49 protein-coding genes, 1 tRNA gene and 1 pseudogene (1 of these 51 running past the window's edge) are annotated in these 57,671 nt (G+C 65.6%); 26 read left to right on the top strand and 25 right to left on the bottom strand.

The features are described from left to right. A protein-coding gene (locus tag A5740_RS24565) for a wax ester/triacylglycerol synthase family O-acyltransferase (protein WP_076198442.1) crosses the window boundary here: on the bottom strand, positions 1-1,190 show its 5' portion. 280 nt of this gene lie to the left of the window's left edge; 1,190 of the gene's 1,470 nt are visible here — the first part of the coding sequence; it begins with the start codon at positions 1,188-1,190; the stop codon falls past the left edge of the window. Positions 1,191-1,732: 542 nt separating this feature from the next. On the opposite strand from A5740_RS24565, the gene A5740_RS24560 reads away from it, so the two are divergent. The 3 genes and pseudogenes from A5740_RS24560 to A5740_RS24550 all read left to right on the top strand — a co-directional run bounded on the left by A5740_RS24560 (position 1,733) and on the right by A5740_RS24550 (position 3,445). Continuing rightward, positions 1,733-1,808 (top strand) — tRNA-Arg (locus A5740_RS24560). Between the two features lie 147 nt (positions 1,809-1,955). Beyond that, positions 1,956-2,371, top strand: a pseudogene (locus A5740_RS24555) (universal stress protein). A 90-nt stretch (positions 2,372-2,461) separates the two neighbouring features. Further along, positions 2,462-3,445, top strand: coding sequence for an alpha/beta hydrolase (locus A5740_RS24550; protein ID WP_076198480.1), 984 nt, complete (start codon positions 2,462-2,464; stop codon positions 3,443-3,445). 204 nt (positions 3,446-3,649) lie between these two features. On the opposite strand, the gene A5740_RS24545 is transcribed toward A5740_RS24550, so the two are convergent. Then, the gene (locus A5740_RS24545; RefSeq protein WP_083654405.1) at positions 3,650-4,237 is read right to left on the bottom strand and encodes a TetR/AcrR family transcriptional regulator; all 588 of its coding nucleotides are present in this window, start codon (positions 4,235-4,237) and stop codon (positions 3,650-3,652) included. Between the two features lie 106 nt (positions 4,238-4,343). Here A5740_RS24545 and A5740_RS24540 point away from each other — a divergent pair, with 106 nt between their 5' ends. The 4 genes from A5740_RS24540 to A5740_RS24525 all read left to right on the top strand — a co-directional run bounded on the left by A5740_RS24540 (position 4,344) and on the right by A5740_RS24525 (position 9,311). Continuing rightward, the gene (locus A5740_RS24540; RefSeq protein ID WP_076198441.1) at positions 4,344-5,474 is read left to right on the top strand and encodes a hypothetical protein; all 1,131 of its coding nucleotides are present in this window, start codon (positions 4,344-4,346) and stop codon (positions 5,472-5,474) included. 101 nt (positions 5,475-5,575) lie between these two features. Next, a complete protein-coding gene (locus tag A5740_RS24535; protein WP_139335330.1) occupies positions 5,576-6,607 on the top strand; it encodes a dihydrodipicolinate reductase in 1,032 nt (343 codons plus the stop codon). Between the two features lie 72 nt (positions 6,608-6,679). After that, positions 6,680-8,797, top strand: a complete 2,118-nt coding sequence (locus A5740_RS24530) for a molybdopterin-dependent oxidoreductase (RefSeq protein ID WP_371454799.1) — start codon at positions 6,680-6,682, stop codon at positions 8,795-8,797. Beyond that, the gene (locus A5740_RS24525) at positions 8,760-9,311 is read left to right on the top strand and encodes a hypothetical protein (RefSeq protein WP_076198440.1); all 552 of its coding nucleotides are present in this window, start codon (positions 8,760-8,762) and stop codon (positions 9,309-9,311) included. The genes A5740_RS24530 and A5740_RS24525 overlap by 38 nt, the downstream gene beginning before the upstream one ends. A 140-nt stretch (positions 9,312-9,451) precedes the next feature. Here A5740_RS24525 and A5740_RS24520 read toward each other — a convergent pair whose 3' ends face one another. Beyond that, the gene (locus A5740_RS24520; protein WP_076198438.1) at positions 9,452-10,582 is read right to left on the bottom strand and encodes a hypothetical protein; all 1,131 of its coding nucleotides are present in this window, start codon (positions 10,580-10,582) and stop codon (positions 9,452-9,454) included. A gap of 65 nt (positions 10,583-10,647) precedes the next feature. Between A5740_RS24520 and A5740_RS24515 the strand changes: the two genes are divergently transcribed. From A5740_RS24515 to A5740_RS24480, 8 genes are all read left to right on the top strand, one after another. After that, a complete protein-coding gene (locus A5740_RS24515; protein WP_254849326.1) occupies positions 10,648-11,064 on the top strand; it encodes a hypothetical protein in 417 nt (138 codons plus the stop codon). Between the two features lie 39 nt (positions 11,065-11,103). Beyond that, positions 11,104-11,967: an SDR family NAD(P)-dependent oxidoreductase gene (locus A5740_RS24510; RefSeq protein ID WP_076198434.1), complete on the top strand. Its 864-nt coding sequence runs from the start codon at positions 11,104-11,106 to the stop codon at positions 11,965-11,967. An 11-nt stretch (positions 11,968-11,978) separates the two neighbouring features. Further along, the gene (locus A5740_RS24505; RefSeq protein ID WP_076198432.1) at positions 11,979-13,052 is read left to right on the top strand and encodes a dihydrodipicolinate reductase; all 1,074 of its coding nucleotides are present in this window, start codon (positions 11,979-11,981) and stop codon (positions 13,050-13,052) included. A gap of 1 nt (position 13,053) precedes the next feature. Beyond that, positions 13,054-13,686, top strand: a complete 633-nt coding sequence (locus A5740_RS24500; protein ID WP_254849325.1) for a TetR/AcrR family transcriptional regulator — start codon at positions 13,054-13,056, stop codon at positions 13,684-13,686. A 252-nt stretch (positions 13,687-13,938) separates the two neighbouring features. Beyond that, the gene (locus tag A5740_RS24495) at positions 13,939-14,427 is read left to right on the top strand and encodes a universal stress protein (RefSeq protein WP_076198430.1); all 489 of its coding nucleotides are present in this window, start codon (positions 13,939-13,941) and stop codon (positions 14,425-14,427) included. Between the two features lie 321 nt (positions 14,428-14,748). Continuing rightward, positions 14,749-15,189 carry an MmpS family transport accessory protein gene (locus A5740_RS24490; protein ID WP_076198428.1) on the top strand — a complete coding sequence of 147 codons (441 nt, stop codon included), beginning with the start codon at positions 14,749-14,751 and terminating at the stop codon, positions 15,187-15,189. After that, positions 15,186-18,074: an RND family transporter gene (locus A5740_RS24485; protein ID WP_076198426.1), complete on the top strand. Its 2,889-nt coding sequence runs from the start codon at positions 15,186-15,188 to the stop codon at positions 18,072-18,074. Before A5740_RS24490 ends, A5740_RS24485 begins: the two co-directional genes overlap by 4 nt. Positions 18,075-18,114: 40 nt before the next feature. After that, positions 18,115-18,681 (top strand): TetR/AcrR family transcriptional regulator, encoded by a 567-nt coding sequence (locus A5740_RS24480; protein ID WP_083654398.1) that lies wholly within the window; start codon positions 18,115-18,117, stop codon positions 18,679-18,681. Here A5740_RS24480 and A5740_RS24475 read toward each other — a convergent pair whose 3' ends face one another. Then, complete coding sequence (locus A5740_RS24475; RefSeq protein ID WP_076198423.1) at positions 18,682-19,536, bottom strand: alpha/beta fold hydrolase; 855 nt, start codon at positions 19,534-19,536, stop codon at positions 18,682-18,684. Positions 19,537-19,671: 135 nt separating this feature from the next. Continuing rightward, entirely contained in the window at positions 19,672-20,175 is a 504-nt protein-coding gene (locus A5740_RS24470; RefSeq protein WP_254849324.1) for a MarR family winged helix-turn-helix transcriptional regulator, read from the bottom strand. Positions 20,176-20,307: 132 nt separating this feature from the next. On the opposite strand from A5740_RS24470, the gene A5740_RS24465 reads away from it, so the two are divergent. The 5 genes from A5740_RS24465 to A5740_RS24445 all read left to right on the top strand — a co-directional run bounded on the left by A5740_RS24465 (position 20,308) and on the right by A5740_RS24445 (position 25,930). Then, positions 20,308-22,125: a glycoside hydrolase family 15 protein gene (locus A5740_RS24465; protein WP_076198419.1), complete on the top strand. Its 1,818-nt coding sequence runs from the start codon at positions 20,308-20,310 to the stop codon at positions 22,123-22,125. Further along, positions 22,086-23,141 carry an SDR family oxidoreductase gene (locus tag A5740_RS24460; RefSeq protein WP_076198417.1) on the top strand — a complete coding sequence of 352 codons (1,056 nt, stop codon included), beginning with the start codon at positions 22,086-22,088 and terminating at the stop codon, positions 23,139-23,141. Before A5740_RS24465 ends, A5740_RS24460 begins: the two co-directional genes overlap by 40 nt. Beyond that, positions 23,138-23,578 (top strand): hypothetical protein, encoded by a 441-nt coding sequence (locus tag A5740_RS24455; protein WP_083654397.1) that lies wholly within the window; start codon positions 23,138-23,140, stop codon positions 23,576-23,578. The genes A5740_RS24460 and A5740_RS24455 overlap by 4 nt, the downstream gene beginning before the upstream one ends. Before the next feature lie 35 nt (positions 23,579-23,613). Next, positions 23,614-24,294, top strand: a complete 681-nt coding sequence (locus A5740_RS24450) for a gluconate 2-dehydrogenase subunit 3 family protein (RefSeq protein WP_254849323.1) — start codon at positions 23,614-23,616, stop codon at positions 24,292-24,294. 85 nt (positions 24,295-24,379) lie between these two features. After that, positions 24,380-25,930 carry a GMC family oxidoreductase gene (locus A5740_RS24445; protein WP_254849329.1) on the top strand — a complete coding sequence of 517 codons (1,551 nt, stop codon included), beginning with the start codon at positions 24,380-24,382 and terminating at the stop codon, positions 25,928-25,930. A gap of 81 nt (positions 25,931-26,011) precedes the next feature. Here the strand turns inward: A5740_RS24445 and A5740_RS24440 are convergent, their stop codons facing one another. The 7 genes from A5740_RS24440 to prpD all read right to left on the bottom strand — a co-directional run bounded on the left by A5740_RS24440 (position 26,012) and on the right by prpD (position 33,578). After that, the gene (locus tag A5740_RS24440; protein ID WP_076198409.1) at positions 26,012-26,662 is read right to left on the bottom strand and encodes a dihydrofolate reductase family protein; all 651 of its coding nucleotides are present in this window, start codon (positions 26,660-26,662) and stop codon (positions 26,012-26,014) included. 78 nt (positions 26,663-26,740) lie between these two features. Then, positions 26,741-28,306 carry a long-chain-fatty acid--ACP ligase MbtM gene (gene mbtM / locus A5740_RS24435; protein ID WP_076198407.1) on the bottom strand — a complete coding sequence of 522 codons (1,566 nt, stop codon included), beginning with the start codon at positions 28,304-28,306 and terminating at the stop codon, positions 26,741-26,743. Next, the gene (locus A5740_RS24430) at positions 28,303-28,629 is read right to left on the bottom strand and encodes an acyl carrier protein (protein WP_256386382.1); all 327 of its coding nucleotides are present in this window, start codon (positions 28,627-28,629) and stop codon (positions 28,303-28,305) included. The genes mbtM and A5740_RS24430 overlap by 4 nt, the downstream gene beginning before the upstream one ends. Before the next feature lie 38 nt (positions 28,630-28,667). After that, complete coding sequence (locus A5740_RS24425) at positions 28,668-29,264, bottom strand: GNAT family N-acetyltransferase (RefSeq protein WP_076198404.1); 597 nt, start codon at positions 29,262-29,264, stop codon at positions 28,668-28,670. Positions 29,265-29,929: 665 nt separating this feature from the next. Continuing rightward, positions 29,930-31,063, bottom strand: coding sequence for a bifunctional 2-methylcitrate synthase/citrate synthase (locus A5740_RS24420; RefSeq protein ID WP_076198403.1), 1,134 nt, complete (start codon positions 31,061-31,063; stop codon positions 29,930-29,932). After that, on the bottom strand, positions 31,060-31,977 hold the full coding sequence (gene prpB, locus A5740_RS24415; protein WP_076198402.1) for a methylisocitrate lyase: 918 nt from the start codon (positions 31,975-31,977) through the stop codon (positions 31,060-31,062). The genes A5740_RS24420 and prpB overlap by 4 nt, the downstream gene beginning before the upstream one ends. 92 nt (positions 31,978-32,069) lie before the next feature. Further along, positions 32,070-33,578, bottom strand: a complete 1,509-nt coding sequence (prpD, locus tag A5740_RS24410; RefSeq protein ID WP_076198401.1) for a 2-methylcitrate dehydratase PrpD — start codon at positions 33,576-33,578, stop codon at positions 32,070-32,072. A gap of 120 nt (positions 33,579-33,698) precedes the next feature. Between prpD and A5740_RS24405 the strand changes: the two genes are divergently transcribed. Together A5740_RS24405 and A5740_RS24400 are read left to right on the top strand one after the other, a co-directional pair. Next, positions 33,699-35,108, top strand: a complete 1,410-nt coding sequence (locus A5740_RS24405; RefSeq protein ID WP_076198470.1) for a short-chain fatty acyl-CoA regulator family protein — start codon at positions 33,699-33,701, stop codon at positions 35,106-35,108. A gap of 23 nt (positions 35,109-35,131) precedes the next feature. Continuing rightward, complete coding sequence (locus tag A5740_RS24400) at positions 35,132-35,857, top strand: DUF2275 domain-containing protein (protein WP_139335328.1); 726 nt, start codon at positions 35,132-35,134, stop codon at positions 35,855-35,857. 4 nt (positions 35,858-35,861) lie between these two features. On the opposite strand, the gene A5740_RS24395 is transcribed toward A5740_RS24400, so the two are convergent. Continuing rightward, positions 35,862-36,497: a DUF5134 domain-containing protein gene (locus tag A5740_RS24395; RefSeq protein WP_076198400.1), complete on the bottom strand. Its 636-nt coding sequence runs from the start codon at positions 36,495-36,497 to the stop codon at positions 35,862-35,864. Positions 36,498-36,667: 170 nt separating this feature from the next. On the opposite strand from A5740_RS24395, the gene A5740_RS24390 reads away from it, so the two are divergent. Beyond that, a complete protein-coding gene (locus A5740_RS24390; protein ID WP_139335327.1) occupies positions 36,668-38,623 on the top strand; it encodes a cytochrome c oxidase assembly protein in 1,956 nt (651 codons plus the stop codon). Positions 38,624-38,635: 12 nt separating this feature from the next. On the opposite strand, the gene A5740_RS24385 is transcribed toward A5740_RS24390, so the two are convergent. Further along, on the bottom strand, positions 38,636-40,924 hold the full coding sequence (locus tag A5740_RS24385) for a cation-translocating P-type ATPase (protein WP_076198398.1): 2,289 nt from the start codon (positions 40,922-40,924) through the stop codon (positions 38,636-38,638). Between the two features lie 97 nt (positions 40,925-41,021). On the opposite strand from A5740_RS24385, the gene sigC reads away from it, so the two are divergent. Then, the gene (sigC, locus tag A5740_RS24380; protein ID WP_076198466.1) at positions 41,022-41,576 is read left to right on the top strand and encodes an RNA polymerase sigma factor SigC; all 555 of its coding nucleotides are present in this window, start codon (positions 41,022-41,024) and stop codon (positions 41,574-41,576) included. On the opposite strand, the gene A5740_RS24375 is transcribed toward sigC, so the two are convergent. The 8 genes from A5740_RS24375 to A5740_RS24340 form a co-directional block, all read right to left on the bottom strand. Beyond that, positions 41,573-43,039, bottom strand: a complete 1,467-nt coding sequence (locus A5740_RS24375; RefSeq protein WP_076198397.1) for a PepSY domain-containing protein — start codon at positions 43,037-43,039, stop codon at positions 41,573-41,575. The two genes, sigC and A5740_RS24375, sit on opposite strands and share 4 nt — an antisense overlap. A gap of 71 nt (positions 43,040-43,110) precedes the next feature. Further along, positions 43,111-43,464 carry a heavy-metal-associated domain-containing protein gene (locus A5740_RS24370; RefSeq protein ID WP_254849322.1) on the bottom strand — a complete coding sequence of 118 codons (354 nt, stop codon included), beginning with the start codon at positions 43,462-43,464 and terminating at the stop codon, positions 43,111-43,113. After that, positions 43,439-47,698 carry an AMP-binding protein gene (locus tag A5740_RS24365; RefSeq protein WP_076198395.1) on the bottom strand — a complete coding sequence of 1,420 codons (4,260 nt, stop codon included), beginning with the start codon at positions 47,696-47,698 and terminating at the stop codon, positions 43,439-43,441. Before A5740_RS24365 ends, A5740_RS24370 begins: the two co-directional genes overlap by 26 nt. Continuing rightward, positions 47,695-47,919, bottom strand: coding sequence for a phosphopantetheine-binding protein (locus A5740_RS24360; RefSeq protein WP_076198464.1), 225 nt, complete (start codon positions 47,917-47,919; stop codon positions 47,695-47,697). The genes A5740_RS24365 and A5740_RS24360 overlap by 4 nt, the downstream gene beginning before the upstream one ends. A 4-nt stretch (positions 47,920-47,923) precedes the next feature. Then, on the bottom strand, positions 47,924-49,516 hold the full coding sequence (fadD10, locus tag A5740_RS24355; RefSeq protein WP_076198462.1) for a fatty acid--CoA ligase FadD10: 1,593 nt from the start codon (positions 49,514-49,516) through the stop codon (positions 47,924-47,926). A gap of 14 nt (positions 49,517-49,530) precedes the next feature. Continuing rightward, positions 49,531-50,085, bottom strand: coding sequence for an FcoT family thioesterase (locus A5740_RS24350; RefSeq protein WP_076198394.1), 555 nt, complete (start codon positions 50,083-50,085; stop codon positions 49,531-49,533). Positions 50,086-50,087: 2 nt separating this feature from the next. Then, on the bottom strand, positions 50,088-50,957 hold the full coding sequence (locus tag A5740_RS24345; protein WP_076198392.1) for a TauD/TfdA family dioxygenase: 870 nt from the start codon (positions 50,955-50,957) through the stop codon (positions 50,088-50,090). A gap of 69 nt (positions 50,958-51,026) precedes the next feature. Continuing rightward, positions 51,027-52,517, bottom strand: a complete 1,491-nt coding sequence (locus A5740_RS24340; RefSeq protein ID WP_254849321.1) for a PPE family protein — start codon at positions 52,515-52,517, stop codon at positions 51,027-51,029. A 156-nt stretch (positions 52,518-52,673) separates the two neighbouring features. Between A5740_RS24340 and A5740_RS24335 the strand changes: the two genes are divergently transcribed. Next, positions 52,674-53,483 (top strand): class I SAM-dependent methyltransferase, encoded by an 810-nt coding sequence (locus A5740_RS24335; protein ID WP_076198390.1) that lies wholly within the window; start codon positions 52,674-52,676, stop codon positions 53,481-53,483. Here the strand turns inward: A5740_RS24335 and A5740_RS24330 are convergent, their stop codons facing one another. The 3 genes from A5740_RS24330 to A5740_RS24320 are packed head-to-tail and all read right to left on the bottom strand — an operon-like array spanning position 53,484 to position 56,965. Next, complete coding sequence (locus A5740_RS24330) at positions 53,484-54,392, bottom strand: CoA ester lyase (protein WP_076198388.1); 909 nt, start codon at positions 54,390-54,392, stop codon at positions 53,484-53,486. 20 nt (positions 54,393-54,412) lie between these two features. Further along, complete coding sequence (locus A5740_RS24325; protein ID WP_076198458.1) at positions 54,413-55,597, bottom strand: CaiB/BaiF CoA-transferase family protein; 1,185 nt, start codon at positions 55,595-55,597, stop codon at positions 54,413-54,415. A 9-nt stretch (positions 55,598-55,606) separates the two neighbouring features. Next, entirely contained in the window at positions 55,607-56,965 is a 1,359-nt protein-coding gene (locus A5740_RS24320) for an LLM class flavin-dependent oxidoreductase (RefSeq protein WP_076198386.1), read from the bottom strand. A 69-nt stretch (positions 56,966-57,034) separates the two neighbouring features. Here A5740_RS24320 and A5740_RS24315 point away from each other — a divergent pair. Further along, positions 57,035-57,671, top strand: a 637-nt coding sequence (locus A5740_RS24315; RefSeq protein WP_076198384.1) for a GntR family transcriptional regulator, incomplete at its 3' end; no start/stop codon positions are given.

The raw sequence follows: 57,671 nt of genomic DNA, 5'->3' as shown, positions 1-57,671 counted from the left end.
ACCGGCAGGTTGCTGGCTTGCACATCGGAGTTCACCACCGACCCGGCCACCGACTCCAACACGGCGTCGGGCAACAGGCTCAGCACGGGCGCGATCGAGCCGACCATGTCGATGGCGCGCTCTTCACGCTTGCTCGTCATCTGCGAACGGACGGCCTTGATGCGGGTTTCCGGGTCGACGATCCCGATCGGCGCGGCCAGGTTGATCCCGGCGAAGCGGTTGCCGCCGGCCGGATCGTCCTGGGAACGCAGGTTGACCGGCACCGCCATCGGCAACGTCTCCACGGGGATGCCCTTGGCGTCGTGGTACAGCCGCAGCGCCCCGCACAACCCGGCCAGGTAGGCGTCGTTGATCGAACCACCGGCGGCCTTGGCCGCCCGGTGCAGGTCCGCAAACGGAATGTCGATCGCCTCCGAGCGCGAGGACAGGCTGCGCCGGCGCAACAGCGGTGAGTGCTGGGCGGCCGGGCTCATCACCCGGGCACCGGACATCGCGTAGTCCACCACGCCGCTGACGGCCGACACCGGATCACGCACCACCTTGCTCGCGGCTCGGGCGGCCTGGCCGAGCGCGCCCAGAACGCCACCCGCGATCGATCCGGGGAGTCGGTTGATGCCTTGGCGCATCAGGTCATTGGGCGACAGGTCCTGCGGGATGGGCAGTGGCGCCGCGGCGGTGGGTCCGGGATCGCGTTCGAGGTCGTAGATATTGGCGAACATCTCGACGCCGCCGATACCGTCGGACACCGCATGGCTCAGATGCAGGATGGTGGCGGCGCGCCCGTCGGCCAGACCCTCGACCAGCGTGGCGCTCCACAGCGGCCGGGTGATGTCCATCGGCGACTGCATTGCCACCTCGGCCAGGTCGAAGACATCGCGCACGGTGCCGGGCGCGGGGACCCGGACCCGACGCACGTGGTAGTCGAGGTTGAAATCGGGGTCGACGACCCAGCGCGGGGCGGCCGTGGGCAGGGTGGGCATGACGACCTTCTGACGTAGCCGCAGCACCTTGCGTGACGCGTTGTCCAGGCGGGCCCGGAAGCGGTCCCAATCCGGTGTGGTGTCGAGGATCTCGACGCCCATGATCCCGGACCGGGTGCGCGGGTTGGCCTCTCCTCGATGCAGCAGCTGATCGACTGCGCTCAGCTCTTCGGGCAGTCCGGCCGCGTCCAACTCCGGCACGTCACTCATAACGTGGTCCTCTCCCCTCCCCGGCCGCCAGTGTGGCGTCCACGCTAGTCCGCTGCCGGCTCCGCGGGAGGGCTTTGCCGGGCGTCCGTCGCGCGTCGCCGGCCGTCACGCCGAGGTACGGGTTTCGTCGATCGGCGGAGGTGTTTGTCCGGCAGGTCGCGAAACGAGGCGGCCGCCAAAATTCGTTTCTGCTGGCCGTTCTTTGTCGGCGTGATCCGGAGATTGACGGAGACGCCGTGGTGGGTGGGCCGGATGTAGTAGGACTAGTCGGTGTCCGGGCAGTAAATGCAGATGACGCCGATCACGTCCTTGTCGATGGGCGTGCTGTGCGTGCCGTTGCGCTCGGTCGCGGGGAACAGCACGTAAAACCCTTGCCAACCAGGTCGGCATGCGCTTTGGCGACGCCGAGGTCGCGCTTGTCTTTGGTGTGATGTCGACCCACTGACTCGCTCGTTTCATCGGTTGCGGCTCGAGCAGCCCACGTGGTGCATATCTGTTTCGGCGACGGCACCCACGCGGTGTAAATTGTGGTGGTCCGACTTGCCCCCGTGGCGCAACGGATAGCGCATCCGGTTTCTACCCGGTCGGTTGCAGGTTCGAATCCTGTCGGGGGTGCCATGTCTCGTTCGTTTGACGTGCGCTTCTCGTTCTTGAGCGCACCGTACCCCGCACATCCGACAACTCCATGTCGGTCGAGTTCGCTCAATACAACTCGCTCGATACAAAAGGTGAGCCTGAATCTCACGCAGCTCGTCTGATCAGCGGATGCGCTCGGCAGCAAGCTCGGTCTGTCCTGGTAGCCGACAGCTCAGAGACGACATAAGCACGTATCGGACGACCGTTGTCGGGACTGACGGCTCCGACTCGTCGCTACGTGCAATCCACCGCGCCGCCGAGATCGCGAGGGCTACCGCATGCACGGCGCTGCCCCTGTCTACGAGATCCTCCAGGTGGCGCGCGACCGGGCCAAGGCCGCCGGCGCCGGGAATATCGTCGAGCGGGCGGTCGAGGGTGCGCCCGTCGACGCCCTGGTGAGACTCGCCAAAGATGCCGATGCGGATCTGATCGTCGTCGGCGACATCGGGCTGGACTCGGCAGCCGGGCGCCTGTTGGGCTCGGTGCCTGCGACCATCGCTCGTCGAGTGAAGATCGACATCCTCATCGTCCACACCGCGAACTAGATGCCTCGAAGAACGCTCTCGCACCCTGAGTAGATCGTCCGCCCGAACAGACAGGTGAGGGCCGATATCGGGTGGACATATATTTGGTTGATGGTTCGGTCTGCCAACTACCCAAATCGACAACCACCGGCGCAGATCGACCCATCGTTGCGCCCGGTCGCCCGGCTGTTGCCGTACAGGACGAGCTTCCTCACCCGCCGACTGCGCCTTGTGCGCCGAGTTTCGCCGATCCTTGAGCGCGCCTTCTCCATTCGGGATGCCGAAGTCACCGAGGTCTCGTCGACTGCCAGTGTGCGTGTATTTCGGCCCAGCCGGCCTTTGGACGCGATGCCAGCGATCCTGTGGATTCACGGTGGCGGCTATGTAGCCGGTTCGGCAGCATTGGTGGATCGCGCGATGCGCAGGTTGTCCGAACAGACGCAAGCCGTCGTTGCAAGCGTTGAGTACCGACTTGCGCCCGAGCATCGCTTCCCGGCTGCTCTCGACGATTGCCACTCAGCCCTGACTTGGCTGACCGCACTTCCGTTCATCGACGTGCAACGTATCGTGCTCGCCGGCCGGTCGGCTGGCGGCGGACTGGCCGCAGCGCTCGCGCTGCGATGCGTCGACGAGCAATTGGTTGAACTCGCAGGACAAGTATTGATCTATCCGATGCTCGACGACCGGACGGTGCGTCGAACCACAGTCGCCGCTGCCCGAGGATGGACGCTGCAAGACAACGACTTCGGTTGGAGCGCCTATCTGGGGCGCGAGCCTGGTAGCGACGGCATCAGCGCCTACGCCGCTCCTGGGCGACGCGAAGACTTGTCTGGGATGCCGCGTACTTGGATTGGTATCGGCACAGCAGACCTGTTCTACGACGAGGTGGTCGATTACGCGAACCGACTTCTCAAGGCTGATGTGGAAACTGAACTGGCTGTCGTTGACGGGGCATTCCACGGATTCGATTTTGTCGGCGCGCCCACAAAACTAGCGCGAACGTTTCGAGACCAATCGCTGTCGGCAATGCGGAATTTCCTCGGAACGGGCGGGCGGATGGTGGAGGGTCCTGAGACGGCCCATGGCACACCTTGAACGGCCAGCGCCGTCTCTCTCCGCAACCTCTGGCGAGACGTAGCGTGGTGCACACGTTCCGCACCACCACATCGACCACGGGGACTCGGCATGGCACCGTGGACCACGTCGAAGTCGCCACCCGAATTTCCGTGGAAGACAAAGCACGCCAACATGTCTCACGGCCGCACGTGCCCGCGGCACAGAACTCTTCTTCACCCTGGCTCAGACGCCGACGACATTCTGGATGGCTCGGCCGTAGAAATCGATCACCGCGGCGGGGTCGCACTCGCGGAGTGCTTCGTCGGATATAGCCAGCGATTGCAGCAACCCGCCCACCTGAGCGGCGATGAGCCGTGCCCGCAGCACGGGGTCGCGTCCAGGTAACCGGCCGCCGAGCATGCCGATGAACGAGTGGTCCACGATCTCGTAGAGCCGCGATCGCACTGCTGGGCTGTCGGACGCCCGCACCAATGTGGTGTGGATCCGCAGAACCTGCTGCGAGGCACGGCTCAACACGAATTCCACAAGATCAGCCCCGAGACTCTCCAGCGGGCCGCTCAAGACGTCGTCCCAGAAGCCCTGCACTGGAAGCGTTTCGAGGAACAAATTCTCTTTGGATCCGAAGTACCGGATGACGAGGGCCGGGTCGACTCCTACGTCACCAGCGATCGCACGCACAGATGTAGATGCGTAACCGTCACGCCAGAATCGCTTGACTGCACAACGCCGGATCTCCTCGGCGGTGCTCGTCGACCGATCGGCCGGGCCTTCGGTGGGCCCACCGCCGGCGGGCTTCGAACTCGCGGGCATACGCCATCCTTGCGCGGCGGATCCGATTGGTCAACACTGTTGACGCAGCCGAAGTCAACAGTGTTGACTTGGGCCTGACAGCCGGTCGAGGCAGGAGAGTCGCGCTATGACGAATCCGTTGGACAACGTCGATCAGAATTACAAGGTCGTGGTGTGGGCGACGGGGCGCGTGGGAAAGCTCGCCGTCCGAGCGGTGGCCGAGCGCCCCAATCTCGAACTTGCAGGGGTCTGGGTGCATTCGGAGTCCAAGGATGGCCAAGACGCGGGCGCGCTGGCCGGGATCGACGACCTCGGGGTCAAAGCAACACGCGACCAGGATGCACTCCTGCGCGGCGACGCCGACTGCATCATCTACACCGGTCCGGCGACCAGTCGCCCGCGGGAGGCGTTTGACGACTTCTGCCGGATCCTTCGCGCTGGCAAGAACATCGTCACGACGTCGGTCCCGGGGCTTGTCTATCCGCGGGGTTCATTGAAACCGTCGACACTGCAACGGATTGTCGACGCATGCCAGGAGGGCGGGGCCTCGATCTACTCGACCGGAATCGAACCAGGGTTCGGGTGTGACCTGCTGGCGGTAGCGCTGTCGTCGATGTCGAACCGGGTGTACTCGATTCGTGGCTTGGAGATCACTGACTACTCGCGCGATATCACCATTTATGAGATGCGTGAGCTTTTCGGGTTCGGAAAGCCGCTGGATTACCAAGGCGGCGTGATGATTCCGGGTGTGATCAAATTCGGCTGGGGCGCCGCAGTGACTATGGTCGCCGAGGCACTCGGGGTAACGCTCGACGAAATCCGTGAAGATTGCCAATTCGCGCCGGCGCCCCGCAGGCTCGAAACACTCTCCGGGGTCATCGAGGAAGGCGCCGTGGGTGCCGTGTGGTTCCGCTGCATCGGCATGAAAGACGGTCGCGAAGTCGTCACCATCGAGCACGTCGACCGGATGGCAGATGATGTCGCACCAGATTGGCCAAAGAGTCGCGCAGGCGGGATCGACGGGGTATGGCGAGTCATTATCGAGGGTGAGCCCAGCTTCGATGCCGAGTTCGAGGTCGGCTTCCACAACGACGAAGACTCCACCGATCACGGTCTGCTGGCGACCGGCATGCGCGCGATCAACGCGATCCCGTGGGTGTGTGCCGCCGAACCCGGTCTCGTCGATGCCCTCCATATTCCGCTCACACCCGCAATTGGAGCGCTGACTACTAAAGATAACGGTATCCATGCACTCTGAAGTCGTCGGCGCACGATAATCCATCACGCGACGGGATGAAGCAGATGACAACCAAGACCGGCCGCCAAGCGCTGCGAGTCGTGCAATGGACGACCGGAAACGTGGCCGCCGAAGTCGTGCGTGCTTTGGTGTCGCGCCCGGATATTCGCGTTATCGGCGCATACGCCCATTCGCCGCAAAAGGCCGGTGCCGACTTGGGCACGCTGTGCGGCTTGGACCGTGAATTGGGCGTCGCTGCAACCACTGACGTAAACACCCTCTTGGATTTGCGACCAGACTGCATCATCTACACGCCCTTGCACTTTGACCAGTCCGAGGTCGAACGAATTCTGCGAGCCGGAATCAACATCGTCACGAGCGCGGAATTCGTCACCGGGGCCAATCTGTGTACTGACGACCATGCCGCCCTGACGGCAGCCGCGCTCGCGGGCGGCTCGACCATCTTCGGCAGCGGGATGAATCCCGGCTTTGCGCAGCTTGCTGCCGGGATCGCCAGCGGAGTCTCGACGAATGTGTATCGGACCGAACTCATCGAGTCTGTCGACGTCTCGCAGTTCATCGGAGACGCCAATTTCAAAGCGATGCGTTGGGGCGAACCCAAAGACACGCCTGGCCACGCTGACGCGGTACGAACCGGCACGGCAGTGTTCGCCGAAGCCGTCGACGTGCTCGCCCGAATGCTGCGCATCGACCTCGACGAGATCACGTGTTCCGTCGAATTCGCCCACGCCACCCAAGAAGTCATCACCGATGGGGTTCTGATCCGCGACGGACACGTCGGCGGTATCGAGGTCAGGTGGTGCGGACGCAAAGCCGATCAGGACGTGGTCTGCGTACACCAGCGTTGGGCCGCTACCAAGCACTTGGACCCGGCCTGGCACATCGAACACGGCTACATCATCAACATCTCCGGTGATCCAAACGTGCGGATGAAACTGGACTTGATCCCAACCGATGCCGATCTGGCTGACCTGACTCCGCAACGCATGCGCGGTATCGGGCTGCGAATCACCGCTGCACCGCTGGTCAATGCCATTCCGGCGGTGTGTGCGGCACCGCCAGGAATTCTCACCTACGCTGAACTCCCCTCCATTGCAGCACTTCTCGTGCCAGATTCCGGAGCTCGGCGATGAGTCATCCTTTCGGCCGCTCACCGCGCGTTCCGAGTGCGGTCTTCTTGTCGGACAGTTTGCGATGAGGTGACGATGATCCGAAAGTCCTTCTGTCGGATATGCACGGCGGCGTGCGGCGTGCTCGTTGACATCGACGAGCAACAGCAACGCGTGCTCAGCGTCCGCGGTGACGCAGATAGTCCACTCTCACGCGGTTACACCTGCTCAAAGGGCCGGGCGATGGGACATGGCCACCACCGCTCGGACCGTCTGCCGTATCCCCAAATGCGCAAGAACGACACACTGTCGCCAGTTTCTTGGGACGAAGCCCTAGATGATCTCGCAGCCCGATTGCGCGCCATCATCGACGAGTCGGGCCCGGACGCGGTCGGGATCTTTCTCGGCGGTGGCGGGTACCTCGACAGTGCCGCCTTTGCCACCGCACAAATGATGCGCAAGGCACTGCGCACCCGCTCCTATTACAGCGACATGACGATCGACACCGTGTCCAAGCTGCTCGTGGCAGAGATGATCGGCGGTTTCGCCTCCTTGCCGCGACCCGACTTCGGCCGCTGCCGCATGACAATCTACGTTGGCACCAATCCCCTGGTATCCCACGGGCATACCGCGATGCTCAACAGCCCCACCACTCGGATGCGGGAATTCACCACCAACGGTGAGGTGTGGGTGCTCGATCCTAGACGGTCCGAGACCGCAGCCAAGGCGACGCGGCACCTGCCGACCAAGCCAGGGACGGACTACGCGGTACTCGCTTACCTGGTGCGCGAGCTGTTACGCGACGGCGCCGACCGTGACTACCTTGACGCCCACGCGCAGGACGTCGACGCGCTCACGGCAGTGGTCGAACCCTTCACCAGCGTGCACGCCGCGGCCATCAGCGGCATCGCAGTGGAGGTTCTCGAGGATTTCCTTGGAGCTGTGCGCCGAGCCGGCAGAGTCTGCGTCGAGTCAGGGACCGGTGTGTCCATGTCGCCGGCCGGCAACGTCACAGCCTGGATGACGTGGGCGCTGATGATCGTCACGGGATCACTCGACCGCGAGGGCGGCGCATGGTCAAATCCGGGTTTTCTCAGCCAAATGGACCAGCGCAGGATCCCTTCGGCTCCGGAGGAGGGTTGGCGCGGCCCCGGTCCTGCGAGCCGTCCCGACCTCCGCACCTTCGCCGGCGAGTATGTCTGCGCCGCAATGCCTGACGAGATCGAGAGCGGCAATCTACGCGCGCTGATCAACCTCAGTGGCAATCTCATCACCTGCATGCCGGGTACGGAACGGATGACTTCCGCGCTCAAGCGGCTCGACGTTTTGCTGACCGTCGACATCGTGACTAGCTCGATGACAGCAGCGTCCACTCATGCGTTGCCTACCAAAGACCAACTGGAGCGTTCCGACCTGTCCCTGGGCACGGACCTCTCGTTCCCCGAAGTCGGTGCGCAATTCACTCCTGCATTGGTTCCCCCGCGTGGCGACGTTCGGTCGTATTGGTGGATCCTGACCCAGATCGGCAAGCGGATGGGGTTGGACTTCTTTCCCGGCGTGGATCCCGACGTAACTACCGATGAAGAGGTCATGGCGCTACTCGCGCTGAGCGGACGGACGCCCATCGACACCCGCGGAAGCGCGACCTACACCGTGGCATCGCAGCGCGAATTCGGCTGGCTACAGTCACGCGCCGACGCGATCGGAGGCTGGCGACTCGCGCCTGCACCACTGGTCAAGCAGCTCAGCCAGCTGGCGCCGACATCAGACTTGGTGCTGATCTCACGACGGCAGAAGCACCATCTGAACTCCCGTAAGTCAGAGGCACCGGGCTCTGACACACCTGCCATTTACGTCAGCCCTGACGACGCTGCAAGCCGTGGGTTGGCCGCCGGCGACGTCGCCATCGTGCGGAGCAGACACGGCCGTCTCAAGGGACACATAAAGATAGACACCACGCTTTCATCCGGCGCGATATCGGTACCACACGGTTGGGACGGCTCCTACAACGTCAATCAACTCACGGACGCCCGAGACAGCGACCGATCACCGGCATGCCCGTTTTCTCCAACCTTCCCGTGGAGCTCATCAGCAGTCTTGACTGACCTTGATCACCTTGAAACGTCCCGGTGGGGACCAAGCGACACAACCAGAACGACAACAGTAAGGGTCAACCATGTCGAACACGAACTCATATCCGCGCCAAGAACTTGAGGACATGCTCCAGCAGTGGCTGGAGGTCAACCAGGAATCAGAACGCACCGGCGACTGGCGTCCATGTGCGGACTTCTACACCGATGACGCTACCTACGGATGGAACATCGGGCCAAAAGAAGACGTGATGTGCGTCGGCATCGACGAGATCCGCGAGATCGCCTTCGGGCAGGAGATGGAAGGGCTATTGGGTTGGCGCTACCCCTATCAGCGCATCATCATCGATGACCGCATCGGCGAAGTCGTCGGATTCTGGAAGCAGGTGGCCACCGACACCACAGGCGCCGATCGTGAGGTCTACGGGCTCGGAGGCAGCTGGTTCCGATACGGTGGTAATGGCAAATGGTCCTGGCAGCGAGACTTTTTCGACTTCGGTCACGTCGCAAAGCTGTATTTCGAATTGCTGTCCTCGGGCAATGTCACCGAAGCATTCACCGCGCGACTGGCCAAGAACGCTGCGGGCAATCTGCCGGGGTGGTACCCGATCGGACAGACACCGGTTCCCTTGTGGTGACGGCGTAGCCGAGCCCGGGAGATGGGCCGCACAGGTGCGCGAACATCAGTATCGACCGATGATCTCAGGCGTCCCAGCGTTTCAATGACACTGGACGACAGCGCAACTCGGCCAGTGACTCCCGGGCACACGCCGCCGCCCTACGGCGCACGGAATGCTGGAATTCCGTTGCGCTGTGGGCGCAACGCTCCCAATGGCGACGTCAGCGGGAGGTGCAGTGCGTCGACAATTCCCGGTTCGGCGTCGCAGACCCACGGGATGGCGTTTACTGCCCGCATGCCGGTGGCCAGCAGTCCGTGCTCGTTAGCGCTCTGACCGGGCCGGTGGCCGACCTCGAACTCACCGTCGAATGACGGCTCTCCGTCGATGATGACGCGCCAGATCCCGTCGGTGGCGCCAGTACGTCCGGTCGGCCATTCCGGTGCCAGATCATCAGCCATCCGGTCGACGTGTTCAAGGGTGATGACCTCTTGTCCGTCGACCACACCGATGCATTTGGCGTAGGTGGCGCCGACGGTACCAGCTGGAATAACCCCGACCGCGCTGTCGAGATCCCTTGGCGTCGGCAGGAATTCACAGGACTCGCGGATCTCGTCGAATTCGACGCCCAGCGAATCGGCGACCATCGTGATGGCCGCGCCCCAGCCCCATTTGAGTACTCCGGGCGTCTTGAGACCCCCCTGATAATCCAGCGACTGGCCGAAGCCGAAGAGTTCGCGGACGTCCCACTCGACGGGGTATTCAGAGTAGTTGGTGATCTCGATACCACGCACCGAGTAGACGGTGTGCGACATTGTCATCAGGGCGATCGGAAACAGGTCGCATCCGAACCCCGGCTCGATACCCGAAGAGAAGATGGAGCTGTTGCCGGCCCCACACGCGGTGCGGATCGGGTCGAGAAATCTCTTTGACAGCGAGCCCTTTTCGTACACCAGTCCAGGTAGTGAGGTGGTGACGATATTGGTCCCAGCTTCCAGAATGGTGCAGAAGTCTTTCAGCGCCTCGCGGGGGCGAGGACCGGCGGGCGCTGCATACATGACGCAATCGACTCCGCGCCCCAGTAATTCTTCGACGTCCCTGGTCGCGGTGACCCCGACAGGGCCGATACCGGCGAGGGTGCCGACGTCCTGGCCGTCCTTGGAGGGCGAGTGCACCCACGCGCCGACTAGGTCGAGATTGGGCCGATCGACGAATGTCCGCACGGCATAACGCCCCACCCCGCCGGTGCCCCACACCGCGACGCGGTAACGCTTGTCCGACTGATCGACCATTGCAACTCCTTGCACGACTTGATGATTACTACTTCGCGAAAAAATAACAGGTGTAATCTTCTCGCGTGGCCGATTCCAGAACAACTCCGAACATGCACCATGTGGTGATCGCGATCGCACCGGAGCGGATCGCCCGAGTGGCGCAGCTTTTCACCGATCTGGGTTTCCAGCTCGATGCCCTCGAGCTCGCCGATGTCGGTCTTCGTGTACTGCTGGACTGGACCCGCGGGATGGAGCTGGTCACGCCATTGACCGACGATCCTGATAATCCGGTGCGCCAGTTCCTCGACGCTCGCGGCGACGGCCTCTACATGATGGTGGTGCGCGTCGACGACATCGTGAGCGCCGAGCAGATCGCCGAGCGTTACGGCGCTACCAGCCGATTCCGCCAACACCGCGATATCGACCCCTGGCAGCTCGACGAGATCGAAATGAGCGTGCTGGGCCTGCCGGTGACGCTGTTGGCCACCGACCTTCCGTAATCAGAACAGACGAAACTGCCCGCACGTAGAGGAGAAGAGATGAGTGAACTAGATGGCAAGATCGCCATTGTCACCGGTACCAGCCGCGGTGTTGGTGTGGGCATTGCACACGAATTGCTCAGGGCCGGTGCCACCGTGATCGGGTGTTCACGCAGACCGCTACCCGGGCTGCCGGGCACCGACGACAACGCGGAATGGCGTCAGCGCTCGGCCCAAATGGTCTGCGATCAGGGCGACTACCACGCAATCGACGCGATGGTGCAAGCAGTCGCCGACCAGTACGGCCGGTTAGATATTTTGGTCAACAATGCCGGCGGTACCGTGCCTTCGCCGTCCGTCGACGCGGTACCGGCATTGGTCGCGCGGCTGCAGGGCACGCCGCCCAGCGACGACGACTACGAGCGCAGCGTGCTCTTTCACGCCTTCGCTGTCCAAATGAATCTGATCAGCCCGCTGTGGTTCGCTATCCGGGCGTATCGGCAGATGAAGCTCCAGGACGGCACCGGTTGCATCATCAACGTGTCCAGCGGTGCGGGCCATCCCGCCGGTTCCCCGACTCTGGTTTCCTACGGAGCAGCAAAATCAGGTCTCAATCAGATGACCCGGTCGCTGGCCCAGGAATGGGGCCCCCAGGTCCGAGTCAACTGTGTTGCCCTGGGGCCGACCATCACCGAGAACTTCGAAGCGTTCGTCCTACCCAAAGACGATCCCGACGGGGCCACGTATTTCAACAACGTGCCCCTGCGCCGCGGTGGAACAGCTGCAGAGGTCGGCCGCACGTGCGTATTCCTGGCCGGCGGCCAAGCCGATTTCGTCAACGGCACCACCGTCGAACTCGACGGCGGAATGCTGCCCGGCGTCCTGTATGAGGCAGGCCTGAAAACGATCACCGACCTCTTGTGAAGGAAAAGCCAATGCCCCGTCGCGTCATCCAGTTCTCCACCGGCAATGTCGGTGTCCACGCTCTGCGCACCATCATCACCCGGCCCGATCTCGAGCTCGTCGGAGTGCACGCCTCGGCTCAAGACAAGATCGGGCGCGACGCCGCCGAGCTGTGCGGTATGACAGACCTGACCGGCGTGAGGGCCACCAACGACATCGAGGCATTGATCAGCCTCGGCGCCGACTGCGTCGTGTATACCTCGCAAGCCGAGACACGCCCGACCGAGGCCTTGGACGATATAGCGCGATTCCTCGCTGCCGGCACCAACGTCGTCGGAACCTCCTTCGTCTGGCTGGTAGCACCAGACTTTGCCGGCGAATGGCTGCGTGAACCTCTGGAAAAAGCTTGCGCACAAGGCGGTTCCACGCTGTACATCAACGGAATCGACCCTGGCTTCTCCGGCGACACCCTGGTGTACGCCGCTCTGAGCCTGGCCGGGCGCGCCACCGCCATCACCGTTCAGGAAGTCTTCGATTACGGGACTTACGACGACGCCGAATTCACTGGCGCCAGCTTTGGTTTCGGTGCATTACCCGACCATCAGCCGATCCTCTTCGCCCCCGGTGTCCTGGACTCGATGTGGGGGATCCAGGTCCGCAGCCTGGCGTCCGACCTCGGCATCGAACTCGACGAGGTTCGCGAATGGCACGAAAAGTGGGTCACCCCGGATCGCATCGCCTGCACGATGATGGACGTCGCGCCGGGTCACGTGGGTGCCGTGCGGTTCGGAGTCCAAGGGATCCGCGATGGCGAGGTGGTGATCCAGATGGAACACGTCAACCGGTTGACGCAGGCCGCGGCGCCCGATTGGCCTTATCCCCCCGACGGCCGCCCGGGGGTTCATCGCGTCGTCATCGAAGGTGACCCCGGCATCGAGATCAACACGCACGTCGGCGGATCAGGCACCGATCACAACATCGGCGGAGTCGTAGGTACCGCAGCGCGCGCCGTCAACGCGATCGGCGCGGCCTGTCAGGCACCGCCTGGCATCCTCGCCGCCCATCACCTGCGCCCGTTGGATCACGTGCGCGGCACGATGTGGTGACATGGTCCGCATGGCCCCACCAGTCAAGCCTCGCCGCCCCCCAGGGGGCAACCAGGCTCGCGCCGAACGCACCAGGCAAATCATCATCGACGAAACAGTGCGTTATATCCTCGAAGAGGGATTCGGTGCCCCCAGCGTGCGCCGCATCACCGAACGTGCAGGTGTTACGTGGGGTGGCGTCCAGTATCATTTCGGTGCGCTTGACGGCCTGCTCCTGGCCGTTGTCGACCAAGGACTGGATCACCTCACCGGTGTCGTCGCCGCTCTACCCGGTCTCACCGCGGGGCTGCCAGCCAGGCGTCGAGCAGAAGTAGTCATCAATGAGCTTTGGCCGGCGTTCGCCAGCCCGACATCGATGGCCGCGCTAGAAATACTCATCACCACGCGACGCAGACGTGGACGCACGATCAACAAGGCACTGGCGAAGGCACAACAGCGATTCACCGAGTTGGGATCGCATCTGGCCGCGGACCTCAACATTCCGCAGGACACGGAAATCGGCAACTTCATCTGGGCGACCCTTCGAGGAAGCGTTGTTGCTCAATTGGTCTCGCCGGTGCCGCTCGACACAGAGCGGGACCGAAACATGTTGATCGAAGTGCTCACCGCCTACGCGCACGCTCAGGAGCGATGACGACGAACGCCCCCACTCCAAGCGGGACACGAGAGGCCGTGAGCATGATCGCGTCGGGGCGTGGTTGCCCTATGGCGTCATCCTGACGACTTTGCGCGCCGAACGGGATTCTCCAGGTCGCAGGTTTGATTCCGGCCAGGGAGGCTTTGTGAACTTGTGGACGTCCAGCGATGCTGGGCGTTTCGATGCCGGGCGACGCCCGGCACGCGTTAATCTCCTGTTTGTCCCAGCACCCGACAGTTCGGAGACGACGTGAGCACCTATCGGACGATCGTCGTCGGCACCGACGGCTCGGACTCGTCGTTACGGGCGGTCGACCGCGCCGCCACGGTGGCCGCGCAGGAGAACGCGAAGCTCATCATCGCGAGCGCATACCAACCAGTGGTCGAGAAGGGTGGCTGGTCCAGGCCGCCGTCGCATGACCATGTGGTCGACACCCGCGCTGCGGACAGTCTCGGCAGCGAAGGCTACAAGATGCACGGCGCTGCCCCGGTCTACGAGATCCTTCAGGTGGCCCGCGACCGTGCGAAGGCAGTGGGGGTCGCCGATATCGCCGAGCGTGCCGTGGAGGGTGCGCCGGTCGACGCACTCGTGAAGCTGGCCAAAGAGGTCGGCGCGGATCTGATCGTCGTCGGCGACATCGGGCTGGACTCGGTCGCCGGACGCCTGTTGGGCTCGGTGCCCGCCACCATTGCCCGTCGGGTCAAGATCGACATCTTGATCGTGCACACTGCGGACTGAGGCGCCGGCGATGTCACCGGACGCGTGACGGCGGTCTCTACCGGTGATGCCGCCGGGCAAACCGCGCACAGTCTGACCGCGTTTTTCGGGAAGTCGGTCCCCGGGCCGAAATGCGTTCGAGGCAGCCGGTTCTGGGCGCCGGCGCGCCGGACGTGCTGCCACGTGGGGAGCTAAAAATTCCGTTTGGGAAGCAACTGTGAGGAATATCAAGATTCCTTAATGGAACGTTGATGATCCATTACGGCCTTGTTACGTTCAGCCGGTTGAAAGCGCGGTCGGGGGTTCCGCCGATGTGCGCTGGTCGGGAGAGGTGGACGGGCCGTGGCGACGGTATTTCGGTGGGCGAGACGCTTCTGGATCCCCTTGGTGCTGGTGGCCGCCGTGGCCGTGAGCGGGTTTGCGATGAACCGCATGCACGGCATCTTCGGCACTCACATCACGACCGACCCGGGAGCCGCCGCCGGCGACGACATCGTCGAGTTCAACCCCAAGCGGGTGGTCTATGAGATCGACGGGCCCAGCGCCACCAGCGGCCACGTCAGCTATCTGGACGCCGATGCCCAGCCCCATACCGAATCTTTCAGCTCGCTGCCCTGGCGGCACGAAGTAATCACGACCCTGCCCACGGTGTTCGCCAACGTGGTCGCCCAAGGAGACAGCGACATGATCAGTTGCCGGATCGTCGTCAACGGCGAGGTCCGCGATGACCAGACCGTGACGCAGCACAACGCCCAGGCCTTCTGCTTGGACAAGGCCGCATGAGCAACCACAGCGCCGGCCCCGGCGAGAACAAGAGCTCAAAACACACCGGCTCCACCCACAAGGGAATCGCTCGCGTCATCCGCGTCGCCGCCGTCCCGATCATCCTGGCCTGGGTAGTGCTCGTCGTGGTCCTCAACGCACTGGTCCCCCAGCTCGAGGTGGTCGGCCACGAGCATTCGGTGTCGCTGTCACCGCAGGACGCACCGGCACTGGTGGCGATGAAGAAGATCGGTGAGCGCTTCGATCAATTCGATTCCGACACCATCGCGATGGTGGTGCTCGAAGGTGACGAGCCGCTGGGCACCGAGGCCCATCACTATTACGACGAGTTGGTCCGCACGCTGCAGGCGGACACCGAACACGTTCAGCACGTGCAGAACTACTGGGGTGATCTGATCACCGCGGCGGGCTCGCAGAGCACCGACGGCAAGGCTGCCTACGTTCAGGTGAACCTTGCCGGTAACCAGGGCGAGACCCTGGCCAACGAATCGGTCGCCGCGGTCCGCAAGATCATCGACGAATCCCATCCGCCCGAAGGTGTGAAAGCCTATGTCACCGGCCAAGGTCCGCTCACCACGGACATGAACGAGGCCGGCGACAAGAGCATGATCAAGATCACGTTCGTGACGATCGCCGTGATCGCGGTGATGCTGATCGTCGTCTACCGGTCGATCGCCACGATGTTGCTGATGCTCATCGTCGTGCTGCTGGAGATGTCGGCCGCGCGCGGTGTGGTGGCGGCCTTCGGTCACGCCGGGATGCTCGGCTTGTCGACGTTTTCAGTGAGCCTGCTGACTTCGTTGGCCATCGCGGCCGGAACCGACTACGCCATCTTCCTCGTCGGCCGATATCAGGAGGCCAGACAAAAAGGCCAGGAGCGAGAAGAGGCCTATTACACGGCTTTCCACGGTGTCGGCCATGTCATCCTCGGTTCCGGGCTCACCGTGGCCGGCGCCATGTTGTGTCTGCATTTCACCCGGTTGAACTACTTCAGCTCGATGGGCATCCCCAGTGCCATCGGCATGTCCGTGGTGGTGCTGGCCTCGCTGACGCTGGCGCCGGCGATGCTGGTGGTCGGCAGCCGGTTCGGTCTGCTCGACGCCAAGCGCACGCTCCGCTCCCGCGGCTGGCGTCGGCTCGGCACCTCGGTGGTCCGCTGGCCGGTCCCGATCCTGGTCGCTGCAATCGCCATCGCTCTCGTCGGGCTGCTGGCCCTGCCCGGCTACCAGACCTCCTACAACGAACGGCTGTACATCCCCAAGGACCTCCCGTCGAACGTCGGATATGCCGCCGCTGAACGACATTTCACCGCCGCCCGGATGAACCCCGACCTGCTGCTGGTGGATGCCGGACGCGACCTGCGCAACCCGGCCGACATGATCGTGCTCGACAAGATCGCCCGAGAGCTGATCCGCGTGCCCGGTATCGCGCGGGTGCAGAGCATCACCCGGCCGCTGGGCCGACCCATCGCCCATAGCTCGGTGCCGTTCCAGGTGAGCATGCAGTCGGTGTCGATGACCGAGAACCTGCAGTTTCTGCGTGAACGCATGGGTGACATGAACACGCTCACCGATGATCTCGGCCGGATGATCGCGATCATGGAGAACATGCTGGGCCTGATGAACCGGATGACCGACATCACCCACGAACTGACCGCGAGCATGAACGAGATGCAGGCGAGCACCAACGAAATGCGAGATCACATGGCTGATTTCGACGATTTCATGCGGCCGATGCGCAACTACCTGTACTGGGAGCCGCACTGCTACGACATCCCGATGTGCCATTCGATGCGCTCACTGTTCGACGGGCTCGACGGCATCGACACCATGACCGAAACCCTCTCCGATTCGGTGAAGAACATGAACGAGATGGATCAGCTGATGCCGCAGTTGGTGGCGCAACTGCCACCGATGATCGCGATCTCGAAGTCCATGCAGGGCACGATGAAAACGATGTTCAGCACGTTCAACGGGCTGATCGATCAAATCGGCAAGATGACCGATACCGCGTCGGTGATGGGCCAGGCGTTCGACGATGCCCGTAACGACGACTCGTTCTACCTGCCACCCGAGGCGTTCGACAATCCCGACTTCAAACGGGGGCTGGATCTGATGGTCTCCCCGGACGGTCAGGCCGCCCAGTTCATCATCACCCACGACGTGGATCCGGCCACCACAGAAGGCATTTCGCATGTCGATCCGCTGCTGCAGGCAGCCCGGGAGGCGATCAAGACCACGCCATTGGCCGACGCCAAGATCTATCTCGGCGGAACGGCGGCCACCTACAAGGACATTCAGGTCGGCGCCCAGTGGGACCTGCTGATCTCGGCCGTCGGCGCCATCACGCTGATCTTCATCGTGATGCTGTTGATCACCCGGGCGTTGATCGCCTCGTTCGTGATCGTCGGTACCGTGATCCTGTCGCTGGCCGCCTCATTCGGGCTGTCCGTGCTGGTGTGGCAGTACCTGCTCGGTATCGACCTGCACTGGATGACCTTGGCATTCTCGGTGATCATCCTCCTGGCGGTCGGCTCCGACTACAACCTGCTGGTGGTGTCGCGGATGAAAGAAGAGATCGGCGCGGGCATCAACACCGGCATCATCCGGGCCATGGGTGCCACCGGCGGGGTGGTCACCGCGGCCGGGTTGGTGTTCGCGTTCACCATGGCGTCGATGGCCACCAGCGATCTGATCGCGATCGGGCAGGGCGGTACCACCATCGGTCTCGGCCTGCTGTTCGACACTCTCGTGGTGCGCTCGCTGATGACCCCGACGATCGCCGCGATCCTGGGCCGCTGGTTCTGGTGGCCGCTGCCGGTACGCCAGCGGCCGGCGCGCTTCCTGTCCGACCGGACCGCCCCGATACCGGTGGCCAGACCGTGATCGAAAGTTCGCTGAGAGACAACGTGGCTATCATCTGCGCATGAGCACAGGCGAGCTCTCGGCCACCCAGGCGCGCACCCGTGGTGCGATCATCGAGGCCGCCGCGGCCGTTCTGGCCGACGACCGAACGGCAACGCTGCCCGACATCGCCAAGGCGGCCGGGGTCGGCCGCACCACGGTGCACCGCTACTTCCCCGATCGGGAGTGCCTGATCAACGAGACCATCGTCGATTCGGTACGGGTGGTGAGCGAGGCCGTCGCCGCCGCCGCACCCGAGGAAGGGTGTCCGGTCGACGCCATGCGCCGGGTGATCAACGCGATGATCTCGGTCGGCAACCGGATCCTGTTCCTGTTCAACGACCGCGCCGTGACGCGGGATATGCCACCGGAGGCGCTGCCCGACTCCAAGAGGCTGATCAGCCTGATCCAGCGCGGTCAGGCGGAGGGAGTGTTCGACCCGGAATCGAGTGCGCTGTGGATCGAGCATGCGCTCTTCGGGCTGATCAACTGGGCCTGCCAGGACTCCAAGGAAGGACTGATGCCGCGGCATGCAGCCGCGCCTGCGGTCATCCGGACCTTCGAACGCGGCATACGCACCCGCGACTGATCAGGGCGTCGCTTCCAAGTCCTCGGCGAGAAACTCCAGGAGCACCCGGTTGAATTCGTCGGTGTGGCTCATGGGGATGCCATGGGGCCCGCCGGCGATGACATGGAGCCGGCTGTCGCGCAGCGCCCCGTGGGTGCGCATACCGGAACCGGCGAAGGGCACCGTGGTGTCCGCGTCACCGTGGATGACCAGACTCGGCACCGTCACCCGGGGCAGGTCTTCGCGGAAGTCGGTGTTGCCGAAGGCGGTCAGGCAGGCCAGTGCGGCGTTCTTGCTGGCCTGGCGGCACATCGCCAGCGCCTGCTGACGTTGCTCTTCACTGACCACGAGTTGGCCGCCGGCCGAGAACACGTCGGTCATCATCTCGTCGTAGAACTCGTCCTGGTTCTTCGTCAGTGACAGCGCCATCTGCGCTGCCTGGGTCTTGCTCAGCGGTCCTTCGGGGTTGTCCTTGGTGTGCAGCATGTACGGGGTGACCGACGAGGCGAACACCACACTGCGCACGCGGGCGCTGCCTTTGCGGGCGCAGTAGCTGGCGACTTCGCCACCACCCATCGAGAATCCGACCAGGGTCGCATCGCGTAGGTCGAGTTCCTCCATCAGCGCCGACAAGTCGTCGGACAGGCTCTCGTACGTGTAGCCGACCAGGGACGTGCTACTCCGCCCGAATCCGCGCCGGTCGTAGGTGATGACGCGGTAGCCCGCGGAGTGCAGGACGTCAACCTGCGGAGACCAGGATTCCCCGGTCAGCGGCCAGCCATGGATCAACACGACCGGCCGCCCCGGACCTCCGGTGTCCTCGACGTGCAGATCGATCGAACGAAGCAGACCGCGATAGGCGGTGATCGCCGTCATGAGCAGGATCTCCCTCCGGTCGGCTCGGTGAATGGCGCTGTCCGGACAGATGATTCAGCGGGTTGTGGCGGCCGACCAGGCCAGTGCATTACCCGCACGCCGCGCGTCGAAACCTGCCGTCGATCGGACCGGCGCTCAGTCCGGGTCTGCCGCACCGGTCTCGTCGGTGTCAACCAGAGCGCGGTAGGCCGTGGTGAAGGCGGTCGCTCCGCGGAGGAGATCGTCGCGCTCGCTGCCTCCGACGCCGGCCGTCACCTCGCGGAACAGCGCGACGCGATGTTCGACCAGATCCTGCAGGACGGCTCGCCCCTCGTCGGTCAGGTCCAGGCGGGTGGCACGCCGGTTCTGCGGGGAGACACCCCGGGTGATCAGTCCGGACTCGGTGAGCCGGTCGGCCAGTCGGCTGGCCGTCGACACCGCGACCTGTAAGGCCTGGGCCAACTCGCTCACCAGGCAGGGGCCGGTCCGTCCCAGCGCCTGCAGCGCACGCAGAGATGACAGGCCGATGCGCTTCTCGAAATGCTCAAGAGCCATGACGTTGACGGCGAGCAAGCCGCGGGTGGCGCGTTCGAGCTGCACCGCGTACTCATCGGCGTCGTCCGTCACACCGCGGTCTGTCAGCAAACGTTCAGCTTTCACGATCCGGCCAGTTTAGTTGCTGATTGCAAGTTGTGCACTCCGCAGAACTTGCCGGTTTGGACAAATTCTGCAGGGGAACCCTTGCGCTAACCATCCGGAGGATCGTCCGACAGCACTGAAGAACAGAGGGCAATGGCGAGAGTTGTTCGCAGCGCGATCGAGGAACCGCATGTGTTGCGGGAATACGCGCTGTTGGCCGACGGGCAGCGCGGGGCCCTGATCGGTCCACGCGGCGACGTGTGCTGGATGTGCGTACCCGGATGGGATGACGACGCGGTGTTCTCCTCATTGATCGGCGGGCGAAGCGTTTTCGCGATAACGCCGGCCGAGCAGTTCGTCTGGGGCGGGCATTACGAAGAAGGCAGCTTGATCTGGCGTTCCCGGTGGGTCACGCGCGACAGCATCATCGAATGCCGCGAAGCCCTGGCCTATCCCGGTGAGGCCCGGCGAGCAGTTCTGCTACGTCGGCTCATGGCGATCCGCGGGGAGGCGCGGGTGGAGGCGGTGTTCTCCCCGGCCGCCGGCTTCGAACGGCGGACCATGACGCATCTGGTCCGCGATCACGAAGACCGTTGGCATGCCATGGTCGGCGAATTGCAGATGCGACTGTCCGGCTTGTCGCACGCCACGGTATCCCGTGACCGCGGTGTGGCCCTGCATGCCGAACTGCAGGTACCCGAGGGCGCGTTCCTCGATACCGTGGTCGAGCTTTCGGTCCCGGGGCCCGCCGGGCCCCCGCCCGATCCCGACGCGTTGTGGCAACGTACCGAAAGCCGCTGGCGTGCAGAGGTTCCCGAATTCAGTACCAGCATCGCCGCCAGTGACGCGCGGCACTCGTACGCAGTACTGAAGGGTATGACCGCCGCCGGCGGCGGTACCGTGGCCGCGGCGACGATGAGCCTGCCCGAACACGCCGACACCGGACGCAATTACGACTACCGCTACGTGTGGATCCGCGATCAGTGCTACGTCGGACAGGCTGCCGCCGTCGACGACGCACATCCTCTGCTCGACGATGCGGTCGGCTTCGTGGCCCGACGGCTGCTCACCGACGGGCCCGACCTGAAACCGGTCTACACCGCCAACGGTGGGTCGGTGACCGACGAAAGCTCGTTGCGATTACCCGGATATCCCGGCGGTTCCGACATTCTCGGCAATCGGGCCCAGCGTCAGTTCCAGCTCGACGTGTTCGGCGAGGCGCTGCTGTTGTTCGCGGCTTCGGCCCGGCACGGTCACATCGACACGGAGCTACACCGTGCCATCAGCACGACCGTCGCCGCGATCGGATCGCGGTGGCAACAGCCGGATGCCGGTGTCTGGGAGACCGAAACGCGTCGGTGGGCCCATTCCCGCCTGACATGCGTGGCCGGACTACGAGCCATCGCACCGTTCATCCCCGCCACCGAAGCGGCTATCGCCGAATCGCTGGCCGACGCCGTTCTCGCCAGCACTGCCGACTGTCGGCACCCGAGCGGCCGTTGGCAACGCGCGCCCGACGACTCGCGGGTGGATGCGGCGCTGCTGATCGCCGCGATCCGCGGCGCGATACCCGCGGACGACCCGCTCAGCATCGGCACCCTGCGCGCCGTCGGTACCGAACTCACCGATGACGGCTTCGTCTATCGGTTCCGTCACGACGACCGCCCGCTGGGTGCCGCCGAAGGCGCATTTGTGTTGTGCGGCTTCTGGTCTGCCCTCGCCAACCATCAGCTGGGCAACGAGGTGGCCGCCGCCCGCTACTTCGAGCGAAACCGTGCGGTGGGTGGGCCACCGGCGTTGTTGTGTGAGGAATTCGACGTGGTGGAACGTCAGCTTCGCGGCAACATCCCACAGGCATTCGCCCATGCACTTCTCATCGAAGCCTCACTACGGCTGGCCGACAGGCCGGCCATTCAGCGAAAGGAGTCGCCGTGTCCACCAGATCATCTCGATCACCGCGCACCGTCGTGATCACAGGGGCCAGTGGCGGAATCGGACGCGCGGCAGCGCGGGCCTTCGGGTCTCGCGGTGATCGCGTCGCCCTGCTGGCACGCGGCGCGTCCGGCTTGGCTGCCGCTGTCGAGGAAGTCGACAAGGCCGGCGGTCGAGCCATTCCCGTGATCACCGATGTCGCCGACCCGGCTCAGGTGGATGCGGCCGCCAGCGAAGTCGAAGAGGCGTTCGGGCCCATCGACGTCTGGGTCAACGACGCGTTCTCTTCGGTTTTCGCGCCGTTCGCCACCATCACCCCGGAGGAGTTCCGGCGAGTCACCGAGGTGACCTACCTGGGATTCGTATACGGGACCATGGCCGCACTGGCCCGCATGCGTTCCCGAGACAGCGGAACCATCGTCCAGGTCGGCTCGGCGCTGGGCGTTCGATCGATTCCACTGCAGTCGGCGTACTGCGGGGCCAAGCACGCCATCAACGGTTTCACCGAGTCCTTGCGCACCGAGCTCCTGCACGAAGGCAGCAACGTCCACGTCACGGTCGTGCAGATGCCGGCCGTCAACACCCCGCAGTTCTCCTGGGTGCGCTCGCGGCTTCCGCGCCGGCCACAGCCGGTTCCGCCCATCTACCAACCCGAAATCGCCGCGAAGGCAATCACCTTCGCTGCCGATCACCCGAAGCGGAAGGAGTATTGGGTCGGCCTCAGCACCGCGGCGACGATCCTCGGTCAGCGGTTGATGCCGTCCGTGCTGGACAGATATCTGGCCAGAACCGGTTACGACAGCCAACAGACCGACGAACCGGCCGACGACCGGCGGCCGGACAACCTGTTCACCCCGCTGGACGGTGACGCCGGAACCGACCACGGCGCCCACGGCGTCTTCGACGACCGGGCGCACAGCCGCTCGCCTCAACAGTGGCTCCTGCAGCACGCGGCGCCGGTCGGCGTCGCGACGGCCGGGGCGGTCGCGATGGCCGGGGCCGGCTGGAACCTTCGACATGCCAACCACTCCGACGACAAAAAGGACCCGTCATGAACCCCGTCAGGGCCGCCGTGCGGGCGATCCGCACCGGACGCTTCGAACGAACACTCTCGGCACTCACCGCCGCCGGTGCTGCCATCACCACCGCCGAGATCTACCTGTCCCACGATGCAGCCAGCTTCGGCAACCGGATGATGTACTGGCCGGTCGTCATCGTGCCGACCGCCGTTCCTGCCGGGGTGGCGTCGTTTCTTTCCGCCCGCGCCGCACACACCGTGCTGCCCGCCGCCAGCGTCCTGATCATCGCCAACGGCCTGCAGGGGACATATCTGCACCTGCGTGGTGTCCGGCAACGGCCCGGCGGGCTGACGAAATACAACATGGAGTCCGGTCCGCCGACGTTCGCTCCCCTGCTGGCCTCGCTGGTAGGTGGCATGGGCCTGCTGGCCGCGGTGCTGCGCCGCGAGCAATTCCCGAACGAAGAGGGCTGAGGCTGATGTGGTTTCGTACGACGGAACAACAGGGTGTGACCCCGCAGGGGCGGGGCAGGTTCGACGGATTCGATGTACTGGCCCGGGCCGACGACTGGGATCAGGTGACGGCTGGAGCCGTGCTGTCCCGGCTGGCGTTGCCTGCGAGCCTGGCCTTCTTCACCCCGGCGGAGGTGGGAGTGGCCAAACCGATGTTGGATCTGCTGCTGGCCCAAGACGGTGAACCGCGCGTCCCGGTGCTGGCCATGATCGACGCGCGGCTGGCGACCGATGAAACCGACGGCTGGCACTACGACGACATGCCCGAGGACCGGCAGGCCTGGCGGGACAGCCTGGCGGGTTTGGATACCGACGCCCGCAAGCGCTATCAGCTGGGCTTCGCCGAACTCGACGACCACAGCCAGGCCCGGTTGCTCCAGGACGTCCAAGACCTGGCCCACCGCGGTGAGTCTTGGCATGGCACCTCGGCAGGCCATGTCTGGAGTTTGTGGACCCGATTCGCGTGCACGGCCTTCTACTCACATCCGTGGACCTGGAACGAGATGGGCTTCCCCGGGCCGGCCTACCCGCGCGGCTATCTCAACCCCGGTATCAACGCCCGCGAACGATTCGAAGTGGGTGACCACCGGCCCGCCGATCCGGTGCCGTTCGCCGTCCGCGCCGAACGGGCCCGCCGTCTCGACGACGATCTGCCCGACCGGGGCTCCGATGGATAGCTTGGCGGCGGTGCGCCGCCGCAACGCCTCGGCGTGGCTGATACCCAACGACGGGTCCCGCACCAACCACCGGTTGCGGGCCGATATGCGCCGCTACCACGCGGACGACGAAGTCGATGTGGTGATCGTGGGTGCCGGGGCGGGCGGCGCGACGCTCGGTCAACGCCTGGCACGAGCGGGATGGACCGTGGTGCTCATCGACGCCGGCCCGTTCTGGAACCCCGACACCGACTGGGTCAGCGACGAACGCGGGTCGCACGGCCTGTATTGGACCGATCCACGCCAGATCGGCGGCGCGGACCCGGTTCCGCTGGGATCGAACAACTCTGGCCGCGGTGTCGGTGGGTCGATGGTGCACTACGCCGGCTACACGCCCCGGTTTCATCCGTCCGACTTCCACACCCACAGCGTTGACGGGGTCGGTGCCGACTGGCCGATCGACTACGACGACCTGCGCAGTTACTACGAGCAGATCGAGGCGGAATTGCCGGTGGCCGGGCAAGACTGGCCGTGGGGTGAGCCCCACACCTACCCGCACCGCCCGCATCCGGTCAGCGGCAACGGTCTGGTGGCCTTGCGCGGAGCCCGTGCGATGGGCATCGACATGCGAGTCGGTCCGGTGGCAATCCCCAACGGGCGCTTCGGTAACCGGCCGCACTGTATCTACCGTGGCTTCTGCATCCAGGGATGCAAGGTCAATGCCAAGGCCAGCCCGTTGATCACCCACATCCCGGACGCGTTGGCCCACGGCGCCGAGATCCGACCCGACAGCCATGTCACCCGGATTCAGGTGGACGACCGGCAGCGCCGTGCGACCGGGGTGGAATACCTGCACGACGGGACCTTGCACCAGCAGCGTGCACGGGCCGTGGTGGTCGCCGGCTACGCCATCGAAACTCCTCGGCTGCTGCTGCTTTCGGCGACCTCCAGGTACCCGCAGGGTCTGGGTAACGAGCATGATCACGTCGGTCGCCACGTCATGGTGCAGGGCGCCCCACAGGTGGCCGGACGCTTCGAAGACGAGATCCGGATGTACAAGGCACCGCCGCCTGAAGCCAGCACCGAGCAGTTCTACGAGACCGATCCCACCAAACCCTACCGCCGCGGCTTCTCCATCCAGAACGTCAGCCCCCTGCCGATCACCTGGTCCGAACATGTGGCTGCACAGGGGCATTGGGGGCAGACGTTGCGCGAGTACATGCGTGACTATGTGCATTGGGCCACCCTGGGCGCCCTGTGCGAGTTGCTGCCTCAGCCGGACAACCGGGTGACGCTCTCGGATGAGAAGGACCGCCACGACCTTCCGGTGGCGCATTTCAGCTACAGCCAGTGCGACAACGACAAGAAGCTGATCGCCGCAGCAACCGAGGTGATGTCCGACATGCTGCGCGCGGCCGGCGCAGAGGAAGTCATCACCATCGAGCGCTACGCCCATCTGGTGGGCGGTGCCCGGATGGCCTCTAGGCCCGAGGACGGGGTCATCGATCCCGAGCATCGGGTCTTCGGGGTGGACCGACTCTACGTCGTGGACGGCAGCGTGATGCCGACACAGGGAGCGGCCAACCCGGCCCTGACCATCATGGCGCTGGCCGCGCGGGCAGCCGACCTGATGGTCGGGCATGCCGCGCGATCCTAGCGAAGAGCTCCAAAAGGTGGTGATCCCCGTGATCCCGCCATGCACCGAGCGCGCGTCGGACCACCGGCGCGGCTGAAGCGGTCACCTGCGCCAGAACAGATGATGGGTGACCGCACCGCCGGGGCTCGGGACCACATCGTGGTGGAACCGGTCGTCGAGCTCGTCGGGCGACTCCCACAGTCGCGACCCGCTTCCCAACTCGACCGGCGACACCGCGACATGCAGGGTGTCGATCAGGTCGGCGTCGAGGAACTGGCGGATGGTGCTCGCTCCCCCGCCCAACCGGACGTCCTTGCCCTGTGCGGCGGCTCGCGCCTGCTCCAACACGGTCGCCGGAGCCCCGTCGACGAAATGGAAAGTTGTGTCGGACAAACGCAACGATGGCCGCTCATGGTGAGTCAACACGAACACCGGCGTGTGAAACGGCGGCTCCTCGCCCCACCAGCCCTCCCAGTCGGCGTGATCCTCCCACGGGCCGCGATAGGGACTGAACTTGTTGCGGCCCATGATCTCGGCACCGATGTTGTGGTGAAAGTCCCGGGTGAGGTAGTCGTCCAGGCCGCGACTCCCACCGGGCTCCGTCCGGTTGGGCCAGCTCGCCGTGGCACCGGCCCAGGCGAACATCTCGTCAGGCTCGGCGTGCCCGAACGGTCGCTCGAAACTCTGGTTCTCTCCGGCGCCGAACCCGTCGCCGGAGACGTTGAAGTTCTGGACCTTGAGCAGCTGGACCACGTGTTATCTCCCGTTCAGTCAACAATCGATGTTGATTGGACTCGAGAGCAGGGTAGAACTCATCGCACCCGGCCGGCGCTACCGCGTGGCCTCCAGTTGACGACGGACTTCGAGTCGACGCAGTTTCCCCGACGAGGTGCGGGGCAACGACCCGGGCGACATCAACACCACATCTGCGGGCGTGACACCGCACACGGACACCACGCGACGGATCACGGCGCTGCGAGTGGTGTCCTGTTCGGTTCCGATGAACTCCGCTGCCACCAGCAGGCGTGATTGCGCGGCGCCGGATTCCGTGCCGACGGCGACGACCGCTCCTTCGCGGACACCGTCCACCTCGCCGACGACCTGTTCGATCTCGGTCGGGAAGATGTTGCGTCCCGCGATCGTGATGACCTCCTTGGAGCGCCCACAGATCACCAATGCACCGTCTACGAGATAGCCGATGTCCCCCGTCGGGAACCACTGGCCGTTGCTTGCGGCATCGACGGACGCGTTACCCAGGTAGGACGTCATCATCGACGAACCCCGGATCTCGACCTCGCCCGAAGCACCCGTCTCATCATGCGCAGACGGGACGATGCGGATCTCCATGCCCGGCACCGGGCGGCCCAGCAGCGCGTAACGTCGGCCGGTGTCCTCGGCGTCCGGAATGTCAATGCGCAGGCCTTCTCCGGGTGCGGGAATGGTCACCGCGCAGGTCGCCTCGGCCATCCCGTACGCGGGCGCCATGGCTCCCGCGTCGAAGCCGAACCTGCTCATTCCGATGGCAAACCGATCGACACCGGCACAGTCGACGGGCTCACCACCGTTGATCGCGATGCGCAGCGCACCGAGGTCGACGTCGGAGACGCGGTTGGCGAAACGGCCGAGCACCGAGTAGCCGAAGTTCGGCCCGGCGGTGAACGTCGCCGACGATTCGGACAGCCATTCGGCCCACCGCAGTGGTGCAGCCGAGAATGCGCCCGTGGGCGCCAGCCACAGCGGCATACCCGACATCGTCGACGCCAACACCATCGCCAGGCCCATGTCGTGATAGATCGGCAGCCAGGAGCAGCCGACATCGTTGCGGCTCAGTGACAGTCGCTGTGTGACAGCCAGAATGTTGTTGAGCACCGCCTCGGGCGGCAGCACCGCGGTCCGAGGCGTGCCGGTGGAACCGGCGGTGCCCTGCAGGATCGCCACCTCCGCATCGTCGGGATACCGGAGCTGTGTCGATGTCGATGTGCGTGCGGCATCGGCGACATCGCACACGGTCAGCGGTGAGCCCGCATCCCGCAACAACTGCAGCGTGGCGCCGTAGCTGAACACCGTCGTCACACCGATGCTGCTGAACCGGGACATCGTGGCGTGCGCCCACTCGGACGGTTCGGCACCACGCTGGGGACGCGGAAGCAGCGACACACCCGAACCCGCCAGCCACGAACCCTGAATGGCGGCGATCAATTCCACCGTCGGTTCGCCGACCAGGCCGACCGCGCCGGGCTGATCACGGCCCAACAGGTAGGCCGCAATGTGCTCGGCGAGCCCGTGTACTTCGGGCCAGGGGCGGCGCTGCCAGGTATCGGTGTCGCGATCCAGGACGACGAGATCATGCGGTGAGCCGACCATCGCCTCCCGCAGCGCACCTGCGAGCGGGTTCATGCCGCGCTCCTGTGGTCGATCACCGACTGCAGATCTCCTACCGTGCTGCAGGTGATGAGGTCCTCCTCGCTGAGCTGCACACCGAACTTCTCCTCGATGGTCACCAGTCCCACCGCGAATGACACCGAATCCATGCCGAGGTCATCGACGAGACGTGTACTGGCACTGAGTGATTGGCATGGGAGTTCGAGATCGTCACGCAGAATCGAGACCAACCCGTCGGATACAGCGGGTGATGTGGATGAATCGGTAGCGGTCATATGTGAATACCCGGCTGGGCGGCGGGACCCAGCCTCACCTTTCGTTTGCTTCTGTTGTCGGATCGCAACCGGCTGTCGTCAGCCGGAATGTGGAAATTGGTTCAAGCCATCCATTTCCGGGCGGTGGCCCGGTCGAGTTGGTAGAGCGCCATCCTGCGGTTGGACATCTCGTGTTCGCCGAGGAACCGACAACCGACGAACTCGCACAACCCGCGCACGGTGGCGTTGCGGTGGTCGGGGTCGAACATGATCCGCTCACAGTCGGGATCGGCGGTCAGCACACTCGCGACGATCTTCGGCAACAACATCGGGCCGAGGCCCCGGTTGACCAGCTCTTCATCGGCGATGGCCCCGTGCAAACCGAGGTCGTGCGGTTCACTGTCATACCGGTCGGCAATGGAATCCTTGGCAGCTCGGTAGATTTCGAGATAGCCGCGATCCACTCCACCGATACTGAGAACCAGCGGCAGCGAGTAGTTGCCCTCCACCTGAGCTTTCAGATGCCTGCGCCAGCGCTCGACCGGCCAGTCGTACTCCCAGGTCTGCGCCAGATGCGGGCGGTTCATCCACTCAGCGATCAATTCGGCATCGCCGTCGCCGGCAACTCGAATCTTGCTCGGCGGCAACAATTGTGGGACCGGTGGCGGCGGAGCGTGCCGCACGGCATCGGAAACAGCCTTGAGTTCCCGTGGAAGCACCGCATAGTCCGGCGGGTGCCCCTTATACCGCGCCAGCGTTGGAGCCGCGGCGTCCTCTGCCCGTGATGACGAGGTCGTCATGTAGCAGGCTGTGTTCGCCAACGCGGAAGACCAGTTGTGCTGCCCTGCAGTACTTCATCACACGTCAAATGCCCATCCCCCTATGTCCGGCTCAGGTCTGGGGCGCCACTTCAATGTGCCCGCCACGCCCGAACCCGCAGCCTCCTCAGATCAGCGAGGGTGAGACTAATCAAAACTCTTCCGATGGTGGGACGTCCCTTTCGGCACACTGGCCGAGTTCAGATGAAGCTCAAAACAACCGTCAATATTCTCGATGGTTTCAAAAAGCCCAGCACAACAGCGTTTTCCGCATCGCTCGGTGGCGCAACCAACTACCCGACGCTTCCGCCGGCCTTCGTCTCACGCACAACAGCTGTCATGCCTTCTCCGCGAACACCACGGCTGAGCGCGCGGGTGGGTTGTGGTCGGGGTTCTCCGTCGGTGGCACATCTCAGCCAATTCCGCGTCGGGGCGCTCGCAGGGATGTGGGCTATCCCACACTCGGATCAGGAATTGAGCACCCGATACATCACGCGAGCAGACACTCGGGTACCCGTTGAACGCACTTTCCGGGTGCTGGACTCTGCTCGCGGGAGAGCGTAGAACTACGCCAGAGCCCGTTGCGGATGTCCGCTGTATTCGCTGAGTGGCCGGATCAGTGCGTTCGAGCCCGCCTGCTCCATGATGTGGGCCGTCCAACCGGTGATGCGGCTCATCACGAAAAGCGGTGTGAAACTGGGGATGTCGAATCCCATCAGGTAGTACGCCGGCCCGGTCGGGAAGTCCAGGTTGGGTTTGATGCCGGTGGCGGCGAGCATGTTCTGCTCCAGGCGCTCGTAGAGGTCCAGCCACCGCTGACCGTCGCGCACCGCGGCCACGCACTGCAACGCGGCCTTCATGGTGGGCACCCGGGAATCGCCGTTCTTGTAGACCCGGTGCCCGAAACCCATCACCTTGTCTTTGCGGGACAGCTTGCCGTGCAACCACTGCGCGGCATTCTCGGCGCTGCCGATCTCGAGCATGTCGTGCATGACGGCCTCGTTGGCACCACCGTGCAGGGAGCCCTTGAGCGCACCGATCGCCGCCGTCACGGCGCTGTAGATGTCAGACTGCGTCGAGGTGACCACCCGCGCCGCGAACGTTGAGGCGTTGAAGCTGTGCTCGGCGTAGAGGATCATCGACTGCTCGAATGCCCTGACGATCACCGGGTCTGGCACCTCACCGAAGCACATGTTGAGGAAGTTCTCCGCGTAGCCCATGTGGCTGTGCGGGGCAATTGGTTCCAGCCCCCGACGGCGGCGTATGTCGGCTGCCACGATGGTCGGCAGCACCGCGAACATCCGCAGCGATTTGGCGAAATTGGCCGAAGGGGTGCTGTCGTCCTCCTCCGGGTCTTCGGCCCCGAGGTAACTGATCGCAGTCCTGACCACGTCCATCGGATGGCAATTGTCGGGAATCTTGGCCAGCAGGGACTGCATCGAGCGGTCGATGCGGCGTGAAGCCCGTTCCCGCTGACTGAACAGGGCCAGCTCCTGATCCGTCGGGAGTTCCCCGTGCCACAGCAGGTAGGCGACCTGCTCGAAGCTGCAGTGCGCCGCCAGATCCTGTACCGCATAACCCCGGTACGTCAGCGAGTTGGTTTCCGGGACCACCTTCGAGATGGCGGTGGTGTCGACCACCACCCCCGCCAAACCCTTGTGGACGCTCGGTGTCACGGTGTCGTTCGCGGTAGCGGTCATCGTGTCGCCCCTTGCAGCGAGAAATTGTAGATATCCGAGTCGAACTGGTTGTAGTCGTTGTAGCGCAGGAGCTCATACAGCCGGCTGCGGTGCTGCATCTGGTCGAGTAGGCTGGATTGCGTTCCTGCCGAACATATTTCGCGTAACCCGACTTCGACGGCATGCATTGCCAGGCGCAGCGTGGTCACGGGGTAGATCACCATGTTGTAGCCGATCTCGGACAACTGCTGTGTCGTCAGCAGCTCGGACTTTCCGAACTCGGTCATGTTGGCCAACAGTGGGACGTCGACCGCCTCGCGGAACTGCTCGAAATCCGCCGGGGTATGCAGCGCCTCGGTGAAGATCAGATCCGCGCCGGCATCGGCGTAGGCCTTGGCCCGCTCGATCGCCGCAGGGATCCCCTCGATCCCTGCGGCGTCGGTGCGGGCACAGACGATGAAGTTCGGATCACGTCGCGCCGAGACAGCCGCGCGTAGCCGCTTGACCATCTCGGCGGTCTCGACCACGGCTTTCCCGTCGAGATGCCCACACCGCTTCGGGTTGACCTGGTCCTCAAGGTGAAGACCGGCCAGACCCGCATCCTCGAGCAGAGTCGCGGTGCGGGCCGCACTCATCGGCTCACCAAATCCGGTGTCGGCGTCGATGAACGTGGGAAGGTCTGTGGCCGAGGCGATCTGAGCGCCGCGTCCGGTCACCTCGGTCAGGGTCGTCAACCCGATATCGGGCAGACCCAGGTCGGCGGAAAGGACCGCACCCGAGACGTAGACACCGTCGAAACCAATCTCGGCGATCAGCTTGGCCACCAACGGCGAAAACGCCCCCGGGAACCGAAGTAACCGGCCGGATTCGAGACCTCGGCGGAACTTTCGACGCTTCTCCGATGCCGGCGTCGTAGCGCCGAGCAACCCAGTCATCTCAAGTCCTCGCTCTTCGCGCAAGCGCTCATCGGTGCTGGTCTCTCTTCGCGCAAGCGCTCATCGGTGCTGTCCTCTCTTCGCGCAAGCGCTCATCGGTGGAAAATCCCCGAGGGAACCGTCGGCGCCTTCTCCAGCACCCGCGCGTCGACCCGCACGTTGAGCCCGCCCAGGCCACCGGATTTCGCCGCCGATACGTTCTCGGCCGCGGCAAGGAACCGCTTCTGCTCGTCGGCTTCGACGATCCCGTCAGCCAGCTCGGTGAACTTGGCGACGTACTGCTCACGCTCGAAGGGCCGTGCACCGAGCGGGTGGGCATCGGCGACCGCCAGCTCGTCGACGATCGTCTCGCCGCTCTTGAGAGTGATGACGGCCTTGGCGCCGAATGCCTTTTCCGCCGGATCATTCGAGTGGTAGCGCCGAGTCCATTCCGGGTCCTCGACGGTGGAGATCTTGCGCCACAGTTCGACGGTGTCGGGACGGTGTGCCCGCTCCGGCGCGTAGGACCGCTCGTGATGCCAGGTGCCGTCCTGTAGGGCGACGGCGAAGATGTACATCACCGAGTGATCGAGTGTTTCGCGGGACGCGTCGGGATCGAACTTCTGCGGGTCGTTGCTACCGGTGCCGATCACCACGTGGGTGTGGTGGCTGGTGTGCAGCACGATCGTGGCGATCTGGTCCAGGTCGCCGATACGTTCGCGCATCCGGCGGGCCAGGTCGATCGGTGCCTGACTCTGGTATTCGGCCGAATGTTCCTTGGTGTAGGTGTCCAGGATGGCGCGCTTCGGCTCGCCCGGGCCCGGCAGCGGGACCCGGTAGGTGTGGTCGGGGCCCGACAACATCCAGGCGATCACGCCGTCCTCGCCTTCCCAGATCGGGGCGGGGGAACCCTCACCGCGCATCGCGCGGTCGACGGCCTCGATCGCCACCTTGCCGGCCCAGGCCGGCGCGAAGGCTTTCCAACTGGAGATCAGCCCCTTGCGGGACTGCCGGGTGGCGGTGGTCAGGTGCAGCGCCTGACCGATCGCGGCGTAGATGGTCTCCCGGTCCAGACGCAGCATGGTGCCCAGACCGGCGGCCACCGACGGCCCCAGATGGGCGACATGGTCGATCTTGTGCTGGTGCAGGCAGATTCCCTTGACCAGGTCGACCTGCACCTCGTAGGCCGTGGCGATGCCGCGGATCAAATCGGCACCGGTGACGCCGAGGTGTTGGGCCACCGCGACCAGCGCGGGGATGTTGTCGCCCGGATGGGAGTACTCGGCGGCCAGGAAGGTGTCGTGGAAATCCAGCTCGCGGACCGCGACGCCGTTGGCCCACGCCGCCCATTCCGGCGACACGGCGCCCTCGACACCGAACACTGCCGCGCCGCGCGGCATCTTGTGCGCGAGCGCCTGGGCGCGGGCGACGGTCACCGGTCCTCGGATCACCGACGCGGCCGACACCGCGGCGTTGTCGATGATGCGATTGATCACCATCGACTCGGTCTCGGCCGGCACGGCGACCGGGTCGGCCGCCATCTCGGCAATCTTCCAGGCCAGGTGCTCGTGGCGCGGGAAGTCCTCGGCGCTGCGCCGGGTGCGTACCTCGTGGATCTCCATATTCCGCACGGTACGCATCCGCTGCGATCACCGAAACCACCGGTAGATGCGTATTTTTGTGTCCTTTGCCGAGCCCTTTTGCGAACGTTGCGAAAGTCGATCGGAGTAGTGTCACCGGCGGTGAGCAAGACATTCGCCGGCGCCCGTCTCCGGCGGCTACGCGACGAGCGAGGCCTGACGCAGGTCGCGCTGGCGCGTGCGCTGGGTCTGTCCACGAGCTACGTCAACCAACTTGAGAACGATCAACGCCCGATCACCGTCCCGGTGTTGTTGGCGCTGTCCGATCGTTTCGATCTGCCCACCCACTACTTCGCCCCCGATGCCGACGCCCGGCTGGTGGCCGACCTGCGGGAGATCCTGGCCGACGGCCCGGCCACCACCGCACAGATCGAAGAACTCGTCGCCCGCATGCCCGAGGTGGGTCAGACGATGGTGAGCCTGCACCGCCGGTTGCACGATGCCACCGCCGAATTGGAGGCGGTGCACGGGCGGACCAACCTGGATGCGCAGGCCGGTACCCAGCAGCCGATGCCGTTCGAAGAGGTCCGTGACTTCTTCTACGACCGGCGTAACTACGTCGATGCGCTCGACCGCGCCGCCGAAGACCTCTTCATCCGTCACGGGCTGCAGATCGGGGGGCTCGACCGGCAACTGGCCGACCTACTGGCCGGACAGTTCGGCATCTCGGTGATCGTGGACGACGGAGATGCCCTGGGCCCCAACGTGAAGCGCCGTTACCACCCCGCGGCCGCAACCTTGCATGTGGCGCGCTGGCTGCTACCCGGTCAACGCGCATTTCAACTCGCCACCCAGATCGCCCTGCTGCTGCATTCCGAATTGATCACCGCCATCGTCGCCACCGATGACCAGTTGAGCCCAGAGGCACGGGAGGTCGCCCGGATCGGGCTGGCCAACTACTTCGCCGGCGCACTCCTGCTGCCCTACCGCATGTTCCTGGCCGCCGCCGAGGAGTTGCGCTATGACATCGATCAGCTCGCCCGCCGCTTCGAGATGGGATTCGAGACCGTCTGCCATCGGTTGTCGACGCTGCAGCGACCCGAGGCCCGCGGTATCCCATTCATCTTCGTCCGCACCGACAGCGCGGGGAACATCTCGAAGCGCCAGTCCGCCACGGCGTTTCACTTCTCGCGGGTCGGCGGCAACTGTCCGCTGTGGGTGGTACACCACGCATTCGCCCGTCCCGGCGAATTTCTCACCCAGGTGGCCCAGATGCCCGACGGTCGCAGTTACTTCTGGATCGCGAGGACGTCCGTCTCGGCGCCGAGCCGCTACCTGGGCACGGCCAAGAGTTTCGCCATCGGCCTCGGCTGCGATCTGGCCCATGCCGACAAGCTGGTCTACTCGGTGGGTATCGATCTCGGCGATCCGGCAGCCACGGTGCCGATCGGGGCGGGGTGTCGGATCTGTGATCGACCGGCCTGCCCCCAGCGGGCGTTCCCGTATGTGGGCCGGCCGGTGGTCGTCGATCCCCAGACCAGCAGCAATCTGCCCTACCCACCGGCGCTGTAGCGGATGTGCAATTCCCGAGGCCGATGCGGGACAATGAGCTCGTGGACTGTGTGGTGGCTCGAGAAGCGCTTTCGGCGCGCCTCGACGGGGAACGGGAGCCCGTTCCCTCCGCACGCGTCGACGAACATCTTCGCGATTGCCAGGACTGCACCGACTGGTATGACCGCGCCGGCGCGCTGGCGGGGAAGTTCCGGGACCTGGCTGACGGCGCCCTCATCGGTGCGGTGAGTGCGCCGGCGCAGCGCCGGACGAGTGCGCCGGCCCGCCTCGGCCACTGGTTGGGCCGGCACCTGTTGTCCATCGCGATCGTGGCCATCGGCGTGGTCCAGCTGGGTCTTGCGGCCGCTCAAGCGGCGGGTGTGAATTTCGGGATGGTCGCGGCGCATCACGGCTCGGCCAGCGGGGCGCATCTGTTGAACGAGTCCACGGCGTGGTCGGCCGCACTGGGGATCACCACGATCGCCATGGCGTTCCGCCGCCGGATCGCGCCGGGTCTGGCCGCGGTGCTGGTGGTCTACTGCGGGTTCCTCGGCTACTACGTGGTGACAGACGCCCTCGCCGGGCAGGTGACCGCGGTACGGGTGCTGAGTCATCTACCGGTGGCGCTGGCCGCGATCGCGTCGATCCTGGTGTCACGCACGGTTCGCCCCGGCGATCCCTCCCCCGCGGTGGGCGAAGGTGCCGACGGATCGCAATCGGCCGCCCCCGGGCGTCGCCACCTGCGTGCGGCCGACGATCCGGCGGCCTGACCCGCTACACCATGACGCCGAACATGACTGCCATTCCGGCGGCCATCATCGCCCGGCACAGCATGCCGAAATGGCCGGACGACGGCATCTCCGAAGATTGACGACCCGCGAAATACCGGTACAGCCAGACCGCGACGGCGATCACGAACCCGACGGTGAGCGTCCAGTTGACAGCGTTGATCCACATCGGCTGCGCTACGCCATGTTCCATGGTTGCCGAGACGGCCTCCACCGTGTGGGCCGCCATGTGCATCGAATGCCCGTCATGTCCCGTCATGACCGGGTCGCCGTGAGCCACAAGCACATTGCCGTTCATCACGGCGTACATCCACACCATCGCCGACATCATGACGGCGTGGTAGCCGTTGACCAGACGGTCGCCGGACGTGGCAATTCTCATCACCCCGGTCAGGAACCAGACGGCGGCCGCCAGGAAGAAGAACATCGGGCCCACGGTGGGTAACTCGGCGCCGCGGGGCCAGGCCATCACCACCATCGCGACCGCCATCGCCAAGTGCAGCAACTGGCTCACTGCGATGCTCGGACGCTCGTGGGAGCGAGTGAAGGCGTAGACGCATTCAGCCGCGCTGAGCGCAAACAGCACCGTCACTACCCAGCGGAGTGCGAGATCGGCGATCATGTGAAATTCCTTCGTGCGTGGCGCGGCCACCGATGGGTGTGGCCCGTCCTTGAGTTGGTCGCAGCCGCGGTCGGGAAAGTTCCCGCACCGGCCGGCACTACGACATGTTGTCGTAGACTTTTCTGGCCGCGATGTTTCGACCGCTCCCGCGGCGAAAGGCCGGTTCGACAATGGCGCATGAGGGAACATCCGGTGCGGCCGCCGCGTGGTGGGCACGTGTGACGCTGTGTGGTGCCGCGATGGGTTGTGCCGCAGTGTTGGTGCTGTGCGCGTTGCCGCTCGGGGCGCAGCGCCTGGCTGCGGCGGGCATCGCAGATCCGGGTGCCGCGACCAACGCCGCGCGGCTGCTCGGACACTGGACCGCTTCCCTGGCCGCTGCCGTCTGTCTGGGTGCGCTGGTCTGGATCGTGACGACGGCAACGCCGCGCGACGACGGCCGGATCGACGCGTCGTCGTTCCCGGTGCATGTGCTCGTCGAACGCATGGCCATCGTTTGGGCCTGCGCGGCCACCGCCATGGTGGCCATCTGCGCGGCCGCGGACTCGGGAATCCCGCTCGGCCGGCTTGTGTCCGGCCCGGGTCTCGGCAGCGCCGTCGCCGCCTCCGAAGTGGCGCGTGGATGGTGCGTGGCAGCGCTGTGCGCCCTCACGCTGGCAGTTGGGGTGCGGTTCACGCTCCGCTGGATGGGCCACGGGGTGGCGTTGTTGCCGGCCCTGATCGGTGTGATCGCGGTTCCGGTGACCGGCAATGCCGGGCAGGGGCCCGACCATGACGTCGCCACCAGTGCCGTGATCGTGTTCGCCGTGGCGCTTGCGGTGTGGACCGGCACGAAGATTGTCTCGGCCGGACTGCGGGACGATGCGCGTCCCCGCCGGATTCAGGTGGTGCAACTGGCGTGCGGGGCGATCGCGCTCATCTACGGCGCGCTGCTGGCGACGCTGATGCTGGGCGGATCACCGATGTCGGCGTCCGGCTACGGGTGGGCCGTGCTGGTCGCCGGGACGTTGTCGGCACTGGTGTGGTTGAGCGACGCCGTGGTGCTGTGGACCGGGCGTGCCCCGACGCGGTGGCTGGACACAGTGTCTGCCGCGGCGATGATCGTCGTCGCCGCGGCCGTGGCCCTCGCGGCCAACAGCGTCCCGCCCCGGTTCACCGCTCACGCGTTCACCACGTGGGACATCTTCCTCGGCTATCAGCTCGACACACCGCCCAGTGCGCTCAGCCTGATCACACAGTGGCGGTTCGATCCGCTGATCGGCACGGCGGCGATCGTGCTCGCGCTGGGCTACCTGATCGCAGTGCTGCGGCTGCGGCGGCGCGGCGATCAGTGGCAGGTGGGCCGCACGATCGCCTGGACACTGGGCTGCGCAGCGCTGCTGATCACCACGAGTTCCGGTGTGCGCGCCTACGGGTCGGCGATGTTCAGCGTCCACATGGGCGAACACATGGCGCTGAACATGTTCATCCCGGTGCTGCTGGTGCTCGGCGCGCCCGTCACTCTCGCCCTTCGCGTACTGCCGGCGGCCTCGCACGATCAGACGCCGGGCCCGCGCGAATGGCTGATGTGGTTCCTCCATTCACCGGTGACGCGGTTCCTGTCGCATCCGGTGACGGCATTCGTCCTGTTCGTCGGCTCGCTGTACCTCGTCTACTTCACTCCGCTGTTCGACACCTTGATCCGGTACCACTGGGGCCACGAGTTCATGAGTGTGCACTTCTTGCTGACCGGCTATCTGTACTACTGGGGGATCATCGGCATCGACCCAGGCCCGCGGCGGCTCCCGTTCCTGGGGCGGCTGGGCCTGTTGTTCGCCGTGATGCCGTTCCATGCCTTCTTCGGTATCGCCACCATGACGATGAGCTCGGCGCTGGGCGAGGGCTTCTACCGATCCGTCGATCTGCCCTGGCTGCAGAGCATTACCGATGATCAGCACCTCGGCGGTGCGATCGCGTGGGGATCGAGCGAGTTGCCGGTGGTCATCGTGGTGGTGGCGCTGGTGGCCCAGTGGGCGCGTCAGGACCGCCGCATGGGAGCGCGTCAGGATCGCCACAGTGACCGGGGATACGACGACGACCTCGACGCCTACAACGCGATGCTGCAGGAACTTTCGCGCAGCAGGCGCTGAAACGCGAGTGCGTCAGCGGGATTCGTCGTCCGTCACACCGAACAGGTTGGCCTGGACCATGCCGTAGTTGCGCAACCGCAGGCTGTTGGACACGACCAGGAACGACGACACCGCCATCGCCGCACCGGCGATCAACGGGTTGAGCAGTCCGGCCGCGGCGATCGGGATCGCCGCGATGTTGTAGCCGAAGGCCCAGATCATGTTGACCCGGATGGTTCGCATGGTCGCCCGGGCCAGACCCAGGGCCTGCGGTACCGAGTCGAGATTGTCGCGGACCAGGATGATGTCGGCCGCACCGATGGCCACATCGGTGCCCCGGCCGATGGCCAGGCCGAGGTCGGCACACGCCAACGCCGGGCCATCGTTGATACCGTCACCGACCATCGCCACCACCCGGCCCTGATCGCGCAGTTTCTCGATCGCGCCGACCTTGTCCTCGGGGAGCACCTCGGCGACCACGTCGTCGATGCCCACCGCCGCACCGATTGCGGCGGCGGTGGCGGCGTTGTCACCGGTCAACAACATGGTTTTCATGCCCTCGGCATGCAGTTGTGCGACGGCTCCGGCCGCCGAGTCCTTGACGGCGTCGGCAACGCAGATGGCCGCGCACACGGTAGCGCCGCAGGCGACGAAGACCACTGTCTGGCCCTGTGATTCACCGGCCCGGCGCGCGGCGGCAAGGTTCGCCGGCACCACCCGGTCGCGGGTCACCCAGGCCGGACGGCCGACCGCCACGGCAACATCGTCCACCGAACCGCTCACCCCGTGGCCGGCGAACGCCTGAAAGTCCGCCACGTCGGCGATCTCATGACCGGCGCGGGCGCTGACGATCGCATGCGCAACCGGGTGTTCGGACGCGGACTCGACCGCTGCCGCGCGGGCGAGGACGTCGTCGGCGTCCCAGCCCTCGGCCGCGACGACGCGGATCACCTCTGGCGCTCCGGTGGTCAAGGTGCCGGTCTTGTCGAATACGACGGTGTCGACGGCCCGGATCGCCTCCAGCGCACGGTGTCCCTTGAGGAAGATCCCCAGCTGCGCGCCCCGCCCGGAGGCCACCATCATCGCGGTCGGCGTCGCCAGGCCCAGCGCGCACGGGCAGGCGATCACCAGCACCGCCAGGGCGGCCGATACGGCCCGATGCACGTCGCCGAGGGCCAACAGCCACCCGGCGGCGGTGACCGCGGCGACCACCAGCACACACGGCACGAACACCGCGGCGATGCGATCAGCCAACCGCTGGGCGTCGGCCTTCTGCGCCTGTGCCTGCTCGACCAGGCGGACCATCCCGGCGAACCGGGTGTCGGGTCCCACCGCGGCCGCCTCCACGACCAGTCGGCCGTCGAGCACCACGGTGCCGCCCACCACGCTCGAACCTTCGTGGGTCTGCACCGGTTTCGACTCTCCGGTCATCGCACTGACGTCGACGGCGGCGGCCCCGCTCACCACCAGGCCGTCGGCCGCGATGGCCTCACCGGGACGCACGACGAAACGCTGTCCCTCTTTGAGTTCGTCTGCGGGCAGCACGAGTTCGCTGCCGTCGGCAAGCAGCACCGTCACCGACTTGGCGCCGAGTGCGGCCAACGCCCGCAGCGCTCCCCCGGCCCGCGAGCGGGCACGGGCCTCGAAGTAACGGCCGGCGAGGACGAAAACGGTGACGCCCGCGGCCACCTCGAGATAGATGGCGTCACTGCCGAGCAGCGCCTGCCACACGCCTGCCGCGTGATACGTCTGATGGTCGAAGAAGATCGTGTACATGGACCAGACGGTGGCGGCGGTGACGCCGATGGAGATCAAGGTCTCCATCGTCGAGGTGCCGTACCGGGCGTTGCGCAGCGCGCTGCGGTGGAACGGCCATGCCGCCCACGTGACGATCGGCGCGGCCAGCGCGGTGAGTAACCATTGCCACCCGGTGAAACGGGTATCGGGCACGACGGCGAACATCACCGACAGATCGGCGAGGGGGATGAACAACACGGCCGCGATCGCGAGGCGGCGCAGCAGGCTACGGGCATGGTCGGCATCGGGATCGACGTCCGTCGTGGAGGTCTCGGTGCGGGGCGCCGCCTGGTAGCCGGCCCGCTCGATGACCGCACACAGTTCGTCGACTCGGACGTCCGGCGTGGCTTCCACGGTGGCAACGCGTGTGGCGAAGTTCACTGAGGCGCGGACGCCGTCGATCTTGTTGAGTTTGTTCTCCACCCGGGCAGCGCAGGCTCCGCACGACATCCCGGTGACATCGAGGGCAATGCGCTGGGCCGCCTCGTTGTCGAGGGCAGTTGCTGTTGTCACGACCACTCCCATTGCTCGCCACCGTGCCGGTGGCACATACCTCGCCGTCTGATTGGTCGTCGCGGTCCGATGCGAAGTTCCCGGGCGTCATCGAATAGTGTCGATCGTCGTGACGACCGAATACGGCGAGGACCACGTTACGCGGCTGGCGCTGGCCGCCGGACGCGGCGATTCGGAGGCCCTCGAGCAGTTCATTCGGTCCACTCAGCGCGACGTCTGGCGAACTGTCGCCTACCTCGGCGATTCCGGGTCGGCCGACGACCTGACGCAGGAGACGTTCATCCGCGCGATGTCCGCGCTCCCCCGGTTCGGTGGCCGCTCGTCCGCACGGACGTGGCTGTTGTCGATCGCGCGCCGCGTGGTGGTCGATCAGATCCGGCACAAGCAGAGCCGGCCGCGGACCCAGCACGGTGTGGACGTCGAGCAGGTGCTCGACAGCTACCGCCCGGTGGGCGGGTTCGAGCGGATGGTGGAGATCCGCCTGTTGGTGGACGGGCTGGACCCCGACCGTCGGCATGCACTGCTGCTCACGCAGGTCCTCGGCCTGACCTATGCAGAAGCCGCCGAGGTGTGCGGCTGCCCGGTGGGCACCATCCGGTCCCGGGTGGCTCGGGCCCGCGAAGACCTGATCGCCGCGGCCGAACGGGACGGCCTGACCGGCTAACCCGGCCGATCCTGGCGGCGCTGTTGCCGCCATCCGATCACGACGTCGACGGCGACGAACGCGGCCAGGCTCAACCCCAGTAGCGGCACGAACCAGCCGATGGCTGCCGCCGCGAACACCACCACCACCGCGGCGGCCGGGGGTAGTCCGGTGAGCACTCCGCGACGCGGCGCAGCACCGACGGGCCGTGGGCCGGCGGTGGGGCGCCGCTGCCACCACATCAAGTAGCCACGCACGATCACGGTGACCAGGGCGACGGCGAGTCCCAGCAGCAGGAGCTGGTTGGCCACGCCGAACAGTAGCCCCATGTGCAACTGGATGCCCCACGCCGCAAGTTTCGCGGCCACCGGCCAGTCGGCGAACCATGAAGTGTCGGTGATCTTTCCGGATGCGCCGTCGACGGCCACCGCGTTGTTCGACAGCACCCACGGTTGCCGGGTCTGCGCGACGGTGAAGGCGGTGTCGGTCGTGGCCGGGATGCTGACTTCGACGTTGCCGCCCACGCCCGCCTCACGCGCCGCGTCGAGGACCCGATCGATGTCCTCCACGCGCGCCGGGCCCCCGTGGCCGGCGGCAGGCATCGCTGCACTGTGATGTCCCTCGTGGCCCGACATCACAGCGTGCGCAGAACCGTTGAGTGCCGTCGACACCGTCGGCGTGGCCCACGACAACGCGGCGCGCAGAGCGGTGATGTTGTCGCCGGCGAACCGGGACCACGTGAGCCCGGTCGCCGACAGGAACAGCAGCCCCACCGCGATCCAGATCCCCACCGCGCCGTGCCAGTTCAGCGTCCGGAGCCGGCCCGACCGGGAACGGTCGGGCATCAGCAACCTGGCTTCGGTGTCGCCGCGGCGCCTCATGCGCCGGTATCTGCCCCACCACAGGAACACGCCGGCCAACGCGATCAGCCACAGCCACGACGCCGCGAGTTCGCTGTACCACCGGCCCGGTTCACCCAGGTGCAGGCTGCGGTGCAACTGGTCGATCCAGGTGCGCAGCGGCAGTGCACCGCTGCTGCCGTACACCGTCAGTTCGCCGTGCGAGGCGCCGGTCACGGGATCGATGAACACCGCATGACGTTCCGACTCCCCCAGTGCCGGGTCGTCGAACATCACCCGGGTGGTCTCCCCGGCCCCGGTGGCCGGCCGCACCGCGGTGACCGGCAGGTCTGGCCGCTCGGCTTGTGCGGAGCGGACCTGCACGGAGACGGGTAGCAGGTCGCCGCTGGTCGCGGTGCGCAAGTGATCGCGATAGACGAACTGCTCGATGCTGGGCGCCACCGCGTACAGTCCGCCGCTGATGGCCGCGATCAGCAGGAACGGGCCGACGAACATCCCGGCATAGAAGTGCAGACGCAGCAGGAACGCGCGATAGGGCGCCGTACCCGCGGCTGGTCGGGCAGGTGCCCCCGCCGCCGGCGTGTTCGCGCTGTCATCTGTTGTTGTCGACGGGGTCTCGGGCATGGCTCCTCGGTGGTCGAACGGTCCTCGCAAGAGTGGTCGTTCGTACCACCTGGTCAGTTCCCGGCAGTTGTTCAGCCGCCCAGATGTCCGAAGCTCAACCGGCGCAGCACCCTGGCCGCAGTCGACGGCGGCTTGCGCGACGACGGTTTCTGCGACGCCTCAGCCGCGACGGGGGCACCGGTGTGCTCGGCGGCGTGGTAGCCGGCCTCCTCGACCGCGGCACAGAGATCCGCAACGGTGACGTCGTGGCGGGCATCGACCGTGGCGATCTTGGTGGCGATATCGACCGAGGCCTGCACTCCATCGATCTTGTTGAGCTTGTTCTCCACCCGGCGCGAACAGGCCCCGCAGGACATGCCCGTCACGTCGAGTTGAACACGTCTGGCGTGCGAAGCCAGGTCATTGTGCGCTGCTACATCTGTCACTGCCGTTCCTCACTGTCTGGCGGCGTTCTGTTTGATTGGTCGTCGGGCCGCCGCGTCCGGTTCCGGTGATGCCGAGATTCGCGAGCAGCGAGTCCATCGGGGGTGCCGTCGCGCCGAGTTCACCGACGGATTCGATGCCCAGCGGCAGCGCCGGATACCCGGCCAGGTACTCCCCGTAGGACCGTCCGGCGAGCGTTATGCCCAGGCTGAACCAGGCGTCGATCACCGACCAGCCACGTGGATTCGCCCTGGCCCAGTCGCTTTCGTCGAGGCGCTGTTTCCACTCGTGCGCGTCGAGTTGTTCGCGGGCCACCACACCGAGCACCTCGCGATACGACACCGCCTGTCCCCGCACCACATCGATCCCGCGGCCCAGCCGGTCCGGGCCGCCAAATTCTGGCAACCGTCGCAGAATGCTCTCCGCCGCCGCACGGCCGGTGGTGACTTCCTCGGTCAGCTCGATCGACGGATAGGCCTGCACCGCACGGCAGGCGTCGATGACCGATGCCAGGATGTCGGTGGATTCTCGCATTCGGTCTGGCGCAGCCAGTACCCGCGGCAGGCGCACGATCGTGAAGTCGAGATCCGCAGGTGCCCCGGCCACCGCCAGTTCGGCGAGCGCCTTCGATGCGGCGTACGGGTATGGGGCCTGACGCGGGTCGACGACCCGTGGCGCGTGGACGTCGGCATTGACCACAGACGTCGACAGATGAACCAGCCGGGCACCGGTGGCCAGGCACTGCTGCACCATGCCCGAGACCAATTCGACGTTGGCCGAACGCAGTTCACGGTAGGGCACCACGACGTTGGTGCTGCCGATGCAGTTGATCACCGTCGCGGCTGCGGTCCGGTGCATCAGCGTCGCCAACTCTGCCGGTCCGAACTCGGCGGTCAACAGCTCGATACGGATACCCGCCGCGTTGCGAAGTTCCGACCAGATACCGCCCGACGGAACCGATCTCATGGCCAGGATCACCTCCGGTCGCGCACGCCCGCAGTCGGCCAACTCGAGAATCGTCTCGGCGAACCCACTACCCAGAATTCCGGATCCGCCGACCACCAGGATCGGTGACGCGCCGTGGCCCGCCGCCCGACCTGAGGCCGGGGTGCTCGTGATGTGCGGAGCCGAAACCGCGGCGAAGTCATGGTCGATCTCGGCGGCGGTGGCGGAGTCCATCCAGGTGGCGGCCATCGCGAGGTCATCGACCAGGTGCACCGCGGTGTCGGCACTGATCAGATCCAGGATCGAGATCGGCCGACCGAGAAGCCGGCGCGTCTCGGGCAGGATTCGGACGAGGTCCAACGAGCCGACGCCCTCGCGCAGCAGCGACGCATCGGGGGTGAGATGCCGGCCGAGAATTTGGCTCCACATTCCGGTGAGAACTGTTGCCAGTTCTTTGGTTTCGGCGCCGACGGGTCCGTCGGATCCGGTGGCCCGTGACGCGCGAAGCGTTGCGGTGTCGACCTTCCCGTTCGGTGTCCTGGGAATGCGTGCGGCACCTGTCACGACGAACGACGGAACGCGGGCATCCACCAGGATGCTCTTGATCCGCGCCGCCGCCGCGGTGTCCTGGCCGCCGCCGCAGGTCCGGCTGGTGGTGAACCACACCCCGAGGCCGCCGTGATGAACATCCACGGCGACATCGACGATGGCGGGGTCCGCCGCGACGCGCCGAATGATCTCGGCGGTGTCGACCCTTTTGCCCCCGACCTTGACGAGCGCGTCCTTACGCCCGGCGAACACCGGAAAACCGTTCTCGTCGACCGTCACCCGGTCGGCAGTCGCGAACGCGCGCCGTCGCACGCCGTCGGCCATGGTGACCGATCCGAAACTGGCACTTTCCACACCGAGGTAACCGTCGGCCACCATCGGCCCCAGCACGATCACTTCACCGAACGCGATCACCACCGTGTTCTCCACCATCGGACGCCCCAGTCGCCCACGTGCAGCCGAGCCGGCCACTTGCCCGCCGTCGATGATCGGCAGGTACGTCACCACCACCGTGGCTTCTGTCGGTCCGTAGCTCGATATCAGCGAAACATCAGCGACCGCAACAGCGTCGAGCCACTTGTCGACGGCGGCAGGACGGATGGGTTCACCGCCGATCACGATCTGACGTAACTCCGAGCCCGGAACGGCCGCCGTCGCATCAGGGTCGTCACACCACAGATGCCAGACCGCGGTCGGCAGATCGACGACGGTGGCCCCGCTTGTCGCGAGATCGCGGGCAAGGGCCTGCAGGTCACCGGATTTCACCGCGGCCGAGCGGATCAGGGTCGCTCCGCTGAGCGCCGCCCCGAAAACCTCCTCGACGCTGATGTCCGATGTCAGGGGGGCGCATTGGAGAATGGTGTCGCCCGCCACCCAGCCATAGGCGTGAACCTGTGCGGCACAGAACACGGCCAGCGAGGCATGGCTGACCGTTACGAGTTTTGGCTGCCCGGTCGATCCCGAGGTCGGCATCACGTACGCGGTTCTCGTGGCGAGAAGCGGGTCGCCGGCGATTTGGTCAACGCGGGCGTCGACCCGTTGCCGGTGTTCCTCGTCGAGGGATGAGTCTTCGGGCAGGGCAGAATCCACGATGTGCGCGGTGATACCGCCGTGCACGCTGATTCGTTCCGCCCGCGACATCACCTGATCCGCACTGGCACAGACGCTGTAGCCGCAGCCGGCCAGGTGACAGGCGATCATCAGGTCGATCATCTTGTCCGTGCCGTCGTCGGTGAACACCACCACGTCGCCCGGTTCGGCCCCGATGTTCAGCAGCCAGGCGATCCAGGGGTCGACATGCGGTCGGCGCCGACGGCATTCGGCGGCAAGCTCGTCGCGGGACAGGAACCAGGCGGACGGGCGCGGGCCGTCACCCGGGGGGTGCGCGGTCGACAGCGCGCCGTCCTCGCCGATCCCGCACCATTCGTCGACGATCATCGCGATGGGTGACTGCCACATTCCGGCCATCGATTTGAGCGCCCTCGCGATCCGGTGCACCGCCGTGACGGTGGCCCCGGTCTGCCCGTCAGCTCGGTTCCAGAGGTCGAGGGTGAGAGTGTGGCGTTGCTCGTCGAGGACGGCGGCCACCGTCATTCCCTCGACCGGACCGATCCCGGTGGTCACCGGCACATCGGACAGGAACGGCCGCAGTTCGGGTGCGCACGGCTCGCGCAGGAAGTTCAGCGTCACCGTCTCCACGGAGGTGGCCCGGTGGATCGCCAGATACATTCGGCGGTATTGCTCTTCGCGGAGCCAGCGGCGCCGGCCGGCCTTGACATAACCCCGATCCACTGTGCGCACCACCTCGGCCACGGACGCGAACGCCGGGAACCGGACGGGTTGTGCGATCGAGTTGACCAGGCACGTCGCGGCGTCGAGGTCGGGTTCACCGAAACGGTTGTCCACCGCGTGGACCAGCAGGGCCTCGGTGGTTTGCCGGGCCCTCGCGTCCACGGCGACGGCCGCCGCAGCGACCAGTACGTTGAGCGGCACACCCTCGCGGTCGGCGAGGCCGACGATGTCGTGGTACTCCGCGCCGGTGATCGTCACGGAGGCGATACGAATCCCTTTGGCCGCGACCGCGGGGACGCTGTGGGCCGTGTCCGCCGCACCGTGCGGTACGTTGTCGCTGAGTTCCCGGTGTACGGCAGTACTGAGCCGGTCGATTGATTCGTCGATGCGGCGCGCTTCGCGCTGATGTGCCGCAGCCACCGCCCTCAGGCCGGCAGCGGAGTTGTCGAAGGTGCCATCGCTGAGGGCTGCATCGTCGAGGGCTGCTCCGGGGTTGAGGGCACGTGCGAGATCGGCTTCGATGATTCCGATGGCACCGCCGTCGAGCAGGATGTGGTGCGCACGCACGTCAAGACCGCGCACCAGGCCGGTGTCGTCGACCTCAACGCGGTAGTGCACCAACGGCTTGCCGAGTATTCCGGAAGCCCATGGCCGATCCGGGGCGCCATCGCGATGGACCTGCACCAAGTCGTCGACCGTCAGCCGCCGCACGAGTTCGGGATACCGGTCGGCACCGGCCGACGGCACCAACACACACAGCTGGATCGGGTTGGCCAGGATCGACGTGTGCAGCGCGGCGAGGAATTGCGCCGGCGCAATCGGATGGAATCGGTAGCGTCGGCCGATGAGGTACAGATCGGGATCGGCATCCTGCAGAATCCCGTTGTAGATGTTCTGCTGGGATCGGCTCAGCGGAATACGTTGCACTTCTGCGCTTTCCATCCTCGTCATCGGTTCTGCTGGAGTTCCCGGACCCAGCCGGCGACCGACAGGTGCGCGGCCAGCCGCCGCGGGAGGTCGGACTCCCGGTCGATGTCGAGATGTTTCATCAGCAGCACGAAACGCACGGAGTCCAGACCGAGGTCCCGCAGGTCGGTGTCGTCACCGTCGGTGAAATCTGTTTCGTCGACGTACAGCACCTCGGCGAGTGCGGCGAGGATGCGGCCTCTCAGGTGTTCAGCCACCGGTGGCCGTCACGCTGTCACCAACCGTTGCCGCCAGCGAGGTCCGCATGATCTTGCCGGATGCGGTTCGCGGGATCTCGTGGACGACAGTGATCACCGACGGGCGGGCCATGGGCTCGGACTCCTGTCGAAACCGCGCCGCGATGGCCTGTTTGAGCTTCCGGGCGCCGGTCTGGTCGAGGGCCGTGGCCGGGACGACCGCGAGACCCACCACCGCGCCGAATTCGACGTCGGGAATCTCGTAGCAGCCGGCGTCGCCGACCCCGCAGACCGCCTCCGCGATTCGATCGACCTCATCCGGTGCAATGTTCACGCCGCCGGAGATGATCATCTCCGAGGACCGGCCTTTGATGTAGAAGAAGCCGCCCTCGTGGCGGTGCAGAAGGTCACCGGTGTTCACCCAGCCGTCGACCAGGATCTCGGCTGTCCGGTCGGAGTTGTTCCAGTATCCGAGCATGTTCGCCGGTGACTTGATCCACAGTGTGCCCGAGGACGCGGACTCGACTCCGGACCGGGTGGGCGGCCCACTGCCGTCGGGATCCAGATGGACGTCCACACCGGGGTACGGTCGTCCGACGGCACCAGCCTCGATCCGGCTGATCGATCCGGCTTCGGTGGGTAGGCACAGTGCGGTACAACCGGTTTCGCTGAGCCCGTAGACCTGTGCGGTCCGCACACCGGTCGCCTCAACGAATCTGACGTCGGCAGCGATCGCCCGGGATCCGCCGTAGCCGACCATCCGTAACGACGGCGGGGCCGGTGTGCCGGTTGCCCGCAGTTCGGTCACCAACCGGGTCAGCAGGGTGGGAACCAGGCAGGTGGTCGCGACGTCGTTGGCGGAGAGGATCTCCAGGAGGGACGGCGTCTCCTCGCCCCCGGTGAGGCACGATCCGCCGTGCATCAGACAGTTGAGGATCCACCACAGCCCACCGATATGCGTGGCCGGCAGCGGCGAATACGTGGTCTCGCCGACGACCCAGTCGACCCAGGTCAACTGTTCCCGTCGCAGGATGTCGGCGACGGCGTAGAACGTGCGGTTGGGCAGCAGCACCGCTTTCGGGGTACCAGTGGTGCCGCTGGTGAAGATCATGGCCAGCGGATCGTCACCGCTGAGAGCGGGATCATCCAACCCGGTCCCCACACTTCTGCCGCGGCGCACAGCCGCACCGGCGCCGACGTCGACCCGGAACGCGGGGATCGACCGCAGCGATTCGGGAAGGTCCGTGGTGTCGATCCGGCACCCCCGGGCGATCAGAATGACGGCGGGCGTGGTGATCTCGGCGAAACGTTCGATGGCCGCCGGTGGCAGTCCACCGTCGACCATGACCGCGATGGCCCCGACTCGGGCGCAGGCCAGCACGGACAGATAGGTCTCGGGACCGTTGTCCGAGAGGACGAACACCCGGTCTCCGCGGGTGATGGTGCGGGAAGCGAGAACCTCTGCCCATTCGTCGACTTCGGTGATGAGGTCTCGATACCTCATCACGCTGGTGCCGTCGCAGCGTCGCAGGGCGATGGCGTCGGGGCGCTGCCGTGCGCGTTCCAGGATGCGTTCCAGCACCGTGGACGGATGATCCAGAACCATGCTGCTTTCGGGTGTCACGGGATGTTGAGGGCTGCCAGTTCGACCTCGCCGGAGGCCGCCCCGCCGTCCTCGTCCCAGAATTCGACTTTGCAGGCAATCTTGAGGTAGCGGATGGTTCGATCGACCACCTCGAAGTCATTGCACAGCAACCGTGCCGAGAACTTGTGGGATCGGATCGGCCGCTTGAAGCGTGAGGCCGTGGACTTGATCAACATGCTGGGCAGTTGATAGTTGAAGTAGTCCTCCATCGACCAGCCCCGGAATTCCGGTATCTGTTCGTTGAGGATCGCCGGTGCGAACGCACTGTAGGCCAGCTGGTTGAAACACAACACCCATTCGGCCGCGTTGAAGTGGCCGGTGTCGCGAATATATGCGGGCTCTTTGATGCTGAAGTTTCCGAGGGCGAACACCGAGGTCTCGCTGGCCTCGTACTCCGCGTCGAGAAGATAGCGGCACCTTTTGTAGGAATAGGGCTCGAGCACCTTGACCAGCAGTTCCTCGGGTATCGGTGCGGTGCCGGTGATTCCGTGTGCAGTTGGTGCCGCGGGTAACGTCTCGGGGGTGCTCATGCTCATACTCCATATCCGGGTGTGGTGAGGCCGTCCAGCATGGTCAGCCGATGAGTGGTCAAAGTCCCTGGGGTGGTGCCGTGTTTGGCTCGATGCATCAGAACTCGGTTGTCCCACAACACAACATCGCCGACTTCGTAGTGCTGGGTGTGGATGAACGGTGAGGCGAACTCGGGATCGAGTTGTCCGGTGGCCGCCATCAGCTCCTGCAGCACGGTGGGCTCCAGGACCGTCCCCTGGGCGTCCTCGATCTTCGTGGTGCCCGAGGCGCAGATGTAGAGGATCTCCTGGCCGGTCTCCGGGTGCCGGATCACCGTCGGCCAGGTGATCGGCGGGGTGGTCTTCGAGATTTCGTCCCAGACCTCACCGATCGGTTTGTAGACGTCAGCCGGTCGAATTTTGATGTGCCGCCGCGGATCATGCGTGGCGAAGGTGCCCCGCACCGGCTGGCGTACAGACTCGGGAAGGGACTCCCATACCTTGTTGAGGTCGATGAAGTACGTCCCACGATCGGTGCCCGGTACGGCCAGCGGCACCACCATGGAAAACGCGAAAGGTTCCGGCATGAACATGTAGTCGATGTGCCAGAACGCGCCGGTCCTCGGGACGCCGTGACCTTCCTCTGTGGAGGAGACGAAGATTTCCGGATGGTCCTGGTGGTGATAGATCGGCTCGTAGTAGGTGACGACATCGCCGACGATACGGCCGAGTGCGAGAAACTCTTCCGGCGTCGGGTGGACATCTTTGAGAACCACCAACTTGTTCTGGTAGACGATCTCGCGGATCTCGTCGGTCGTGACGGTGTCGAGGTTCTTGGGGTCGATTCCCGTGACCTGCGCCCCGAGCCCGGCCCCTTTGACGTTCAGCGTCATCTTTTCTCCTCGTTACGCACACATCGTGGTGCTGACGATTGGTCGAGTGAAACGGGTTGAGAGTTCCCGCTATTCGCAGAGTTCGTCCGGCCGCCCCGGCCAGGTGGCCGGCACCATCGGGACCGCGGCCTCGCCGGTGCTCACCCCATGCCGGGCCAACCCCGCGGCCGGGGCGGTCACCGCGACCGGGTTCGCGCCGGTGAAGCCGAGACCTGTCGTCCCCTGGGTGCCGGGGGACGGTCGGTCATCCCGAGTCCGGTCGCGGCTCTCGCCACGGGTGTCTTCGGTGCCGGTGTCGCCGGCGCCGGCGGCGTCGAGAAACTCGTAGCGGTGTCCATGCGCCGGCTCCCGCCGGCGACCCGGCCGTCTCCTGACGCGACCACCGACGACAGCGGCTCTCGTCGCCGTGACCCCGGCGACGCCATCAGGCATGGTTTCAGAGGTTCTCGTGCCCGATTTCGGGCCCGCCGCCACCGTCGGTGGATCGAGGCCGGGTACCGCGTAGCTCATCGCCGGTGAAGCCGGCGAGCTGCCCGCTCCGGCCGAGGCGGTCGGCCCCGGCGCGGAACTGCCGGAATGTGGCACACCCGGCGAGATTCCCGACGGCATCATCGCCGCCCCGGCGTCGAAATGTGAGGTGGCGGGGTGGGCACCCTGCCGTTCCGTCGAGGCCGGCAGAGATGTGGCTGTCGGCCCCTCGTTCCGAAGGAAGGCCAAGGCGCTCAACGCACTCAGGGCGCTGAGGGCAGGCGCGAAGAACGGCAGAAGCAGCAGTGAGTATGAGGCGTAGTAGGGGTACCAGAGCATGTCGTACAGCACGAGCGCGATGGCCGCGAGGATCGCGGCTTCTGCTGGATTGAATCCCAGATTTCCGAAGAGCTGCTGGAAGGTGTCCAACAGCTGTTGGGGGTTGCCGGCACCCGAGATCAGCTGGGAGATCAACTGCCAGATGTCGGTGGGCGGCTGTGCTTGTGGCGTGGCCCCTGCGCTGTTCTGCCGCCCACCCTCGGCTTCGCCGCCCGGCGCCAGGATCGACGGGGCCGGCGGGGTCGACGGCACCACCGAGTATGCGCTGGTCGCCACTGCCTCATAGGTCGTCATCGTTTCGGCGGCCTGTAGCCACATCCGCACGTAGTCGGCCTCGTTGACGGCAATCGGGATGGTGTTGATGCCGAAGAAGTTGGTGGCCAAGAGCACTCCGTGGGCGATGTGGTTGGCGGCGAGCTCGGCGGGGGTGGGCATGCTGGCGAGCGCGGTGCTGTACGCGGCCGCGACGGTCGCGTGCTGTGCGGCGGTGAGCGCGCTGTCGGCGCCGGCCTGCTGCAGCCATGCCAGGTAGGGGCCGTGGGCCGTCGCATACTGCGCGGCGCTCGGCCCTTCCCACCCACTGGTCGTCACCCCGGCCAGGATCTGGGTGAGTTCGGCTGCTGCGGCATGGTATTGGGTGCTCAGTTCCTCCCACTGTCCGGCCGCCGCCAGCAGCGATCCCGGCCCGGGGCCCGAGGTCAACAAGGCCGAGTGCACCTCCGGGGGCATGGCCCACCACAGCGGTGCGGTCACCTCATCGCCTCCTCGCCGTGCGTCGGACCGGATGCGCGAACGGGCGCGCATTCGCCTAGTCCTTGAGCTAGTCGAGCAGGGTCGCCGGAAAGTTCCCGAGAGGGTGGAGATGACCGACCCACCGGGGCAAGCGCTTCCGGCAGGTACGGTCGTCACGTGCCAGTCATCGACGCTCGTCATCTGACGGCGATCTCAGAAACCGCGCTCTTGACGCTTCATCAACGAGCGACCGAAGCCGCCCGGGCCGACGGTGTCATCGACGACCCGATGGCGATCGCGCTACGAGACAGCCTCGGCTATGACTATCACCACTTCGGCCGGACCCACCAGGCCACCGCGCTGCGGGCGGTGGCCTTCGATGCCGTCTCCCGCCAGTACCTGGCGACGCACCGCCGCGCGGCGGTGGTGGCCTTGGCCGAAGGGTTGCAGACCAGCTTCTGGCGCCTGGACAACGGTGAATTGAACTGGCTGTCGGTGGATCTGGAGCCGATCGTGCACCTGCGCCGGGAACTCCTCCCGGCCTCTGACCGGCTCCGCCACCTGGCCCAGTCTGCACTCGACCACTCGTGGATGGACCATGTCGAGGCCACCGACGGTGTGCTCGTCACCGCCGAAGGGCTGTTCCAGTACCTACGGCGCAGTGAGGTGTTCGATCTCATCGCAGCCTGCGCCACGCGGTTTCCCGGGGGCCGACTGATCTTCGATAGCGTGCCGCGCTACCTGAGCTGGTATTCGCAACGGCACGGCATCAGGCTGAGCAAGCAGTACACCGCACCGCCCATGCCGTTCTCGTTCACCGCCGACCAGTACGACGAGCTTCGAGCCGTTCCCGGCGTGTGCGCGGTACATGAGGCGCCGATGCCCCCCGGGCGCGGCAGAATCCTGTCGCACGCAGCGGCATTCGTCTACCGATCGCCCCGGCTGCAACGGTTCCGGGCACCGACCAACGTCGTCGAGTTCGGGTAATCAGGCGGCACCGACCAACGCAGCGCGAGCCAACACCTCTTCGGCCTTCTTTACGTGTGCGGCATCGACCAGCACCCCGTCGACGCCTACGGCACCGCGGCCCTTGGCCTCGGCCTCGCGATACGCCGCGACGTTGCGATGGGCCAGCGCGATCTCATCGGCGGTCGGGGCGAACACCTCGTTGGCGATCGGAACCTGGCTGGGATGGATGGCCCACTTGCCCGTGTAGCCATACAGCGACGACCGGCGGGCTTCAGCTTCGTAGCCGGTCACGTCGGCGTAGTCCGGATACGGCGAATCGATGGCGTCGATACCCGCGATGCGGGCCGCGACCATGATCTTGTTGCGGGCATAAGCCCAGAAGTCGCCCGGGTAATCCCCCATCGGTACGAAGTTAGTGTCCACCCGCGCCCCTTGCGACAGCGAGAAGTCGCCCACGCCGAAGATCACCGCGTCCAGGCGTGAGCTGGCCCGCACGATCTCCTCGGCATTCGCCAGCCCTTCGACCTCCTCGATCAACACCTCCAAGCGAATCCTCTTGGCAAGACCTAACTTTTCCTCCAGCTGAGTGAGCAGCAGATCCACCCACCAGACATCTTTGGCCGTGCAAGCCTTGGGGATCACGATGGTGTCGAGTTGCGCGCCGGCGTGGGTGACCACCTCGATGATGTCGTCGTGGCACCACTGCGTGTCCAGGCCGTTGATCCGCACCGCCCGTGCCGTTCGGCCCCAGTCGAGTTCGGTCAACGCATGGATCGCCTTGGCGCGAGATTCCACCTTGAGCCCTACCGGAGTGGCGTCCTCAAGGTCGAGGAACACCAAGTCGGCGCCACAGGTGACGCCCTTGACGAACATGTGGTCATTGCAGGCCGGCAGGGCCAGCTCGGAACGCCGCAACAGCTTGCTCATCGTGATTGATTCCCTTCGGTTTACAGTGCGCCGCGGGCGCGCAGATCGTCGATATCGGTTTTGGTCAGGCCGAGGATCTCGTCGAGCACCTCGCCCGTGTGCTGACCGAGGGTCGGCCCAAGGTGACTCAGATGTCCCTGTGCGGCAGAGAATCTCGGCACCGGCGCCTGTACGGTCATGGCGCCGAGTTCCTCGTCTTCGACGGCGACGAACACCTCGCGGTGTCGCAGTTGTTCATCGTCGAGGAGTTGGGTGATGTCGTAGACGGGTGCGGCCGCCACCTCTGCGGCGTCGAACACGGACATGGCCTCGGCCAACGTGTGGGCGGCGACCCATTCCGCGACCACCGCGTCGACCTCGGCGGCCCGGGCCAATCGTCTTTGCGGATCGGAGAAGTCGGCGTGGGTCACCAGGTCGTCGCGACCGATGGCGCGGAATACCCGCAGCGCCAGGGCCGGTGAGCTACCCGACATGGCGAGCCAGCGCCCGTCCGACGTCCGGTAGGTGTTGCGGGGCGCCGAGATGTCCCAGCGGTTACCGGAGCGCTGTCCGACGATGCCGAGTTGGTCGTACCCGAGCAGGGTCTGCTCCAGCAGTCGCGCCAACGGGTCGACCAGGTTGATGTCGATCAGCTGACCCGATGCGCCGTGCACATCCCGGTGATATAGCGCCATCATCACCGCGTAGGCGGCATTCAACGACGCGACCCCGTCAGCGAGCATGAACGGCGGCAGGGTCGGTGGACCGTCGGCTTGCCCGGTCACATGGGCGAATCCGCTCATCGCCTCGCCGAGGGTGCCGAAACCCGGACGCTCACTCTTGGGCCCGGACAGCCCGAACCCGGTGATGTGCAGCATGACAATGCGATCATTGACCGCGCGCAGTGCTTCGTAGTCCAGTCCCCACGTTCGCAAGGTCTGCGGCCGGGTGTTGACGATGACGACATCGGCCTGCGCGGCGAGGCGACGTACCAGATCCTGTCCCTCGGGCACCCGCAGATTGACTGTGATCGACCTCTTGTTGCGGGACACCGATTTCCACATCAAACCGATACCGCCACGTTGGTGACCCCAGGTGCGGATGGGATCACCCTGCCCCGGTTGTTCGACCTTGATGACGTCGGCGCCGAATTCACCCAGATACGTCGCGGCCAGAGGTGCGGCGGCCAGCGTCGCGAGGTCGAGCACCCGGATACCCTCGAGCATGCCGCCCATCTACGACGCCGACCGGGTGAGCGTGCTGGCCGGCCGATCCAGCCCCAGGTGGTCCCGGAGGGTGGAGCCGGTGTAGGCGGTGCGAAACAGGCCGCGGTGCTGCAGTTCGGGCACCACCATCCGCACGAACTCCTCGTAGGAACCCGGGGAATGCGTTGCGGCCACGACGAATCCGTCGCAGGCGCCGCCGGTGAACCACTCCTCCATCTGGTCGGCCACCTGCGCGCCGGTGCCGACGAAGCGCGGGCCTTGCAGCAAGGTGGCGCGGTGGCCGGCCAGGTCGCGGACCGTCACGGTGTCCCCGCCGATATGTGCCCGCAGGCTCTGCACCAGTCCACGGATGCCCGAGACCGAGGCGATGAGTTCATCGGTGACCGGGTCGTCGAGACCGTGTTGGGCGAAGTCGTAATTCATCAGCTCCGACAGCAGGGTCAGCGAGGCCATCGGGTCCACCAGGTCGTTGAGGAACATGTCTTCGCGTTCCTTGGCGTGAGATTCGGTTTCGCCGACGACGGTGTAGGCCATGGGGCAGATTCGCACCGACGCCGGATCACGGCCGGCATCGGCGATCCGCTGCTTCTGGTCGGCGTAATGGGGCCGCGCCACATCCAGGCCCGGATCTCCGGTGAAGATGAGATCGGCCCAGCGCGAGGCGAATTCACGACCCCGTCCCGACGATCCGGCCTGCAGGATGACCGGGCGTCCCTGCGGGGTACGTGGCACGGTCAGCGGACCGCGCGCCGAGAAGTAGCGGCCGACGTGGCCGAGTTCGTGCACCTTCCCGGGATCGGCGTAGTGGCCCGAGGTTCGGTGGTGCTCGATCGCGTCGTCCTCCCAGGTGTCCCAGAGTCCCGCCACAACGTCGAGGAACTCGTCGGCGCGGTCGTAGCGCTCGTCGTGGCCGAGGTGGGAATCGATCCCGAAGTTCTGTGCCTCGCTGTCGTTGACCGACGTGACCACGTTCCATGCCGCCCGTCCGCGGGACAGGTGATCGAGCGTCGCGAATGTCCGCGCCACGTGGAAGGGCGCGTAGTAGGTGGTGGAGTAGGTGGCCCCCAGTCCGATGTGGGACGTGGTCTGCGCGAGGACGCCGAGAACCACGCTGAGATCCAATTTGACCGGACGCGCCCCGTAGCGGACGGCCTCGGCGACCGACCCACCGTAGATGCCGGGCATCGCCAACCGGTCATCGAAGAACATCAGGTCGAAACAACCTTCTTCGAGCTGGCGGCCGATCTTCGCGTAATAGGACGCGTCGAGGTAACCGTGTTCGGTCGCCGGGTGTCGCCAGGAGCCGGCATACACAGAGGTGCTCCCAGCCTGCATGAATGCCACGAGGGCCATCTGGTCAGTGCGCATAATTCGGAATCTAACATCTGATATATCAGATATCAAGGATCTCATATCGTAGACCGGTACGCTGCACGAATGACCCCGCTGGACATCTCCGGCACCGTGCGAGAACGTGCCGCCCGGGAATTGCGCGACCGCATCATCACCGGCGCCCTCGCCCCGGGCAGCCGCATCGATCTGGATGCCATCACCGAGGAATTCGCCACCAGCCGCACCCCGGTGCGCGAAGCGCTGCTGGAACTCTCGTTCGAGGGGCTCGTGCGCGTCGCTCCCCGCAGCGGGATCACCGTCATCGGCGTCAACTCAAAAGACGCGACCGACAGCTTCACGATTCTCGGCGTGCTCACCGGGCAGGCCGCGGCCTGGGCCGCAGAACGCATCACGCCGGAGGAACTCAATCACCTGCGCGAACTGGCGGTCGATGTCGCCCACCGCTCGGGCGACGACACCATCGGCGAGGCCAACTGGCTGTTTCATCAGGCCATCCACCGGGCCGCACACTCCCCCCGGTTGCTGACACAGATCCGGCAGGCCGCACGGGTGGTCCCGTCGAACTTCCTTACGGTGTTTCCCGAACACGAGAAGCATTCCCTCGACGAACACGAGCAGTTGCTCGACGCCCTGGAAGTCAAAGACGCCGAGGCCGCCCGCACCATCGCCGAACGCCATGTGTTGGAGGCCGGACGCTCGTTGGCGGCCTGGGCGTCCAGCC

Source organism: Mycobacterium sp. GA-1841, from assembly GCF_001954135.1.
Classification (GTDB): domain Bacteria; phylum Actinomycetota; class Actinomycetes; order Mycobacteriales; family Mycobacteriaceae; genus Mycobacterium.
Note: the sequence above shows the minus strand (reverse complement) of the source record. Positions and strands in the feature narration are given on the sequence as shown.

Excerpts from the sequence above, each read along its gene's own strand:
- A5740_RS24480 (WP_083654398.1), top strand. The coding sequence starts at position 18,115 with ATGAGCACAGGCGAGCTCTCGGCCACCCAGGCGCGCACCCGTGGTGCG.
- A5740_RS24550 (WP_076198480.1), top strand. The coding sequence starts at position 2,462 with ATGGTTCGGTCTGCCAACTACCCAAATCGACAACCACCGGCGCAGATC.
- A5740_RS24365 (WP_076198395.1), bottom strand. The coding sequence starts at position 47,698 with ATGACGAGGATGGAAAGCGCAGAAGTGCAACGTATTCCGCTGAGCCGA.
- fadD10 (WP_076198462.1), bottom strand. The coding sequence starts at position 49,516 with ATGGTTCTGGATCATCCGTCCACGGTGCTGGAACGCATCCTGGAACGC.
- A5740_RS24320 (WP_076198386.1), bottom strand. The coding sequence starts at position 56,965 with ATGCGCACTGACCAGATGGCCCTCGTGGCATTCATGCAGGCTGGGAGC.
- A5740_RS24465 (WP_076198419.1), top strand. The coding sequence starts at position 20,308 with ATGGCGAGAGTTGTTCGCAGCGCGATCGAGGAACCGCATGTGTTGCGG.
- A5740_RS24500 (WP_254849325.1), top strand. The coding sequence starts at position 13,054 with ATGGTCCGCATGGCCCCACCAGTCAAGCCTCGCCGCCCCCCAGGGGGC.
- A5740_RS24520 (WP_076198438.1), bottom strand. The coding sequence starts at position 10,582 with ATGGTCGATCAGTCGGACAAGCGTTACCGCGTCGCGGTGTGGGGCACC.
- prpD (WP_076198401.1), bottom strand. The coding sequence starts at position 33,578 with ATGGAGATCCACGAGGTACGCACCCGGCGCAGCGCCGAGGACTTCCCG.
- A5740_RS24330 (WP_076198388.1), bottom strand. The coding sequence starts at position 54,392 with ATGAGCAAGCTGTTGCGGCGTTCCGAGCTGGCCCTGCCGGCCTGCAAT.
- A5740_RS24530 (WP_371454799.1), top strand. The coding sequence starts at position 6,680 with ATGATCCGAAAGTCCTTCTGTCGGATATGCACGGCGGCGTGCGGCGTG.
- A5740_RS24395 (WP_076198400.1), bottom strand. The coding sequence starts at position 36,497 with ATGATCGCCGATCTCGCACTCCGCTGGGTAGTGACGGTGCTGTTTGCG.
- A5740_RS24525 (WP_076198440.1), top strand. The coding sequence starts at position 8,760 with ATGTCGAACACGAACTCATATCCGCGCCAAGAACTTGAGGACATGCTC.
- A5740_RS24385 (WP_076198398.1), bottom strand. The coding sequence starts at position 40,924 with ATGGGAGTGGTCGTGACAACAGCAACTGCCCTCGACAACGAGGCGGCC.
- A5740_RS24375 (WP_076198397.1), bottom strand. The coding sequence starts at position 43,039 with ATGCCCGAGACCCCGTCGACAACAACAGATGACAGCGCGAACACGCCG.
- A5740_RS24445 (WP_254849329.1), top strand. The coding sequence starts at position 24,380 with ATGCGCCGCTACCACGCGGACGACGAAGTCGATGTGGTGATCGTGGGT.
- A5740_RS24545 (WP_083654405.1), bottom strand. The coding sequence starts at position 4,237 with ATGCCCGCGAGTTCGAAGCCCGCCGGCGGTGGGCCCACCGAAGGCCCG.
- A5740_RS24350 (WP_076198394.1), bottom strand. The coding sequence starts at position 50,085 with ATGAGCACCCCCGAGACGTTACCCGCGGCACCAACTGCACACGGAATC.
- A5740_RS24505 (WP_076198432.1), top strand. The coding sequence starts at position 11,979 with ATGCCCCGTCGCGTCATCCAGTTCTCCACCGGCAATGTCGGTGTCCAC.
- A5740_RS24455 (WP_083654397.1), top strand. The coding sequence starts at position 23,138 with ATGAACCCCGTCAGGGCCGCCGTGCGGGCGATCCGCACCGGACGCTTC.
- prpB (WP_076198402.1), bottom strand. The coding sequence starts at position 31,977 with ATGACTGGGTTGCTCGGCGCTACGACGCCGGCATCGGAGAAGCGTCGA.
- A5740_RS24345 (WP_076198392.1), bottom strand. The coding sequence starts at position 50,957 with ATGACGCTGAACGTCAAAGGGGCCGGGCTCGGGGCGCAGGTCACGGGA.
- A5740_RS24325 (WP_076198458.1), bottom strand. The coding sequence starts at position 55,597 with ATGCTCGAGGGTATCCGGGTGCTCGACCTCGCGACGCTGGCCGCCGCA.
- A5740_RS24475 (WP_076198423.1), bottom strand. The coding sequence starts at position 19,536 with ATGACGGCGATCACCGCCTATCGCGGTCTGCTTCGTTCGATCGATCTG.
- A5740_RS24485 (WP_076198426.1), top strand. The coding sequence starts at position 15,186 with ATGAGCAACCACAGCGCCGGCCCCGGCGAGAACAAGAGCTCAAAACAC.
- A5740_RS24400 (WP_139335328.1), top strand. The coding sequence starts at position 35,132 with ATGCGGGACAATGAGCTCGTGGACTGTGTGGTGGCTCGAGAAGCGCTT.
- A5740_RS24390 (WP_139335327.1), top strand. The coding sequence starts at position 36,668 with ATGGCGCATGAGGGAACATCCGGTGCGGCCGCCGCGTGGTGGGCACGT.
- A5740_RS24540 (WP_076198441.1), top strand. The coding sequence starts at position 4,344 with ATGACGAATCCGTTGGACAACGTCGATCAGAATTACAAGGTCGTGGTG.
- A5740_RS24420 (WP_076198403.1), bottom strand. The coding sequence starts at position 31,063 with ATGACCGCTACCGCGAACGACACCGTGACACCGAGCGTCCACAAGGGT.
- mbtM (WP_076198407.1), bottom strand. The coding sequence starts at position 28,306 with ATGAACCCGCTCGCAGGTGCGCTGCGGGAGGCGATGGTCGGCTCACCG.
- A5740_RS24510 (WP_076198434.1), top strand. The coding sequence starts at position 11,104 with ATGAGTGAACTAGATGGCAAGATCGCCATTGTCACCGGTACCAGCCGC.